This is a genomic window from Streptomyces sp. GL_140 (assembly GCF_057834465.1).
This window is the reverse complement of the sequence record NZ_CM174404.1, coordinates 6,808,541-6,864,805: the sequence shown is the minus strand read 5'-3', so window position 1 is coordinate 6,864,805 and position 56,265 is coordinate 6,808,541. Positions and strand designations below refer to the sequence as shown.

At 70.5% G+C, this 56,265-nt stretch carries 51 protein-coding genes, 1 tRNA gene and 1 pseudogene (2 of these 53 only partly in view); 19 read left to right on the top strand and 34 right to left on the bottom strand.

The genetic code is table 11. From position 1 onward, the window contains the following. Together murJ and AC3IYJ_RS32060 are read right to left on the bottom strand one after the other, a co-directional pair. A protein-coding gene (gene murJ / locus AC3IYJ_RS32065) for a murein biosynthesis integral membrane protein MurJ (RefSeq protein WP_489398001.1) crosses the window boundary here: on the bottom strand, nt 1-983 show its 5' portion. The gene continues 754 nt to the left of window position 1, outside the view; the window shows 983 of its 1,737 coding nt (coding positions 1-983); its start codon is at nt 981-983; its stop codon lies off the left edge, out of view. After that, a complete protein-coding gene (locus AC3IYJ_RS32060) occupies nt 929-2,038 on the bottom strand; it encodes a lipid II:glycine glycyltransferase FemX (RefSeq protein WP_489398000.1) in 1,110 nt (369 codons plus the stop codon). The genes murJ and AC3IYJ_RS32060 overlap by 55 nt, the downstream gene beginning before the upstream one ends. A gap of 392 nt (nt 2,039-2,430) precedes the next feature. Here AC3IYJ_RS32060 and AC3IYJ_RS32055 point away from each other — a divergent pair, with 392 nt between their 5' ends. Both AC3IYJ_RS32055 and AC3IYJ_RS32050 read left to right on the top strand, forming a co-directional pair. Continuing rightward, on the top strand, nt 2,431-3,600 hold the full coding sequence (locus AC3IYJ_RS32055; RefSeq protein ID WP_489402992.1) for a L,D-transpeptidase: 1,170 nt from the start codon (nt 2,431-2,433) through the stop codon (nt 3,598-3,600). A gap of 156 nt (nt 3,601-3,756) precedes the next feature. Next, nucleotides 3,757-5,364, top strand: a complete 1,608-nt coding sequence (locus AC3IYJ_RS32050) for a CocE/NonD family hydrolase (protein ID WP_489397999.1) — start codon at nt 3,757-3,759, stop codon at nt 5,362-5,364. A 39-nt stretch (nt 5,365-5,403) separates the two neighbouring features. Here AC3IYJ_RS32050 and AC3IYJ_RS32045 read toward each other — a convergent pair whose 3' ends face one another. The 13 genes from AC3IYJ_RS32045 to AC3IYJ_RS31985 all read right to left on the bottom strand — a co-directional run bounded on the left by AC3IYJ_RS32045 (nt 5,404) and on the right by AC3IYJ_RS31985 (nt 15,559). Continuing rightward, entirely contained in the window at nt 5,404-6,291 is an 888-nt protein-coding gene (locus AC3IYJ_RS32045; RefSeq protein WP_489397998.1) for an amino acid ABC transporter permease, read from the bottom strand. After that, nucleotides 6,288-6,932 (bottom strand): amino acid ABC transporter permease, encoded by a 645-nt coding sequence (locus AC3IYJ_RS32040; protein ID WP_489397997.1) that lies wholly within the window; start codon nt 6,930-6,932, stop codon nt 6,288-6,290. Before AC3IYJ_RS32040 ends, AC3IYJ_RS32045 begins: the two co-directional genes overlap by 4 nt. A gap of 17 nt (nt 6,933-6,949) precedes the next feature. Next, nucleotides 6,950-7,912, bottom strand: a complete 963-nt coding sequence (locus AC3IYJ_RS32035; RefSeq protein ID WP_489397996.1) for a glutamate ABC transporter substrate-binding protein — start codon at nt 7,910-7,912, stop codon at nt 6,950-6,952. Between the two features lie 10 nt (nt 7,913-7,922). Beyond that, nucleotides 7,923-8,666 carry an amino acid ABC transporter ATP-binding protein gene (locus tag AC3IYJ_RS32030; protein WP_489397995.1) on the bottom strand — a complete coding sequence of 248 codons (744 nt, stop codon included), beginning with the start codon at nt 8,664-8,666 and terminating at the stop codon, nt 7,923-7,925. 107 nt (nt 8,667-8,773) lie between these two features. Beyond that, the gene (locus AC3IYJ_RS32025; protein ID WP_489397994.1) at nt 8,774-9,214 is read right to left on the bottom strand and encodes a DUF6278 family protein; all 441 of its coding nucleotides are present in this window, start codon (nt 9,212-9,214) and stop codon (nt 8,774-8,776) included. 64 nt (nt 9,215-9,278) lie between these two features. Next, complete coding sequence (locus AC3IYJ_RS32020) at nt 9,279-10,058, bottom strand: exodeoxyribonuclease III (RefSeq protein ID WP_330299371.1); 780 nt, start codon at nt 10,056-10,058, stop codon at nt 9,279-9,281. A 30-nt stretch (nt 10,059-10,088) separates the two neighbouring features. After that, nucleotides 10,089-10,721: an MBL fold metallo-hydrolase gene (locus AC3IYJ_RS32015; protein ID WP_489397993.1), complete on the bottom strand. Its 633-nt coding sequence runs from the start codon at nt 10,719-10,721 to the stop codon at nt 10,089-10,091. A gap of 47 nt (nt 10,722-10,768) precedes the next feature. Continuing rightward, nucleotides 10,769-10,843, bottom strand: a tRNA-Trp gene (locus AC3IYJ_RS32010). 44 nt (nt 10,844-10,887) lie between these two features. Continuing rightward, complete coding sequence (locus AC3IYJ_RS32005) at nt 10,888-11,475, bottom strand: hypothetical protein (protein WP_489397992.1); 588 nt, start codon at nt 11,473-11,475, stop codon at nt 10,888-10,890. Beyond that, complete coding sequence (locus AC3IYJ_RS32000; protein WP_489397991.1) at nt 11,472-12,632, bottom strand: ROK family glucokinase; 1,161 nt, start codon at nt 12,630-12,632, stop codon at nt 11,472-11,474. The genes AC3IYJ_RS32005 and AC3IYJ_RS32000 overlap by 4 nt, the downstream gene beginning before the upstream one ends. 16 nt (nt 12,633-12,648) lie before the next feature. Beyond that, the gene (locus tag AC3IYJ_RS31995; RefSeq protein ID WP_489397990.1) at nt 12,649-13,521 is read right to left on the bottom strand and encodes an ATP-binding cassette domain-containing protein; all 873 of its coding nucleotides are present in this window, start codon (nt 13,519-13,521) and stop codon (nt 12,649-12,651) included. Continuing rightward, on the bottom strand, nt 13,518-14,552 hold the full coding sequence (locus tag AC3IYJ_RS31990) for an ABC transporter permease (protein ID WP_489397989.1): 1,035 nt from the start codon (nt 14,550-14,552) through the stop codon (nt 13,518-13,520). Before AC3IYJ_RS31990 ends, AC3IYJ_RS31995 begins: the two co-directional genes overlap by 4 nt. After that, the gene (locus AC3IYJ_RS31985; RefSeq protein ID WP_489397988.1) at nt 14,549-15,559 is read right to left on the bottom strand and encodes a sugar ABC transporter substrate-binding protein; all 1,011 of its coding nucleotides are present in this window, start codon (nt 15,557-15,559) and stop codon (nt 14,549-14,551) included. The genes AC3IYJ_RS31990 and AC3IYJ_RS31985 overlap by 4 nt, the downstream gene beginning before the upstream one ends. Nucleotides 15,560-15,779: 220 nt before the next feature. Here AC3IYJ_RS31985 and AC3IYJ_RS31980 point away from each other — a divergent pair, with 220 nt between their 5' ends. Beyond that, on the top strand, nt 15,780-16,784 hold the full coding sequence (locus AC3IYJ_RS31980; protein ID WP_489397987.1) for a Gfo/Idh/MocA family protein: 1,005 nt from the start codon (nt 15,780-15,782) through the stop codon (nt 16,782-16,784). A gap of 67 nt (nt 16,785-16,851) precedes the next feature. On the opposite strand, the gene AC3IYJ_RS31975 is transcribed toward AC3IYJ_RS31980, so the two are convergent. From AC3IYJ_RS31975 to allB, 5 genes are all read right to left on the bottom strand, one after another. Beyond that, nucleotides 16,852-17,772, bottom strand: a complete 921-nt coding sequence (locus tag AC3IYJ_RS31975; protein WP_489397986.1) for a DMT family transporter — start codon at nt 17,770-17,772, stop codon at nt 16,852-16,854. Between the two features lie 136 nt (nt 17,773-17,908). Further along, the gene (locus AC3IYJ_RS31970) at nt 17,909-18,526 is read right to left on the bottom strand and encodes a dihydrofolate reductase family protein (RefSeq protein WP_489397985.1); all 618 of its coding nucleotides are present in this window, start codon (nt 18,524-18,526) and stop codon (nt 17,909-17,911) included. A 161-nt stretch (nt 18,527-18,687) separates the two neighbouring features. Then, nucleotides 18,688-19,146 carry a pyridoxamine 5'-phosphate oxidase family protein gene (locus AC3IYJ_RS31965; protein ID WP_489397984.1) on the bottom strand — a complete coding sequence of 153 codons (459 nt, stop codon included), beginning with the start codon at nt 19,144-19,146 and terminating at the stop codon, nt 18,688-18,690. A 168-nt stretch (nt 19,147-19,314) separates the two neighbouring features. After that, nucleotides 19,315-20,427: an allantoicase gene (gene alc, locus AC3IYJ_RS31960; protein ID WP_489397983.1), complete on the bottom strand. Its 1,113-nt coding sequence runs from the start codon at nt 20,425-20,427 to the stop codon at nt 19,315-19,317. Between the two features lie 2 nt (nt 20,428-20,429). Then, nucleotides 20,430-21,764, bottom strand: coding sequence for an allantoinase AllB (allB, locus tag AC3IYJ_RS31955; RefSeq protein ID WP_489402991.1), 1,335 nt, complete (start codon nt 21,762-21,764; stop codon nt 20,430-20,432). A gap of 337 nt (nt 21,765-22,101) precedes the next feature. On the opposite strand from allB, the gene AC3IYJ_RS31950 reads away from it, so the two are divergent. Then, entirely contained in the window at nt 22,102-22,905 is an 804-nt protein-coding gene (locus AC3IYJ_RS31950; RefSeq protein WP_489397982.1) for an IclR family transcriptional regulator, read from the top strand. Between the two features lie 37 nt (nt 22,906-22,942). Here the strand turns inward: AC3IYJ_RS31950 and AC3IYJ_RS31945 are convergent. The 3 genes and pseudogenes from AC3IYJ_RS31945 to AC3IYJ_RS31935 form a co-directional block, all read right to left on the bottom strand. Further along, a pseudogene (locus AC3IYJ_RS31945) lies at nt 22,943-23,922 on the bottom strand (IS5 family transposase). A 212-nt stretch (nt 23,923-24,134) separates the two neighbouring features. Further along, nucleotides 24,135-24,818 (bottom strand): ABC transporter ATP-binding protein, encoded by a 684-nt coding sequence (locus tag AC3IYJ_RS31940; RefSeq protein WP_489397981.1) that lies wholly within the window; start codon nt 24,816-24,818, stop codon nt 24,135-24,137. Then, complete coding sequence (locus AC3IYJ_RS31935) at nt 24,815-25,906, bottom strand: ABC transporter permease (RefSeq protein ID WP_489397980.1); 1,092 nt, start codon at nt 25,904-25,906, stop codon at nt 24,815-24,817. The genes AC3IYJ_RS31940 and AC3IYJ_RS31935 overlap by 4 nt, the downstream gene beginning before the upstream one ends. A 134-nt stretch (nt 25,907-26,040) precedes the next feature. On the opposite strand from AC3IYJ_RS31935, the gene AC3IYJ_RS31930 reads away from it, so the two are divergent. Continuing rightward, nucleotides 26,041-27,273 (top strand): sensor histidine kinase, encoded by a 1,233-nt coding sequence (locus tag AC3IYJ_RS31930; RefSeq protein ID WP_489397979.1) that lies wholly within the window; start codon nt 26,041-26,043, stop codon nt 27,271-27,273. After that, nucleotides 27,273-27,908, top strand: coding sequence for a response regulator (locus AC3IYJ_RS31925; RefSeq protein ID WP_489397978.1), 636 nt, complete (start codon nt 27,273-27,275; stop codon nt 27,906-27,908). The genes AC3IYJ_RS31930 and AC3IYJ_RS31925 overlap by 1 nt, the downstream gene beginning before the upstream one ends. Before the next feature lie 227 nt (nt 27,909-28,135). Here the strand turns inward: AC3IYJ_RS31925 and yczR are convergent, their stop codons facing one another. Further along, nucleotides 28,136-29,623 carry a MocR-like transcription factor YczR gene (gene yczR / locus AC3IYJ_RS31920; RefSeq protein ID WP_489397977.1) on the bottom strand — a complete coding sequence of 496 codons (1,488 nt, stop codon included), beginning with the start codon at nt 29,621-29,623 and terminating at the stop codon, nt 28,136-28,138. An 88-nt stretch (nt 29,624-29,711) separates the two neighbouring features. Between yczR and AC3IYJ_RS31915 the strand changes: the two genes are divergently transcribed. From AC3IYJ_RS31915 to aceB, 3 genes are all read left to right on the top strand, one after another. Beyond that, complete coding sequence (locus AC3IYJ_RS31915; RefSeq protein ID WP_489397976.1) at nt 29,712-29,936, top strand: hypothetical protein; 225 nt, start codon at nt 29,712-29,714, stop codon at nt 29,934-29,936. Next, a complete protein-coding gene (locus AC3IYJ_RS31910) occupies nt 29,840-30,514 on the top strand; it encodes a nucleotidyltransferase family protein (RefSeq protein ID WP_489397975.1) in 675 nt (224 codons plus the stop codon). The genes AC3IYJ_RS31915 and AC3IYJ_RS31910 overlap by 97 nt, the downstream gene beginning before the upstream one ends. A 273-nt stretch (nt 30,515-30,787) precedes the next feature. Beyond that, nucleotides 30,788-32,407, top strand: coding sequence for a malate synthase A (gene aceB / locus AC3IYJ_RS31905; protein WP_489397974.1), 1,620 nt, complete (start codon nt 30,788-30,790; stop codon nt 32,405-32,407). An 86-nt stretch (nt 32,408-32,493) separates the two neighbouring features. Here aceB and AC3IYJ_RS31900 read toward each other — a convergent pair whose 3' ends face one another. Next, on the bottom strand, nt 32,494-34,467 hold the full coding sequence (locus AC3IYJ_RS31900; protein WP_489402990.1) for a GmrSD restriction endonuclease domain-containing protein: 1,974 nt from the start codon (nt 34,465-34,467) through the stop codon (nt 32,494-32,496). Between the two features lie 245 nt (nt 34,468-34,712). On the opposite strand from AC3IYJ_RS31900, the gene AC3IYJ_RS31895 reads away from it, so the two are divergent. Both AC3IYJ_RS31895 and AC3IYJ_RS31890 read left to right on the top strand, forming a co-directional pair. Continuing rightward, nucleotides 34,713-35,906: a GDSL-type esterase/lipase family protein gene (locus AC3IYJ_RS31895; protein ID WP_489397973.1), complete on the top strand. Its 1,194-nt coding sequence runs from the start codon at nt 34,713-34,715 to the stop codon at nt 35,904-35,906. Between the two features lie 44 nt (nt 35,907-35,950). Then, the gene (locus AC3IYJ_RS31890) at nt 35,951-36,574 is read left to right on the top strand and encodes a 3'-5' exonuclease (RefSeq protein WP_489397972.1); all 624 of its coding nucleotides are present in this window, start codon (nt 35,951-35,953) and stop codon (nt 36,572-36,574) included. Between the two features lie 15 nt (nt 36,575-36,589). Here AC3IYJ_RS31890 and AC3IYJ_RS31885 read toward each other — a convergent pair whose 3' ends face one another. Further along, nucleotides 36,590-38,707 (bottom strand): ATP-binding protein, encoded by a 2,118-nt coding sequence (locus AC3IYJ_RS31885; RefSeq protein ID WP_489397971.1) that lies wholly within the window; start codon nt 38,705-38,707, stop codon nt 36,590-36,592. A gap of 126 nt (nt 38,708-38,833) precedes the next feature. Here AC3IYJ_RS31885 and AC3IYJ_RS31880 point away from each other — a divergent pair, with 126 nt between their 5' ends. Then, entirely contained in the window at nt 38,834-39,907 is a 1,074-nt protein-coding gene (locus tag AC3IYJ_RS31880; RefSeq protein ID WP_489397970.1) for an Lrp/AsnC family transcriptional regulator, read from the top strand. 174 nt (nt 39,908-40,081) lie between these two features. On the opposite strand, the gene AC3IYJ_RS31875 is transcribed toward AC3IYJ_RS31880, so the two are convergent. The 7 genes from AC3IYJ_RS31875 to AC3IYJ_RS31845 form a co-directional block, all read right to left on the bottom strand. Continuing rightward, nucleotides 40,082-41,464, bottom strand: coding sequence for a nucleobase:cation symporter-2 family protein (locus AC3IYJ_RS31875; RefSeq protein WP_489402989.1), 1,383 nt, complete (start codon nt 41,462-41,464; stop codon nt 40,082-40,084). A gap of 414 nt (nt 41,465-41,878) precedes the next feature. Next, nucleotides 41,879-43,282: an 8-oxoguanine deaminase gene (locus AC3IYJ_RS31870; protein WP_489397969.1), complete on the bottom strand. Its 1,404-nt coding sequence runs from the start codon at nt 43,280-43,282 to the stop codon at nt 41,879-41,881. Between the two features lie 206 nt (nt 43,283-43,488). Then, the gene (pucL, locus tag AC3IYJ_RS31865; protein ID WP_489397968.1) at nt 43,489-44,412 is read right to left on the bottom strand and encodes a factor-independent urate hydroxylase; all 924 of its coding nucleotides are present in this window, start codon (nt 44,410-44,412) and stop codon (nt 43,489-43,491) included. A 1-nt stretch (nt 44,413) separates the two neighbouring features. Further along, nucleotides 44,414-44,806 (bottom strand): hydroxyisourate hydrolase, encoded by a 393-nt coding sequence (gene uraH / locus AC3IYJ_RS31860; RefSeq protein WP_250740538.1) that lies wholly within the window; start codon nt 44,804-44,806, stop codon nt 44,414-44,416. Between the two features lie 8 nt (nt 44,807-44,814). Next, nucleotides 44,815-45,330 (bottom strand): 2-oxo-4-hydroxy-4-carboxy-5-ureidoimidazoline decarboxylase, encoded by a 516-nt coding sequence (uraD, locus tag AC3IYJ_RS31855; protein WP_489397967.1) that lies wholly within the window; start codon nt 45,328-45,330, stop codon nt 44,815-44,817. A 152-nt stretch (nt 45,331-45,482) separates the two neighbouring features. Further along, complete coding sequence (locus tag AC3IYJ_RS31850; RefSeq protein ID WP_489397966.1) at nt 45,483-45,866, bottom strand: helix-turn-helix domain-containing protein; 384 nt, start codon at nt 45,864-45,866, stop codon at nt 45,483-45,485. After that, complete coding sequence (locus AC3IYJ_RS31845; RefSeq protein WP_489397965.1) at nt 45,863-46,114, bottom strand: thiamine-binding protein; 252 nt, start codon at nt 46,112-46,114, stop codon at nt 45,863-45,865. The genes AC3IYJ_RS31850 and AC3IYJ_RS31845 overlap by 4 nt, the downstream gene beginning before the upstream one ends. A 126-nt stretch (nt 46,115-46,240) precedes the next feature. Here AC3IYJ_RS31845 and AC3IYJ_RS31840 point away from each other — a divergent pair, with 126 nt between their 5' ends. From AC3IYJ_RS31840 to AC3IYJ_RS31820, 5 genes are all read left to right on the top strand, one after another. Beyond that, a complete protein-coding gene (locus AC3IYJ_RS31840; RefSeq protein ID WP_489397964.1) occupies nt 46,241-47,074 on the top strand; it encodes a TIM barrel protein in 834 nt (277 codons plus the stop codon). A gap of 74 nt (nt 47,075-47,148) precedes the next feature. Continuing rightward, nucleotides 47,149-48,039 (top strand): 2-hydroxy-3-oxopropionate reductase, encoded by an 891-nt coding sequence (locus AC3IYJ_RS31835; protein WP_489397963.1) that lies wholly within the window; start codon nt 47,149-47,151, stop codon nt 48,037-48,039. A gap of 234 nt (nt 48,040-48,273) precedes the next feature. After that, on the top strand, nt 48,274-49,731 hold the full coding sequence (locus AC3IYJ_RS31830) for a catalase (RefSeq protein WP_489402988.1): 1,458 nt from the start codon (nt 48,274-48,276) through the stop codon (nt 49,729-49,731). 480 nt (nt 49,732-50,211) lie between these two features. Next, nucleotides 50,212-50,682, top strand: coding sequence for a hypothetical protein (locus tag AC3IYJ_RS31825; protein WP_489397962.1), 471 nt, complete (start codon nt 50,212-50,214; stop codon nt 50,680-50,682). Nucleotides 50,683-50,756: 74 nt separating this feature from the next. Next, entirely contained in the window at nt 50,757-52,829 is a 2,073-nt protein-coding gene (locus AC3IYJ_RS31820; RefSeq protein ID WP_489397961.1) for a tetratricopeptide repeat protein, read from the top strand. Between the two features lie 189 nt (nt 52,830-53,018). Here AC3IYJ_RS31820 and gcl read toward each other — a convergent pair whose 3' ends face one another. Continuing rightward, on the bottom strand, nt 53,019-54,797 hold the full coding sequence (gene gcl, locus AC3IYJ_RS31815; protein WP_489402987.1) for a glyoxylate carboligase: 1,779 nt from the start codon (nt 54,795-54,797) through the stop codon (nt 53,019-53,021). A 265-nt stretch (nt 54,798-55,062) separates the two neighbouring features. Here gcl and AC3IYJ_RS31810 point away from each other — a divergent pair, with 265 nt between their 5' ends. Next, nucleotides 55,063-55,827 (top strand): hypothetical protein, encoded by a 765-nt coding sequence (locus AC3IYJ_RS31810; RefSeq protein WP_489397960.1) that lies wholly within the window; start codon nt 55,063-55,065, stop codon nt 55,825-55,827. Nucleotides 55,828-55,868: 41 nt separating this feature from the next. Next, nucleotides 55,869-56,265 carry the 5' portion of a glutathione peroxidase gene (locus AC3IYJ_RS31805; RefSeq protein ID WP_489397959.1) on the top strand. The gene runs 92 nt beyond the window's last position, so 397 of the gene's 489 nt are visible here — the first part of the coding sequence; its start codon is at nt 55,869-55,871; the stop codon falls past the right edge of the window.

Sequence of the window (56,265 nt, the reverse complement as noted above, 5' to 3'; positions counted from 1 at the left end):
AGCAGGTAGGCGTTGCTGTAGGCGGTGTACCCGGCGCCGCCCGCGAGCCCCGCCTCGACGGCGTGGCGGCCGGTGGCGGTGGAGAGTCGGGTCACGACCCAGTAGGCGAGCTGGTTGGTCAGGACGAGCATCACGAGCCAGCCCGCGTTGCGCAGCGGGCGGGTGAGGCCGCTTCCGCGCCAGTCGAAGCGGGGGCGCCAGCGGAAGCGGGCGGCGCGCAGCGAGGGGATCAGGCCGAGGGCCTGGACGACGATGCCGAGGGTGGTGCCGATGCCCAGCAGCCGGGTCTCGGAGGCGGTCAGGGTGCCGCCGGCGCCGTGGGAGACGGTGAGGAAGAGCCCGAAGACGGCGATGACGACGAGGTTGTTGAGGACCGGGGTCCACATCATCGCGCCGAACCGGCCGCGGGCGTTCAGCACCTGTCCGAGCAGGGTGAACAGCCCGTAGAAGAGGATCTGCGGGAGGCAGTAGCGGGCCAGGGCGACGGTGGTGGATTCCTGGCTCCCGCTGTAGCCGGTGTACGCCGAGACGATCAGCGGGGCGGCGAGCACGGCGGCGGCGGTGAGGACCAGCAGCGCGGTCGTGCAGACGGTGAGCAGCCGGTCGGTGTAGGCGGCGCCGCCGTCCTTGTGCTCCTTGGCGGCGCGGACCAGCTCGGGGACGAAGACCGCGTTGAGGGCGCCGCCGATGAGCAGGATGTACAGGATGTTCGGAATGGTGTTGGCGACCGCGTAGCCGTCGCCGAGCAGCTCGGTGCCGAGCGCGGCGACGATCACGGCGGAGCGGACGAAGCCGGTGGCCCGGGAGACGATCGAGCCGGCCGCCATGAGCGCGCCGCTGCGCAGCACCGATGTCTTCTCCGGTGCTGCGCGGTCGGTGTCGTTCTCTGTCGCGGCCGGGGTGTCGGCCGCTCTGGGGTCTGCGAGGGTCACCGGCGGGCCATGTACGCCTGGAACGCCTTGTAGAGGGCCGTGTTGGCGCATCCGTCCATCGAGGTCTCCCACTCGCCGAGGGTTTCGACGACCTGCCCGCCGGTGCCGAGCTTCCAGCGCAGCAACCCGAATGAGCGTTCGTCGGGGTCGAGGGTGGAGGGTACCCCGCGCATGTCGTATTCGTCCGCTCCGAGTGCGTGTGCGTCGCTCATCATGCGCCACTGCACGGCGTTGCTGGGGCGGACCTCGCGGCGGTGGTCGGCGGAGGCGCCGGTCTGGTACCAGACCCGGCGGCCGGCCACGATCATGGTGTGTGCGGCGAGGATCTCGCCCTGGTGGACGCCCAGGTAGAGCCGCATGCGGCCGGGCTCCTCGGCGTTCAGGGCCTCGTACTGCTGCTGGTAGTACGCGAGCGAGCGGCCGAGCCGGAAGCCGTCGCGTTCCTCGGTGATGCGCAGCAGCCGGTAGAACTCGGGCAGGTCGTCGGCGGTGCCGATGACCGTCTCGACGCCGGCCTTCGTGGCCTTGCGCACATTGCGCCGCCATTCCTGGTTGAGGCCCGACCACAGGTCGTCGAGGGAGCGTCCGGCGAGCGGGACGCGGAAGACGTGGCGCGGCTGGGCGTCGCCGTCGTCCTCGCCTCCGCAGCGCTTCCAGCCGCGGGTGCGCAGGCGGTCGGCGAGGGCGGCGCCGACGGGGTCGACCTCGGTGGCGAGCACGTCGGATATCTGACGTCCAGGACCGGTGCCGGCCTTGGCGGTGGCCGCGTCCCAGCGGCGGTAGGCGGGGGTGGGGCCGATGCGGACGGCGAACGCGCCGGCCGACCTGAGGTGACCCAGGAGGGGGGTCAGCCAGCGGTCGAGGTCCGGGTCGGCCCAGTCTGCCACGGGGCCTTCGGGGAGGTAGGCGAAGTATTTGCGGGTGCCGGGGAATTGCCGGTAGAGCACCAGCGCGGCACCTTCTATTTCACCGTCCGGACAGTGCCATCCGACCCTTTCCGAGCGCCAAAGGTCCTTTACCCGGGCCCATGACGGGTACTGGAGAAAACTGGCCGTGCCGTGGCGGGAAAGGAAGCCCTGGTATTCCGGAACGGACAGGGACCGCACCGTGAGCCCCTGACCCCGGCGCCGATCCTGGGGACGGGCCTGGTGACGGTCCTGGAGCTGAAGCTGCTGAGCGGGGGTCACGAGCAGTGCACACACGGCTGATCGGCCTTCCTGTACATCCGGTCGGGTCCGGGATGGAGGGGGATGCACAGGACTCTCACAGGTGTCCATGACCGAAGTGCGCGGCGATTGTGACCATATGATGACCGTTTCGCTGCGGTGCACGTCACAACTGAAATCTTCATCTTTTTCGAATATCGCGCAACCTACAGTTGGCTCGTCCGCATCTTCATTGACGGACGATCATTACTTCGGAGGGGTTTTCGTTGAGCCACATACGCCGTACCGCACAGCCGAGCCGTCGAGCCTTCTCGTTGCGCGGCCGCCACGCCATGGCGGCCGGCGCCGTATTGCTGGCTGCCGCGCTGACCGCCTGCGGCGGCGGTTCCGGAACCGCGGACGGCGGAGCCAAATCGGAGATGAAGAAGAAGGCCGATATGGCGGTATCGGTGAACCTCACCGGCGACGCGGTCAAGGCCGGCGAGCCGGTGACCGTGACGGTCGCCGAGGGGCAGCTCTCGACGGTGAAGGTGACGGACGCGGCCGGCGGTGAACTGGCGGGCCAGATCGCCGCCGACGGCAAGTCCTGGAAGTCGGAGCGCAACGCGTCGGCCGGCGCCGAGTACAAGGTCGAGGCGCAGAACACTGACAGCCAGAGCGCCACCACCACCTTCAAGACCACGGCCGCCGACAAGGTGAACAAGGTCTCGATCAACGTGCCCAAGGGCAGCACCGTGGGCGTGGCCATGCCGGTCTCGATCGTCTTCGACAACCCGGTGAAGAACAAGGCCGAGGTGGAGAAGCAGCTCAAGGTCACCACCTCGAACAACACCGAGGGTTCCTGGGGCTGGATCAAGGACTACTCGGGCAAGGACCGGGTGGACTGGCGGCCCAAGGAGTACTGGAAGTCCGGGACCGACGTGAAGGTCCAGATGAACCTGAACGGGGTGGACTCCGGCACCGGCGGCGGGTTGTTCGTCAAGGACTACAGCACCGAGTTCAAGATCGGCAAGGACCGCCGGATGAAGGTGGACCTCGACACGAAGAAGATGTCGGTCTCCGAGGACGGCCAGAACGTCGAGACCATCCCGATCTCGGCCGGCACCCCCGGCGGCAAGAAGGCCTCCTGGGACGGCAAGATGGTGCTGATGGCCAAGGAGGGCACCATCCGGATGGACTCCCAGACGGTGGGCCTGGGCGATGCCTACAACAAGCTGGTCGACTTCTCGATGCGGTTGACCTGGTCGGGCATGTACGTGCACGCCGCGCCGTGGAACAACGCCAACTTCGGCCGGGCCAACACCAGTTCCGGCTGCGTGGGCATGAGCGACGAGAACGCCGCGGCCTTCTACGCCAGGGTCCAGCCCGGCGACGCGTTCGAGGTCGTCGGCGACGGCTCGAAGGGCAACGCGGACCTCGGCAACGGCTACGGCGAGTGGAACCTGTCGTGGGACCAGTGGAAGACCAAGAGCGCCCTGGCCGGAGCCCCGCAGAACGGCTGACCGCCCGGACCGGGCGGCCCCACTACCGGGCCGCCCGGCGGAACCGACCGTCGTTCTATTGTTACCAGCACGTAACTTACCCATGGGTTACTTTCGGTAAGCCCCTCCCGTTACCGTCGGGTCACTTTGACACCCGGCGCACGCGAGGAGCGATCGATGGCCCGCAGGGTCCGCACCACCAGCACCACGGCTGCCCTGGCAGCCGTCCTGGCCGCAGCCGCCCTGGGCCTGGCCCCCCATCAGGCCCAGGCGGCTCCCGCCCTCACGACCACCGCCGCCTCCGACGCCGCCTCCACCGCCTCCTCGGACCTTCGCTTCTGCGACATCCCCGGCTCCGGCGGCATCACCCTCAAGGGCAACGTCTTCACCCCGGCCGGCGCCCCAACCGGCCGGAAATACCCCCTGATCGTGCTGCCCGCCAGCTGGGCCCTGCCGCAGATCGAATACATCGCCCAGGCCAAGAAGCTCGCCGACTCCGGCTACGTGGTGGTCAGTTACACCCCCCGCGGCTTCTGGCTCTCCGGCGGGCAGATCGAGACCGCGGGCCCGGCGGACATCGCCGACGTCTCCTCCGTCATCGACTGGGCACTGGCCACCACCCCCGCCGACGTCGCGCACATCGGCCTGGGCGGAGTCTCCTACGGCGCCGGGATCAGCCTGCTCGCCTCCGCGCACGATCCGCGCGTCAAGGCCGTGGTCGCGCTCAGCGGCTGGGCCGACCTCATCGAGTCCATCTACGGGAACCGCACCCAGCACCTCCAGGCCGCCGCCGTACTCGGCGGCGCCGGCTTCCTCACCGGCCGCCCCGGCCCCGAACTCCAGCAGATCCTCGGCGACTTCCTCGGCTCGAACCTCGACAGGGAGCCGCAGATGATCGAGTGGGGCAAGAAGCGCTCGGCCACCGAGCAGGTGGACCGGATCAACGCCAACGGCACCGCGGTCATGCTCGGCAACGCCTGGGGCGACACCGTCTTCACGCCCAACCAGTACGCGAAGTTCTTCGAGAAGCTGACCGGCCCCAAGCGCCTGGAGTTCCGGCCGGGCGACCACGCCACCGCCGAGGGCACCGGCCTGCTCGGCCTGCCCAACGACACCTGGACCAACGCCCGCCGCTGGTTCGACCGTTACCTCAAGGACGAGCGCAACGGAGTGGACACCGAGGCCCCGGTCCAGATCAAGTCCCGTAGCGACAACGCCTACGAGGGCTACGCCGACTGGAAGTCGGTCGGCTCCGGCGGCACGGAGAAGCTGATGCTCAACGACAGCGAGCACCTCTTCGCCAATGTCGACTCCGGCGCCGACGGCGGAACCGTCTTCCTCTCCAGCCTCCTGGACCAGCTCCTCCAGGCTCCCCCGACCGCCTCCATCCCGCTGCTCCCCCGCGCGTTCGCCGCCGTATGGCAGTCGCCGCGCTACGACGAGGAGCGCCGCGTGCGCGGCACGGTCGAGCTGCACACCACCGTCACGCCCACGAAGCCGGACGGCACCTTCGTCACGTACCTCTACGACGTCGGCCCGCTCGGCATCGGCAAGCTGATCAGCAACGCTCCGTACACCTTCCACGGCAAGCCGGCCTGGCCCTTCGGCGTGGACCTGGAACTCTTCTCCACCGCCTACGACGTGCCGGCCGGGCACCGGCTCGCGGTAGTCGTCGACACCGTCGACCCGCTGTACATCGAGCACAACCCGACCGGCGCGCAGCTGACCTTCTCCTCGCCGCGCACCGATCCCTCCTACGTCTCGGTGCCGCTGCGCGAGCAGTGATCCACGACTGCTGCCGGGCCGGGGTGCGGCTCTTGGGACCTACAGGAGCGGCGCTCCCGGCAGCACCGCGCCCGGCTCGGCCGGGGCGACCTCCACCGCCCGCGTCTTCGGGCTGCGCCGCTCGCGCCGGGCCACCCAGGTGGCGAACCAGGACAGCAGCATGCACATGCCGATGTAGATCGGCGAGATGATCATCACCACGGGGATGAACGGCAGGTCGTAGTCGAGGTTGGAGGCGATCAGCTTGCCCGCGTGCAGGAACTCCTCGTAGGTGATCAGGTAGCCGAGCGAGGTGTCCTTGAGGGCCACCACCAGCTGGCTGATGATCGTGGGCAGCATCGCCCGTACCCCCTGCGGGGCCAGCACGTAGGTCATCACCTGGGTCTTGCGCATGCCCAGGGCGTACGCGGCCTCGCGCTGGCCCTTCTCCACCGAGTTGATCCCGGTGCGGAAGACCTCGGCCAGCACCGAGCCGTTGTACAGGGTCAGTCCGGCGACCAGCGCGGGAAGCGGCTGGACCTTGAGCGCAACGAAGATGAAGAAGATCATCACCAGCACCGGCATGGCCCGGAAGAACTCCACGCACAGCGTGGAGAGCCAGCGCACCGGCCGGTGGACCGAGAGCCGGCCGGTGGCGAGCACCGCGCCGAGGACGAGCGAGAACACCGAGGCGTAGGCGAAGGCCTTGAGGGTGTTCCAGAGCCCCTTGAGCAGCAGTTCCTGGATGCCCTTGTACTCGAAGGGGGTCCACTTGGCGGCCGTGAACTGCTCGGTGTCGAAGAGCAGGTAGAGCAGCCAGCCGAGCAGTACCAGGATGATCACCGTCGAGGCGATCCCGTAGAAGAAGTGGCGGCGCCGGGCGCGCGGGCCGGGCAGGTCGTAGAGGGCGGTGGACTCCAGGTCCCCGTGGAGCGCGTGCGCGGTCATCGGGCGACTCCGTAGCGCTTCTCCAGCGCGTTGAAGAGCGCGCTGATCGACAGGGTGATGATCAGGTACCCCACGGCGATCCAGACGAAGGTCCAGATGATGCTGTAGCCCAGCTCGTTGAGGGTCTTGTACGTGCCCAGCAGCTCGGTGACGCTGAAGGCGCCGGCGATCGCCGAGTTCTTGGCGAGCGCGATCAGCGTGGAGCCGATGGGCGGGATGACGGAGCGGAAGGCCTGCGGCAGCACGACGGTGCCCAGGGTCTGCCCGAAGGACATGCCCAGGCTCCGGGCCGCCTCGCCCTGGCCCTTGGGCACGGTGTTGATGCCGGAGCGCAGGACCTCGCAGATGAAGGCGGAGGTGTAGCAGCCCAGCGCCAGGACGGCGAAGAGCTGGAAGGGCAGGACCAGGCCGAAGCGCGGCAGGCCCAGCAGTACGGCGAAGAAGAGCAGGGTGAGCGGGGTGTTGCGCAGGATGGTCACCCAGACGGTGCCGAAGACCCGGAAGGAGCCGACGGGGGCGACGCGGAAGGAGGCCATCAGGAAGCCGAGGACCAGGGCGACGAGCGAGGCGTAGACCGTGAGCTCGACGGTGCCGAGGAAACCCTTCCCGTAGAGCGCGAAGTTGTCGGTGAGTACGTTCATGGCGGTGTGCTCTCCCCTCAGCTCGCCGGGTAGCGGTCGATGGCGGGCGGCTTCGGAGCGGGCTCGCCGGACAGGCCGAGGGTGGCCTCGTAGGCCTTCTTCCAGTTCCCGTTCTTCTCGTTCTCGGCGAGGGCCTCGTCGAGGGCGAAGCGCAGGGCGTTGTCGGAGCGCGGGACGCCGATGCCGTAGGGCTCCTCGGAGAACGGCTTGCCGACCACCTTGAGCTCGTCGGGGACCTTGGCCGCGTAGCCCAGGAGGATGGAGTCGTCGGTGGAGACGGCGTCGACCTGGTAGGTCAGCAGGTTGTCCACGCAGACCGAGTAGGTGTCGTAGGCGACGAGGACGGCGCGCGGGAACTCCCGTTGGAGCCGCTGGTAGGGGGTGGAGCCGGCGGCGGAGCAGACCTTCTTGCCCGCCAGGTCCTCGGGGCCCTTGATCTCCTTCTCCCCCTTGCGCACGAGCAGCGACTGGCCGGCGAGGAAGTAGGGGCCGGCGAAGCCGACCTGCTTCTTGCGGTTGTCGTTGATCGTGTAGGTGCCGACGTAGTAGTCGATCTGGCCGTTCTGCAGGGCCGTCTCGCGGTTGGCGGAGGCAATGGTCTTGAACTCGACGGTCTTGGGATCGAAGCCGAGCGAGGCGGACATCATCTTGGCGATCTCGATGTCGAAACCTGAGTAGCGGCCGCTCGAAGGGTCCTTCTCCCCCATGTAGGGCTGGTCCTCCTTGGCTCCGACCACGAGGTGGCCGCGCCGCCTGGCCTTTTCCCAGGTCGGTGAGTCGGGCAGCTGGAATCCGGCCGCGACCCGGTAGACGGGCAGGTCCTCGGGCTGCGGTCCCTTGACCGGGGGGCTGCCGGACTTGCCGCAGCCGGCGACGGCTGCCAGGAGCGCGAGGGTCAGCACCAGGGCGCGGATTCGGGTACGGGTACGGGTACGGGTACGCGCGGGGGCGGAGGCGCGGGGCTCGTCCGTGTGGTTCACCGGGCCGCCCTCAGTGCTTGAGGATCTTGGAGAGGAAGTCCTTGGCCCGGTCGCTCTCGGGGGCGGTGAAGAAGGCCTCCGGGGTCCGGTCCTCGATGATCCTTCCGTCGGCCATGAACACGACGCGGTTGGCGGCGGAGCGGGCGAAGCCCATCTCGTGCGTGACCACGACCATGGTCATGCCCTCGGCGGCGAGCTGCTGCATGACCTCCAGCACCTCGTTGATCATCTCCGGGTCGAGCGCGGAGGTGGGCTCGTCGAAGAGCAGGGCCTTGGGGTTCATGGCGAGTGCGCGGGCGATGGCCACGCGCTGCTGCTGGCCGCCGGAGAGCTGGGCGGGGAACTTGTCGGCCTGGTCCGCGAGGCCCACCCGGTCCAGCAGCTCCCGGGAGCGCTTGTCGGCCTCTTCCCGCTTGCGCTTCCTGACCTTGATCTGGGCGAGGGAGACGTTGGCGAGGACGGTCTTGTGCGCGAAGAGGTTGAAGGACTGGAAGACCATGCCGACGTCCGCGCGCAGTGCGGCGAGCTCCTTGCCCTCGGCGGGCAGCGGCTTGCCGTCGAGAGCGATCGAGCCGGCCTCGATGGTCTCCAGCCGGTTGATGGTCCGGCACAGCGTCGACTTCCCGGAGCCGGAGGGGCCGATGACCACCACCACCTCCCCGCGGCCGACGGTGAGGTTGATGTCCTGGAGGACGTGCAACTTCCCGTAGTACTTGTTGACGTCCCGCAGCTCGATCAACGGATCGACGGCCATACGCTGCCCTGCCCACTTGTCGGTGTGTCGAGGTCAGCGCAAACTATCCAGCCGCGGAAGGGCACTTCGCCTCGACACGCCTAAAAGCCGCATAAAGGGACGCGAGCTCAGCCTTCCGAGGCCTCGGCGTACGCCTGGCTGAGCTCGGGGGAACCGGTCATCGCCCAGGAGACCCCCGACTCGACCACGTTCAGCTCGCGGCCCGAGGCCAGCCGGATCATCGGCTGGCCGTTGGGCCACACCTGCCAGGCGGCGCCCGGGACGGACCGGATGATCACGGTCCCGAGGTAGAAGCCCGCGTCGTTGCCGAGCCACGGGGTGATCTCCGGATCCCGGCGCCAGCGCGGCATCAGCTGGTCGAGCTCCTCCAACGAACGCGGGCTCTCGTCGAGTTCGAGCCAGGCCGACCGCGCGTGGGCGCGCAGCATCTCGCATTCCGCGAACAACTCGTTGATGCCCTCGGGGTCATCCGCGAGGGCGGCCGCAAGTCCCGCGCCCCGTTCCGTTTCATGCCGGTTCAGCCAGTTGTCCAGGAAAGGGATATTCATGACCCCAGCCTGACACCCGGACTCCCGGTGGGCGACAGGACGCGCCTGATCCGGGACGGAGCGGCTAAACCTCCAGATCCACGACGACCGGCGCGTGGTCGGAGGCGCCCTTGCCCTTGCGCTCCTCCCGGTCCACGTAGGAGTCGGTGACGGCCTTGGTGAACGCCGCGTTCCCGTAGACCAGGTCGATGCGCATGCCCTTGTTCTTCGGGAAGGCGAGCATCCGGTAGTCCCAGAAGGTGTACGGCCGGTCGTACTTGAGCGGTCGCGGGAAGACGTCGGAGAGCCCCAGGGCCCGCAGCTGCTCCAGCGCGGCCCGCTCGGCCGGGGTGACGTGGGTGGCGCCCTCGAAGACCGACGGGTCGTAGACGTCCTCGTCGGTCGGGGCCACGTTGAAGTCGCCGAGCACCGCGAACGGGCGCTCCCCCGCCGCGTCTTCCGTGACGGCGGCGGTCAGCGCCCGGAACCAGTCCAGCTTGTAGCCGTAGTGGTCGTGCTCGACCTCGCGCCCGTTGGGCACGTACACCGACCAGACCCGCACCCCGCCGCAGGTCGCGGAGATGGCACGGGGCTCCTGGGCGCCCTCGTACTCGGGCCCTCCGGGCAGGCCGACGACCACGTCCTCCAGGCCCACCTTGGAGAGCAGGGCCACTCCGTTCCACCTGCCGGTGGCGTTGACGGCCGACTCGTAGCCCAGCTCGCGCAGCTCCTCGTACGGGAACTGCTCCTCGGAGCACTTGGTCTCCTGGATGCACAGGACGTCGGTGCCGGAGCTCTCCAGCCAGGCCAGCAGGCGCGGCAGCCGGGCGGTGATCGAGTTGACGTTGAACGTGGCGATACGCATACCCGACAACTTACCGCCCGGCACCGACAGTCACAGTTCGGTGGCGTCCCCGGCGGTGAGTCGGCCGTACGAGGCGCCGCCGAGGTTCCCGATCTGGGTGGCGTAGATCGGCAGCACCAGATCGGTCAGGCCCGCGTCGTGGATGGCGAGGGTCTGGCGCGGCTTGACCTCGCGGACGTAGTCGATCACCTCGGCGATCTTGTTCCAGGGCGCGTGCACCGGGAGCATGAGCGTCTCGATGTCGGTCCCGGGCACGGTCAGCGCGTCCCCCGGGTGGAAGAGGGAGCCGTCCACCAGGTAGCCGACATTGGTGATGCGCGGGATGTCCGGGTGGATCACGGCGTGCAGTTCGCCGTGCACCTGCACGTCGAACCCGGCGACGGTGAAGGTGTCCCCGTGGCCCACGGTGTGCACGCGTCCCGGGTAGGCCGGGGCCAGCTTCTCGGCGACGCTGCGCAGGGTCCACAGCTGCGCCGCCGGATTCGCGTCGAGGGCGGCCCGCAGCCGGCCCTCCTCGAAGTGGTCGGGGTGCTCGTGGGTGACGAGCAGGGCGTCGGCCCCGAGGCCCGCGTCCGGTTCGCTGAAGGCGCCCGGGTCGATGACGAGCGTGCGCCCGTCCTTCTCCAGCTGGACGCAGGAGTGCAGCCGCTTGGTGAGCTTCATGATCCAAGGCTAGCGGCGTGTCCGCCGGGAGACGACGGGAAGGAAGGCGGAACCGGCCGGATTCGAACCGGCGTCCTCGCGATTTTGGAGACCGCGCGCGACGACCTCTGCGCTACGGCTCCGCCCCCGAGCGGCACTGTACCGCTGCCGGCCCCGCTTCGCGGACCTAGGGCACCGCCGTGGAGACCACGTACACCCTGGGGATGTTCGGCTCGGTGAGGTCCACGGTGATGTCCCGGGTCGGCCGGGGCTCCGCCGCGTCGAGGGTGACCCCGGACCAGGTCTTCGCCGGGCTCCACACCCAGCCCGCGATCTCGGCGTCCTCCGGGGAGATCGAGGGCCCGGGGGTCAGCGCCGCGCGGCTGGTGCCGCAGTCGGCCAGGAAGGCGTCGAGCTCGTCCGCGGTGACCGCGAACTGGACGTACAGGCGGCTGGTGTGCCAGTTGTTGGTCTCCAGGTATCCGACCCGCCAGGCCTTCGGCGGGATCGGGACCTCGTAGATGCTGCGCTGGACCTGGGAGGGCCAGGCCGTGCGCACCTTGACCGCGCCGACCTTGGCCGCCTTGTCGCGGCCGCTCTCGCGGCTCTGCTGCGCGGACACGGCGAGGTAGCCGGCCGGGACCCCGACCAGCAGCAGGATGATGATCGCGGTGATCCAGCGGCGGCGCACCACATGCTTGCGGTCCTCGGCGGGCAGCTGCGCCGGGCCCTCGTCCGGGGACTGGGCCTGATGGGGCAGGGTCGGCGGGGTCACGGCTTTTCCTGCTCCTCGGGGGCGGCGGTGTCGCGTCGGCCGAACTGCGCGTAGCGCTCGTAGCGCTCCACGCGTCGGCGCGTGGCGCGGCGGAAGCGCCGGGCGACCAGCCGGGCGAGGTCTGCCGCGCCGACCATGCCCGCCTCGGGTCCGAGCTGGGCCTTGGCGATGCGGGCCTCGGGACGGTAGCCGCGACCGGTGAGGTGGCGGCGGAAGGCGTCGCGGGCGGGGCCGATCAGCAGGTCGTCGGCGGCGCTGACGCCGCCGCCGATGACGAAGCAGGAGGGGTCGAGGGCGGCGGCGAGGTTGGCGATGCCCACGCCGAGCCACTGGCCGATGTCCTGGAGGAGTTCGATGCACATGGCATCGCCCTCGCGGGCCAGCTCGGTGATGAGCGGCCCGGTGATCTCGTGGACGTTGCCGCCGACCCTGGCGATGATGTTGTACGCGACCGGGGAGTCGGCCGCGGCCAGCTCGCGGGCCTCGCGGACCAGGGCGTTGCCGGAGCTGTACTGCTCCCAGCAGCCGCGGTTGCCGCAGGGGCAGCGGTGGCCGCCGGGGACGACCTGCATGTGCCCGAATTCGCCGGCCACGCCGTAGCGGCCGCGCTTGACCTGGCCGCCTTCGAGGATGGCCCCGCCGATGCCGGTGCCCAGCGTGATCATGACCAGGTGGTCCTCGCCGCGGCCCGCGCCGAAGCGCCATTCGGCCCAGGCGGCGGTGTTGGCATCGTTGTCCACCATGACCGGGACCGCGAGCCGGGACTGGAGGGCGTCGCGCAGCGGCTCGTCGCGCCAGGCCAGGTGCGGGGCGAAGAGCACGCGGGAGCGGTCGGCGTCGACCCAGCCGGCCGCGCCGATGCCCACCGCGTGCACGTCGTGCCGGTCGGAGAGGTCCAGGACCAGCTCGACGATGGTGTCCTCGACGACCTTGGCGCTCTTGGACTTGTCGGGGGTCTCGGCCCGGATCTTCTCCAGGATGATCCCGTCGGCATCGACCACGCCGGCCATCACCTTGGTGCCGCCGATGTCGATGCCGACGGTCGGAACGCGCGGTGCGGTCAGGTGCGACCTGCGCTCACGGGTCCCGATGGTCCGCAGGACGGTGCCCCGCGCCGCCCCCCGGTGGGCGAGCGTGAAGTCCCGGTACGTGCTCATCGACTCGTGTCGTCCCTCAGGGTGCGGTGGTGCCCGTGGTGGGGCCGGATGCGCTGTCAGGTCCTGATTCTGCCACTCGCTCCAGTTCGTGGCTCAGTTCGTCGAGCTCGGACCCGCCCGCCATCTGCCGGGTGAGCTCGTCCAGGCTGATCGAGTCGCGGGTGTGGCTGCCCGCCATGGTGCCGCGCTTGAGCAGCACGAACCGGTTCCCGACCAGGTAGGCGTGGTGCGGGTTGTGCGTGATCAGGACCACGCCGAGGCCCGCGTCGCGGGCGGCGGCGACGTACTTGAGGACCACGCCGGACTGTTTGACGCCGAGGGCCGCGGTGGGCTCGTCGAGTACGAGGACCTTCGCGCCGAAGTGGACGGCGCGGGCGATGGCCACGCACTGGCGTTCGCCGCCGGACAGGGTACCGATGGGCTGGTCCACGTCCCGCAGGTCGATGCCCATGCGCAGCAGCTCGGCGCGGGTGGTCTCGCGCATGTGCTCCACGTCGAGGCGGCGGAAGGGACCGCGCCCCTTGGTGGGCTCGGAGCCGAGGAAGAAGTTCCGCCAGACGGGCATCAGCGAGACGACGGCGAGGTCCTGGTAGACGGTGGCGATGCCGTGGTCGAGGGCCGCGCGCGGGTTGGCGAGCACGGTCTCCTCCCCCTCGATCTCGAAGGTGCCGGCGTCGTGCCGGTGCAGCCCCGCGATGATCTTGATGAGGGTGGACTTGCCGGCGCCGTTGTCCCCGAGGACACAGGTGATCTCGCCCGCCGAGACCTCCAGGGAGACGCCCTGGAGGGCTCGGATGTTGCCGTAGTACTTGCTGACGTCGGTCAGCTTCACCAGCGCGGGCGCACCGGCCGGGGCCGGTTCGGTCGGCGTCGGTTCGGTCGTCGTCATTTCGCCTCCGCCCGCTTGCGGACCCATGCGTTGAGCAGCGTGGCCAGCAGCAGCATCGCGCCGAGGAAGAACTTGAACCAGTCCGGGTTCCACTGCGCGTACACGATGCCGTTGCTGGTCATGCCGAAGATGAAGGCACCCACGGCGGAGCCGATGGCCGAGCCGTAGCCGCCGGTCATCAGGCATCCGCCGATGACGGCCGCGATGATGTACAGGAACTCGTTGCCGACGCCTTCGCCCGACTGGACCACGTCGAACGAGAAGAGGATGTGCTGCCCGGAGATCCAGGCGCAGAGGGCGACGCCCATGTACAGCCCGATGCGGGTCTTCACGACCGGGACGCCGGTGGCGCGGGCGGCGTCCGCCCCGCCGCCGACGGCGAAGATCCAGTTCCCGGCGCGGGTGCGCAGCAGGATCCAGGTGGCCACGGCGACCAGGACCAGCCACCACAGGATGGTGACCTTCAGGGTGACCGAGCCGAAGTTCCACTGCGAGGCGAAGAGGGCGCGGGCCGAGTCGAAGCCCTCCATGTCGGCGATGGTCTTGGTGGAGACCGAGCCGCTGATCAGCTTGGTGAAGCCGAGGTTCAAGCCGGTCAGCATCAGGAAGGTGCCGAGCGTGATGATGAAGCTCGGAAGTTTCGTCCGGGTGAGCATGAACCCGTTGAAGAATCCGATGGCCAGGGTGACCAGCAGCGACACGAGGACGCCGACCCAGACGTTCGCGGTCATCTGGTAGCTGAACATCGAGCTGAACAGCGCCGAGGTGGTGACCATGACGCCGGCGGACAGGTCGAACTCGCCGCCGATCATGAGCAGGGCCACCGGGACGGCCATGATGCCGATGGTGGAGGCCGAGTACAGGATCGTGCTCAGGCTGGAGGCCCGCAGGAAGCTGTCGGCGGCGAAGGAGAAGAAGACGAAGACGGCGGCCGCGCCGACGACGGCGCCGAGCTCGGGCCGGCCGAGCAGCTTGCGGACCAGGGAGGTCGGGGCGAGGCGCTCGTCCGCGGAGGTGGTGGCCGCGCTCATCGGCTGCCCCGCTTGATGAACTCCTCCAGCTTGGCGGCCTCGGCCGCGGTGACGATCTGCGGCCCGGTCAGGACCGGGCGGCCGCCGCCGAGCACGTCCGCGTTGTAGCGGTTGAGCCAGAGCAGGTCGACGGCCTCGTAGCCCTGGAGGTAGGGCTGCTGGTCGACGGCGAAGCCGAGGGCGCCGGACTTCAGGTCGCGGGCCACGGAGGCGTTCAGGTCGAAGGTGTCCACCTCGGCCTTGCTGCCTGCCGCCTCCTTCGCCTTGACGGCGGTGGGGGCGAAGGGCGCGCCGAGGGTGACGATCGCGTCGATGTCCGGGTCGGCCTGGAGCTTGGCCTGGAGGGAGGACTGGACGGAGGGCATGTTGGTGCCCTCCACGTACAGGTTCTCCATCGTCCCGCCGAAGGTCTTCTTGGCTCCGGCGCAGCGCTGCTCGTGGCCCACGTTGCCCTGCTCGTGCAGGACGCAGACGGCCTTCTTCTTCCCGCGCTTGGTGAGCTCGGTGCCGACCGCCTCTCCGGCGATCTCCTCGTCCTGGCCGATGTGGGTGAGGGCCCCGTACTCGGCCGACTGGGCGGATCCGGAGTTGACCGTGATCACCGGAATGCCGGCCTTTACGGCCTTGGCGAGGACGTCCTTGAGGGCCTCGGGCTTGGCCAGGGAGACGATCAGCCCGTCGACCTTCTGGTCGATGGCGTTCTGGACGAACTGCGCCTGCTGCTGCGCCTGGTCGTCGTGGGCGTAGACGAAGTTGATGTTGTCCTTCGCCGCGGCCTCCTTGGCGCCCTTCTGCACGATGTCCCAGAAGGTGTCGCCATCGCCCGCGTGGGTCACCATCGCGAAGGTCCAGCGCGGGGTGGACACGGCGGGCCTGCCCGCCGCCTCGGCCTTCGCCCGATCCTCAGCGCGCTTGCCGCCCGTACTGCTGCAGCCCACGAGGGAGGCGCCCAGTACCGCCGCGAGCACCACGCCCACGACGCGCACCCCTGTCCGAACCCTAGCCACGTCTGCCGTGCCTTTCCCTCGTCCTGCCGCCGCTGCCGCGCCGCGCTTGCCGAAGCGGTCGTCCATGAAGCGGTCACGTCTGGAGCGGTCATGTCTTTCGAGCCGCAGCCGCCCAGTATCCGTCACAGTGCACCATGCAAGGTCATCGGGGGCATCGCGGACCCTTCGGGACGCAGCCGGGCAGATTGACAGGTCCCCCGGACGGGGCCACGTTGAGTGCATGCGCATCGGGCTCATAGGGACGGGCCGGATCGGCTCCTTCCACGCGGCGGCACTTGCCCGCCAGGCGGACGCGAGCTCGCTCCTGCTCGCCGACGCCGACCCCGCGCGGGCGGCCCGGCTGGCCGACCGGCTCGGCGCCACGGCCGCGCCCTCCGTCGAGCAGGTCTTCACCTGGGGGGTGGACGCCCTGGTGGTGGCCTGCGCCACCGAGGGGCACGCGGAGCTGGTCCTGCGGGCGGTACGCGCGGGGCTGCCGGTGTTCTGCGAGAAGCCGGTCGCCCCGGACCTGGAGCGCACCCTGGCGGTGCTGCGCGAGGTGGCGGCGGTCCGCGGGATGCTCCAGCTGGGCTTCATGCGCCGCTTCGACGCGGGCTACGGCACGGCGCGCGAGCTGGTCCGCTCGGGCGCGCTGGGCCGGCTGCACACCGTACGGACCACGACGGCCGATCCGGCGCCACCGACCGCCGCCTACCTGGCGACCTCGGGCGGGCTGTACCGGGACTGCCTCGTGCACGACTTTGACATGGTCCGCTGGGTGACCGGACGCGAGGTGACCGAGGTGTACGCGACCGGCTCGGACGCGGGGCCGCCCCTCTTCCGGGAGACGGGCGACATCGACACCGCCGCGGCCGTCCTCACCCTGGACGACGGGACGCTGGTCACGAGCACCGGCACCCGGTGCAACGGCGCCGGGTACGACGTGCGGATGGAACTGGCCGGGGAGCTGGACCAGATCTCCACCGGGCTCGACGACCGTACGCCCATCGCCTCGGCCGAGCCGCACGGCCCGCCCCCGGCGACCAAACCGTGGTCCGGGTTCCTGGAACGGTTCGCCCCCGCCTACGAGGCCGAGCTGGCGGCCTTCGTCCGGCTGGTGCGCGGCGAGGGCCCCAATCCCTGCGACGGCCCCGAGGCGCTCGCGGCCTTCCGGGTCGCGGAGGCCTGCGAGCGCTCGCGCCGGGAGCGGCGCCGGGTCTCCCTGGAGGAACTCCCCGGTCTGTGACGTCGGAGGCATGAGGCAACCCTAGGGGCGCGACGGGTCCGCGGAGGGTCCCGTTCCGGCCAATCGGTCAGGCCGCGGTGCGACGGCCCCAGGCGGTGCCGCCGAGCACCAGGACCACGCCCGCGAGGCCGGCCGGTCCCAGGTGCTCGCCGCCGATGACGATGCCCGCGGCGGCCGCCCAGAGGGGTTCGGTGCCGAGGAGCAGGCTGACGCGGGAGGGCGAGGTCCGCCGGACGGCCCACATCTGCACGAAGAAGGCGAAGAGGGTGCAGAAGACGGACAGGAAGGCGAGCCCGGCCCATTCGGCGGCGCCGAACCCGGCGGCCGCCGCCCAGGGGCTCGCCCCGGTTCCGGGCACCGCGGCCAGTACGGCGAACACGGCGACCGCGCTGCCGAGCTGAACGGTGGTCAGGGAGAGTGAGTCGGCCTCCTGCACGGCCTTGATCCGGGCCATCAGCAGGACGTGCAGGGTCCGGGCGAGGGCGGCGCCGAGGATGAGGAGGTCTCCGAGGCCGGGGGCGGTGATCCCGGCGCCCTGGGTGAGCAGCACGACTCCTGCCACGGAGACCGCGGCGGCCCCCAGGAACCCGGCGGAGGGCCGGGACCTGCGGACGGCGGCCTCCGCGAGCGGGGTGAAGATCATGGTGAGGCTGATGATCAGCCCGGCGTTGGTGGCGGAGGTGTGGACCACCCCGTAGGTCTCCAGCAGGAAGATCCCGCCGAGCACGAGTCCCAGTACCCCGGCGCCGCGCGCCTGGGCGGGGGTGAGCGCGCGCAGCCGGCGCCGGCCCGCGACCGCCAGGACGGGCAGCACCAGCGCGAAGCGCAGGACGAGCACCGCGATCACGGTGTGGGTGGCGGTGATCCCCTTGGCGGCGAGGTAGCTGCCGCCCCAGACCACGGCGACGAGCAGGACCGGAAGATCGGCGAGCCAGGCCCGGCGGGGGGCTGGGACGGGCACGGGGACGGCTGCGGCAACGGTGGACACCGGGTCTCCAACGGCAGGAGGGAGGTGGAGGCTTCGGCGGCTCGCACGGGGGTGTCGACGGTATCGGACATGATCGCCCCGGTCGAGTACTTATCCCGGCTCCGCACCCCGCTGACCTCCCTCTTTCTCTCCCTGGTCAGAAGGTGCCGAAGGCGGCACGGCCCGTCGGGCGGTAGGTGTGGATGGCGGTGCCGCGTCCGGTGGTGCGGGAGGCGAGCAGCTCGTACGCCGTGGGCAGCGCCCCGGCCGGGAACAGCCGACGGCCCGCTCCCAGGAACACCGGGAAGACCAGCAGGTTCAGCTCGTCGACCAGGTCCCGGGCCAGCAGCCACTGGGCGAGCGCCCCGCTGCCGTGCACCTGGAGCTCCGCGTCCCCCTCCAGGGCGTCCTTGACCCGGACGATCTCGGACTGCAGGTGCTCACCGTCGATGACCGTGGTCCCGGCCCACTCGGGGTCCTTGAGGGTGGTCGAGGCCACGTACTTGGGCAGGCCGTTGAGCCGGCTCGCGATCGGGTCCGCCGGGTCGGTGTGGCTCGGCCAGTAGCCCGCGAAGATCTCGTAGGTGCGGCGGCCCAGGAGGAAGGCCCCGGCCCGGTCGAAGACCTCCGTCATGAACTGCCCCATGCCCTCGTCGTCGAAGGGCACCAGCCAGCCGCCGTACACGAACCCGCCGCTGGCGTCCTCCTCCGGCCCGCCGGGGGCCTGCATCACGCCGTCGAGGGTCAGGAAGGTGGTGAGGGTCAGCTTTCCCATGGCTCCGCGCTCCTTGGTTCCGTCCGCATGTCCGCATGTGCGCATGTCCGCATGCGCCTGTACCCGTTCAGACTCCCGGGCTTCGCGGAACTCATCGCAGCGGCGCGCGGAAGATCGGGGCGCGCGGGCCGGGCCCGCACGGACGCCATGGGAACCGCCGGTCAGACCAGCCAGCGGCCGTCCTTCATCAGGTCGCGGCCGGCGATCTCATTCGCCTCGCGCCAGGCCTGGATCCACACCGGCTCGATCCGGAAGTACGGGTAGGGCGTCTTGAGGCTGCTCGGATCGAACCCGGAATGGGCCGCGAAGGCCTCGATCTCACCGGGCGCGAGCTCCGCCGCCTCCAGCACGGTCGCGGCGCCCTCCACGAGGACCACGTCGCGGGTCGAACCGAATGCCAGCCGGACGCGGCCGCCGTTCTCGGCGAGGTTGCGCCCGGTGGGCAGGGTGCGCCCGGTGGACACCAGGAACGTTTCGCCGTTCCACCGGAACGACAGGGGCACCATGCACGGGACGCCCCGGGCGTCCGCGGTGGCCACCCAGACGTCGATGTCGTTCTCGAATCGGGCGATCGTGTCCGCACGGCGCTGCTGCGGGGTGCGCGGCTCTTCGGCTGTCAAAGTCCGTCTCCTCGGGGCGTCTTGGCTTCCTGGACGCACCCTAACGGGGGCATGCGCACCGGGAACGCCGCAGGGGCGCACCGCCGAGCGGTGCGCCCCTGCGGGCTGTTGAACGCGCCCGGGGGTGTCGGCCCCCGGGGCGGTCAGCGTGGTGCGGGAGGGATGGCGTCAGCCGCCCAGCTCCTGGTGACGGGCGGCGTGCGCCGCGGCGCCGGCCTCCGTCAGGGCGCCGTACAGGCGCAGGCGGGAGAAACCGCCGTCCGGGAAGATGTCGATCCGGACGTGCGTGCCGACCGCCGGGGCGTCGAGCACGAAGCGGTGGTTGGTGTCGGGCTGCAGGCGGGTGCGCGGCAGGAACTCCGCCCACTCGCCCTCCTCGCCGGTCTTGACGGACAGCGAGGCCCAGCCGGCCGAGTTGCCCTTGAGGTACGCGGTGTCGATCTCGACGGCGCGGATCTCGGACTCGGCGACCAGCTCGTAGCGGATCCAGTCGTTGCCGTTGTCGCGGCGACGGGCGGTCTCCCAGCCGTCGTCCATCTTGCGGGAGCGGCCCGGGTTGATGGTGTTGGTCGGCGGGGAGTAGAAGCGGTTGGACGCGTCCTGGACCGAGCCGCCGTTCTCCAGCGCGACCACGTCGAACGTGCCCAGCGCGGCGAGCCACTTCGGGTCGGTGCGGACCTCGCCGTAGACGCGCAGGCGGGCGACGCCGCCGTCCGGGTGCTGGTTCAGGCGCAGGTGCGTGAAGCGCTGCTCGACGTTGACCTCGAAGCCGTTGGCCGCGTGGCCGCCGACCGGGGTGCGCTCGACGAGGGTCGTCCACTTGACGTCGTCGGAGAGCAGCTCCGCCTCGGTCGGGGAGCCCTGGACCGAGGCGCCCTGCACCGATACGGCCTGCGGCATGTTGCCGCGGAAGTGGGCGGTGTCGACGACGATGCCGCGGATGACGCCGGGGGCGCCGAGGCGGATCAGCGCCCAGTCGTGGTCCTCGGGGGTCGGCCAGGGCTGGGTGGCGGAGATGCCGCGGCGGCGGCGGGTCTCCCAGCCGTCCATGACCTTGCCCTTGTGGCCGAAGTCCTCGGGGTCGAAGTGCGCGGCCTCTTCGATGAGCAGGTTCTCGCGCTGGGCGAAGAACTCGTCGTTGGCGGCGATGACACCGGCGCCGAGCGCACGCGCGGCGAGGTTCGCGTACTGGGTGAACGGGAAGTCCGCGGTGCGGTAGTCCGCGTACGGGTCGCCGCCCCCGTACGGGTTCGCGTTACCGGTGAAGGATTCAATCGCCACAGTCAGTTCTGCCTTTCAAGGAGTCGGCCGGTGGGCTCGGACGGGGTGCCGTGGTCGGCGATCTGCGTACCGCGCAGCCAGGTGGACTTCACGACGCCGTGCAGGGTCTTGCCCGCGTACGCCGTGACCTGGTTGCGGTGGTGCAGGTGTGCCGGGTCCACGGTGAAGGTCTCTTCGGGGGCCAGGACGGCGAAGTCGGCGTCGCGGCCGGCCTCGATCGCGCCCTTGCCCGCCAGGCCGGCGAGGGCGGCCGGGGCGGTGGACATCCAGCGGACGACGTCCTCCAGGCTGCGGCCGCGCTTCTTCGCCTCGGTCCAGATCGCCGGGAGGCCCAGCTGGAGGGAGGAGATGCCGCCCCACGCGGTGGCGAAGTCGCCGGTCTTCAGGTCCGCGGTGGAGGGCGAGTGGTCGGAGACGATGCAGTCGATCGTGCCGTCGGCGAGCGCGTCCCACAGGACGTCCTGGTTGGCGGACTCGCGGATGGGCGGGCAGCACTTGAACTCGGTGGCGCCGTCCGGGACTTCCTCGGCCGTGAGGGTGAGGAAGTGCGGGCAGGACTCGACGGTGATCTGCACGCCCTCGGCCTTGGCCGCGGCGATCAGCGGCAGCGCGGAGGCGGAGGACAGGTGCAGGACGTGGACGCGCGCGTTCAGGCGCTTCGCCTGGTCGATCAGGTTCTGGATCGCGGTGTTCTCGGCGTCCTGGGGGCGGGAGGCCAGGAAGTCGGCGTACTTGGGGCCCGGGTTCTGCGGCGCGGACTCCAGGTGGTGCGGGTCCTCGGCGTGCACGATCAGCAGGCCGCCGAAGCCGGTGATCTCGGCGAGCGAGGAGGCCAGCTGCTCCTGGTCGAGGAGGGGGAACTCGTCGACGCCGGAGGGCGACAGGAAGCACTTGAAGCCGAAGACTCCGGCTTCGTGCAGCGGGCGCAGGTCCTTGACGTTGTCCGGCAGCGCACCGCCCCAGAAGCCGACGTCCACGTGCGCCTTGGTCCGTGCCACGTCCTGCTTGACCACCAGGTTGGCGGTGGTCGTGGTCGGCGGCAGGGAGTTGAGCGGCATGTCGAGGATGGTGGTGATGCCACCGGCGGCGGCGGCGCGGGTGGCCGTCCAGAAGCCTTCCCACTCCGTACGACCGGGGTCGTTCACGTGGACGTGGGTGTCGACGAGGCCGGGCAGGAGCACGTCGTCGCCGAAGTCCTCCAGCCGGGCCCCGGCCGGTACCTCGGCCTCGTACGGCAGCACGGCCGCGATCTTCCCGCCGGCGACGGCCACCGAAGCGGCGCGCGTCCCCTCGGGGGTGATGACGCGCGTCGAGCGCAGTACCAGTTCCACAGCCAGGTCGGACACCGGAACCTCCCCATCTACTTCCACAGAGCGAAATTCAACGTTCTGTTGACGGAGTCTTCACCCCGATCCGGACCCAGTCAAGAGCGCCCGGACGGACCACTGACCAGCCCGCATCGCAATTGGATGTTTCCACAGGATGGAATTAAGATTTCGCTATGCAGAATGTAGCTATCACCACCGGGTGCTGGACGGGTAACTTCCCGAGGATGTCCCCCACCAGGACAAACCGCCTCTGACCGGCGACGACGGGCTTTGACCCGGCTCTAGGGCCGATGCCGACCGACCGGTAGGCTGCTTGCTTGCCTGCCAGCACCGAAAGGACCGCGCCGTGCCGACGTCCAGCGCCAGCACCACCGACGCCTCCAGCAAGCCCACCGCCGCCAGCGGTGGCGTCCAGTCCCTTGAGCGCGCCTTCGATCTGCTCGAACGCATGGCCGACGCAGGAGGCGAAGTCGGCCTCAGCGAGCTCTCCGCCGCCAGCGGTCTGCCGCTGCCCACCATCCATCGCCTCATGCGCACCCTCGTGGCGTGCGGCTACGTCCGGCAGCAGCCCAACCGACGGTACTCCCTCGGCCCCCGGCTGATCCGCCTCGGCGAGTCCGCGTCGCGGCTGCTGGGTACCTGGGCCCGCCCCTACCTGGCCCGCCTCGTGGAGGAGACCGGCGAGACGGCGAACATGGCCCTGCTCGACGGGGACGAGATCGTCTACGTCGCCCAGGTGCCGTCCAAGCACTCCATGCGGATGTTCACCGAGGTCGGCCGCCGCGTACTGCCGCACTCCACCGGCGTGGGCAAGGCGCTGCTCGCCTACACCCCCGCCGACGAGGTCCGGGCCCTGCTCGCGCGCACCGGGATGCCGGCCGCGACCGAGAAGACCATCACCACGCCCGAGGGCTTCCTGGAGGCCCTGGAGCAGGTCCGCCAGGTGGGCTACGCCGTCGACGACAACGAGCAGGAAATAGGAGTCCGCTGCCTCGCGGTCTCCGTTCCGAACTCGCCGACCGCCGCCGCGATCTCCATCTCGGGCCCGGCCGGCCGGGTGACCGAGGCCCTGACGGACTCGATCGTCCCGATCCTGCAGGGCATCGCCGCCGAGCTGTCGGTGGCCCTGCAGAGCCAGAACCCGGCGTAGGACCCGTAGGACTCCTAGGGCCTGTGTGATGTCGTGATCAGTTGGCGGCTTTGAGGAGGTCGTCGATCCAGATCATGGCGGCGCGGAGGTGGAGGCCGGCGAGGTAGCTGTCTGGGGTTTTGTCGTAGCGGGTGGCGATCCCTCGCCAGGCTTTCAGCTTGTTGATCAGGCGTTCGACGGTGTTCCGTTCCTTGTAGAGGTCGGCGTCGTGGACGATGGGCCGGCCGCCCCGGCAGCCCTTCTTCTTGCGGTTGGCGGCCTGGTCTCGTTTCTCCGGGATGACGGCCTTGATTCCGCGTTTGCGCAGGTAGGCGCGATTGCCACGGGACGAGTACGCCTTATCCGCGGCGACCGCACCAGGTGTCGTGCGGGGGCGGCCGACCGGCAGGCGGACTCTGACCTTCGCGAGTACGGGGACGAACTGCGGACTGTCCCCGGCCTGCCCGGCGGTCAGGACCAGCGCGAGCGGACGGCACCTGCGGTCCGCGGCGAGATGAATCTTGCTGGTGAGGCCGCCGCGGGACCTGCCGAGCAGGGCTTCCTTCAGTCGGAGCCTGTGTCTGCGCCGGATCCGCCGGCGTCCGTCCTGTCCGTTCTGTTCCTCCGTGCCGCCCCCTTTTGCCGGGCCGTCTCCTGCTCCTGCACGGCGTCTTCCAGGGCCGACATGAGGTGCTTGCTGACGCGGAGCCCTGCGGCGTCGTGGTGGGCGCGGACCGTAGTGGAGTCCACGCTGACCAGCGACAAGTCCGTCCTGCCCACCCGGGCACCCTCGGCGATCAGGCCTTCCAGCAGGGCCGTGAACACCCCGGCGTCCCGCCACACGCGAAAGCGCCCGTAGACAGTGGCCCAGGGGCCGAACTCGGCAGGCATCTCCCGCCACTGCCCACTGGAACGGAACCGCCAGATCACACCCTCGAACTGCTCCCGCAACCGCTCCGGATACGGCCCGTACCTACCGATCGGCAGATACGGCTCGATGAACTTCCACTGGGCATGGGTGAGTTGCCTACGCGTCACAACCCCAGTCCTACCTGATTCCACCCCTCAAACAGGCCAGAACCCAGCAGTTGATCACGACATCACACAGGCCCTAGGGCCCGTAGGACCGCGCAGGACCCGTAGGACCGCGTAGGACCCCGCGCAGGCACCCGACGCACACGAAGGCCCCGGCCGCCCCTCCAAGGGGCCGCCGGGGCCTTCGTGCGATGCGTACGGGCCCTTACGCGGTCCTACGCGGCCGGGACGGACTGCGTCAGGCGGCCGTCCGTCATCGTCGCCGTGCGGTCCATGCGCTCCAGGTGCGCGTGGTCGTGCGTGACGAGCACGGTCGCCGTGGAGCGGTCCCGGGTGAGGGTGATCAGCAGGTCGAGGACCGCGGCGCCGCGCTCGTGGTCCAGGGCGCTGGTCGGCTCGTCCACCAGGAGGACGGAGGGCTCGTTCATCAGCGCGCGGGCGATGTTTATGCGCTGGCGCTGCCCGCCGGAGAGCTGGTGGGGCCGCTTGTCGGCCTTGTCCGCCAGCCCCACCGAGTCCAGCAGCTCAAGCGCCCGCTGCCGCAGGGTGCGCGGGGGTCGTCCGGAGAGGTGGGCCATGACCTGGAGCTGCTCGACGGCGGTGAGCGAGGCCAGCAGGTTCGGCTGCTGGAAGACGATGCCGATCTTCTCCCGGCGCAGCACCGACTTCTCGGCCGCGGTGAGCTCCGCGGTGTCCTGCCCCGCGACGACGATCCGCCCCGAATCGGGGGTGACCAGGGTGGCGGCGACCGCGAGCAGGCTGGACTTGCCGGACCCGGAGGGGCCTATCACGGCCGTCAGGGTGCCCGCGGGCACCTCCAGGCGGACCGCGTCGAGGGCGGTGAGCCGGGTGTCGCCGTCCGCGTAGGTGAGGGTGACGTCGTGGACGAGCAGGGTCATCGGGCGCTCCCGAGAGCGGTCAGGGGGTCTACGGCGGTGATCCGCCGGATGGACAGTGCGGCGCCCAGCGCGCCGAGCGCGATCATGACGGCGGCCGGGACCAGCACGGTGGCGGCGTCGAGCACGAAGGGCACGGCGCCTCCGCTGATCAGGGCGCCGAACCCGGCGGCGAGGGCGGTTCCCGCCCCCGTACCGATCGCCAGCATCACCACGGCCTGCCCGAGCGCGTCCTTGAGGAGGTACGGGGTGGAGGCACCCAGTGCCTTCAGCACGGCGATGTCCCCGCTGCGCTGGATCGTCCACACCGTGAAGAAGGCCCCGATGACCAGGGCGGAGATGGCGAAGAGGAAACCGCGCATCAGCTGGAGCGAGCCGTTCTCGGAGGTGTAGGAGCCGATCGCGCTCAGCGCCTCGTCGACGGTCTGGGCATCCGTGCCGGTGGCCTTGTTCCCGGCCGCCCAGTCGACGGCGCCCGTCCCGTCCAGGGCGACGACGGTGGCCATGGTGTCGATGGAGGTGCCGGGGTTGCCGACGCGCTGCCAGTCGTTGAGGTCCATCCAGACGACCGGGGTGTGGCTGTAGGCGGCGGTGCCGGAGACCGAGGCCACGGTCAGCTCGACCGGGCCGATCTTGAGCTTGCCGCCTGCGGTCAGTCCGCCGAGCTCCTTCGCGGCCTTCTCCGTGAGGACCACCTGCCCCTGGGTGAGACCGCTCCCGCGGGGCGGCAGGGGACCGGCCGGGTCCACGCCGAAGGCGGACACGGCGGCCGTGCGCTCACCGGAGACCGCGTTGGTGGTGCGGATGCCCAGCGGCTGGGCGGAGGTGACCCCCGGCTGCTCGCGCCAGGTCAGCCAGGCCTTCTCGGGCACCTGGGAATTGGTGAAGGAGACCTTCTGGTCCCCGGCGGGCGCCGCGAAGGCGAGGCGGGTGGTGGACGGCAGGCCGGTGAGGGCCGAGATGTTCTCCCGGGCCAGGCCTGCGGTGAGCCCGGACAGCAGGCCGACCAGCAACGTGATCAGCAGTACGACCGAGCCCATCAGGGCGAAGCGGCCCTTGGCGAACCGTAGATCTCTCCATGCGACGAACATGCATCCCACCTTGGTCTTCGGCGTGGACACAAGGCATCGCGCCACAGTAGGGATCCTCGTATCGAAGGGCGCACCGAGACATCAATCCTTTGGTTGACCGGGGCCACCGGACGCGGACTTACGCTGGTCGGGCCATGACTGCTGCTCCCCCCTCCCCGGCACCCGCCCGCACGGCTGCGGACCCCTCCGCCGCCGCGGCCGGCCGCACCCTCACCCCCGTCTCCCGCGTCCTGCGGCTGTGCCTGCACGCGCTGCTCTTCGGCCTGCTCGCGCTGGCCGCGGCGCGGGCCGTCACCGACTCCGCGCCGCTCGCGGGCTGGGTGGTCGCGCTCTGCGCCGTACTGGCCGCCGTGTACGTGGCGGGCGTACGGGCCCCCTCGGTGCACCGCTCGCCGCGCGCCGGAGCCGTGTGGCTGGCCGGACTGGGCGCGGCCTGGGCCGCGCTGCTGGTGGTCTCCCCCGACGGGCTGTGGATCGCCTTCCCGCTGTACTTCCTGGAGCTGCACCTGCTGCGGCTGCGCTGGGGGGTGACCGCCGTCGTGCTGACGGCGTTCGCGGCGATCGGCGGGTTCCTCGCGCACAGCGGCGCGGTGACGCCCGGGGCGTTCCTCGGGCCGCTGCTGGGCGGGGCCGTGGCGGTGGCGACCGTACTGGGCTACGAGGCCCTCTACCGGGAGAGCGAGCGGCGCCGCGAGCTGATCGAGGAGCTCATCACCACCCGGGCCGAGCTGGCGGCCGCCGAGCGGGACGCCGGGATCCTGGCGGAGCGCGAGCGCCTCGCCCGGGAGATCCACGACACCCTGGCGCAGGGGCTCTCCTCCATCCAGCTGCTGCTGCGAGCGGCGGAGCGGACCCTGCCAGAGGGCGACGCGGCCCTGCCGCACATCGCGCGGGCCCGCGAGGCCGCGCAGGAGAACCTCGCCGAGGCGCGGCGCTTCGTACGGGCCCTGACGCCCCCGGACCTGGAGCACGGCTCGCTCCCGGCCGCGCTGGAACGGCTGTGCACGGGCGCTCCGGGACCCCAGGTGCGCTTCTCCCTCAGCGGCACGGCCCGCCCGCTGCCCACGCCCTACGAGGTGGCGCTGCTTCGGATCGCGCAGTCGGCACTGGCCAATGTGGTGCGGCACGCGGGGGCCGGGCGCGCCGAGATCACCCTGAGCTTCATGGACACCTCCGTCGCCCTGGACATCGTCGACGACGGCAAGGGCTTCGACCCCGGATCCGCCCCTTCCGGCGACGGCGGCTTCGGCCTGCCCGCCATGCGGTCGCGGACCGAGACCCTGGGCGGCCTGTTCACGGTCGAGTCCTCCCCCGGCCAGGGCACCGCCGTGGCCGTCACCCTGCCGCTGCCCCTGGAGGCCTCCTGATGACCATCCGGCTGCTCCTCGCCGACGACCACCCGGTGGTCCGCGCCGGGCTGCGCGCGGTGCTGGACACCGAGCCGGACTTCGCGGTGGTGGCGGAGGCCGCGACGGCGGAGCGCGCGGTGGAGCTGGCGGCTTCCGCGGGCGTGGACGTGGTCCTGATGGACCTCCAGTTCGGCCCCGGGCCCGGTATGCACGGCTCGGAGGCCACGGCCCTGATCACCGCCCGGCCCACGGCCCCCCGGGTGCTGGTCCTGACCACTTACGACACGGACGCGGACATCCTGGCGGCGGTGGAGGCGGGCGCCTCGGGCTACCTGCTCAAGGACGCCCCGCCGGAGGAGCTCGCGGCGGCGGTGCGCACCGCGGCGGCGGGCCAGTCGGCGCTGGCCCCGGCGGTGGCCCTGCGCCTGATGGACCGGATGCGGACGCCCGCCGAAGCGCTGACCAAGCGCGAGCTGGAGGTCCTCCAGCTGGTCGCGGACGGGCTGTCGAACCAGCAGATCTCCAAACAGCTCTTCCTGAGCCAGGCCACGGTCAAGTCCCACCTGGTCCACATCTACGCCAAGCTCGGCGTCGACTCCCGCACCTCGGCGGTGGCGGCGGCCGCCACCAGACGGCTGATCCGCACGCCGTAGGCGAATCCAGCCTCGCCCGGGGGCACCTCCCAGCGGTAGCTGGGGGAGTTTGGGGCGCGGGGTCCGGGCAGCGCCCGGAGCCCACTCCAGCCCGTCCGGCGTTTGAGGACCGGGGTCCGGGGCGGAGCCCCGGGGAACGATGGAAGGGTGGGTAGGGGACATGCCCCGCAGGGCCGCCCCACCCGGGCCGGGGCCGACCGACGCGGGCGGGCGAGCCGCAGCCGGCGCTACGCCACCCAGTACGGCCGCTCCACCCCGGAGGGCAACGGCACGCCGTCGTGGAAGGCCTCCGCCAGCCGCCGCACCCCCTCGTCCAGCCGGTCCGCGTCCAGCGTGTACGGAATCCGCAGCCGGTGCTCGAAGGTCCCGGGGTCCACGCCGAAGCGCGCGCCCCGGCCGATGTGCACCCCGGCCGCCGCCGCCCGCTCCGACAGCGCGGAGCTCACCGGTTCCCCCAGGTCCACCCAGAGCGAGAGCCCGCCCGGCGGCAGCTGCCAGGACCACTCCGGGGTGTGCCGCTCCAGCGAGGCGACCAGGGCCGCGCGCTGGCCCCGTATCTGCTCCAGCCGCGCCGGGAGCGAGCGCTCCAGCCCTTCCAGCAGCGGCAGGGCCACCAGCTGGTCGAGCACCGATCCGCACATGTCGGCCGCCACCCGCACCGCCGTGAGCTCGGTGATCATCTTGGCGGTGGCCCGGATCCATCCGACCCGCAGCCCGCCCCAGTGCGTCTTGCTCAGCGATCCGATGGTCACCACGTGGTCGGCGCCGCCCCGGGGCGCCAGCGAGGCCAGCGGAGCGGGCGCCGGCACGTCGAGGGCGATGTCGGCGATGGTCTCGTCGACCACCAGCCAGGTCCCGGTCCGCCGCGTCGCCGCGAGCAGCCGCAGCCGCTGCTCCTCCGGCATCAGCGCGCCCGTCGGGTTGTGGAAGTCGGGGATGACGTAGGCGAGCCTCGGCACGGTCTGGCGCAGCGCGGACTCGGCGATCTCCAGGTCCCAGCCCGCGTCGGAGACTGCGATGGACCCGGTGCGCAGCCGCGCGTGCCGGATGGCGTCGAGGGCGTTTGCGTAGGTCGGGTTCTCCGTCATCACCCGGTCCCCGGGCCGGCACAGCAGGCTCACGACCAGCGCGAACGCCTGCTGCGCCCCCGCCGTGACGAGGATCTGCTCCGGCCGGGTCGCCAGCCCGCGCCGGGTGAAGCGCTCGGCGACGGCGGTGCGCAGGTCGGGCAGGCCGAAGGGGTGGTAGCCGGGGTGGCGGGCCAGCCCCGGGAGCCTGGGCGCCGCCCAGGCCACCGCCTCCGAGAGGCTGCCGTCGGGGGCTCCCATGGCGGCGATGGCCAGGTCGATGCCCGGGTCGCCGTCGGCGCGGCCGCCGGTTCCCCCGATGAGGGCGTGCGCGCCGACCGGGTCGTGGCCCTCGGGGAGCTCGGTCCAGGTGCCGGAGCCGCGGCGGCTGCGGACGTACCCGCTCTCGCGCAGCAGGTCGTAGGCGCCGGTGACGGTGGCCCGGCTGGCGCCGACGGCTTCCGCGAGCTCGCGTTCGGCGGGCAGTCGTACGTGCAGGGCGACCCGGCCGTCGAGGATCAGGGTGCGGACGGCGTCGGCGAGGGCCCGGTAACCGGGGCGGGCCAGCACCTCGGGCGGCAGCAGCGCCGCCAGCTGGCGGCTGCCCATCGTCCTGTCCGCCGTCTGGACCACTCGCCCGTTTGCCATGCCAACCTCCCCTGATTGGCTCTGCCGTCCAGGCCAATCCAGGTCCAGACTCGCCGCATTGGCCCACGATTGGCAAGGAGTCGCCGCGATGTTGACCGACCGTGACGAACGGGCGCTGCTCGCAGTCGCCGAGAACCGCATCTCCGAGCCGGTGCGCATCGGGGCCGCGCTGGCCGCCGTACGGCGCCTCGTGCGGCGCGAGCGAGAATCGCTGACATGTCACGCCACACCCGCACCCACCACGCCGAAGAGCCCGCAGAGCCCGCAGAGCCCGCAGAAGGCCGCGGGGGCGGCGAGCCCGCTCCCCCGCTGATCGCGGGCCTGCTCCTCGCGGCCGGCGGCGGCCGGCGCCTCGGCGGCCGCCCGAAGGCTCTGCTGCCCTACCGGGGCCGGCCGCTGGTGGAGAACGCCGTACGGGTCCTGCGCGAGGCCGGCTGCGACCCGCTCCACGTGGTTCTCGGCGCCTCGGCGGCCGAGGTGCGCGAGCGCGCGGACCTGAGCGGCTGCGTGGTGACCGACAACCCGGACTGGGCCGAGGGCATGGGCTCCTCCCTGCGGGTCGGCCTCGCCTCGCTGGCCGGTACGGGCGCCCGCGCGGCCCTGGTGTCCCTGGTGGACCAGCCGGGCATCGGCCCGGAGGCGGTGGCCCGGGTCCGGGCGGCGTACCGCTCCCCGGCGAGCCTGGTGGCGGCCGCGTACGGCGGCGAACGCGGCCACCCGGTGCTCTTCGGGTCGGACCGCTGGCCGGACATCGTGGCGACGGCCACGGGCGACAAGGGCGCACGGGTGCACTTGTCGGCGCACGTGGCGGAGCTCACTCTGGTCGAGTGCGGGGACGTCGCGGAGGCCTTCGACATCGACACGCCACCGGACCTGGCACGGCTCATCTGAGCAGGGCCGGAGGCAACCTTGAGCGGGCTGTGACGACCATGGCACCGAGGGCCACCAGGTAGCGGAATCTGTCGACCCAGAGAATCTCGACATCAACAAACCATTGAACTTCCACCATGAGGAAATTACTATCCACTGGTCAGAAGCGCCCTGAACCCCCAGACGGCGCCCGCGACCGTATCCGGAACTCTCCACACCCGACGGCACTGCGTGCCGTCCAGCGCGAGCATTCCCCCGCGGCCGCCAGGCACCGCCGCTGAAGGAGTGACAGATATGTCCGCACCAGCGCCGTCATCGCTGGCCATTGTCGACGCCGAGCCCCTGCCCCGGCAGGACGAGGTCCTCACCGAAGCGGCTCTCGCCTTCGTGGCCGAGCTCCACCGGCAGTTCGCCCCCCGTCGCGCCGAGCTCCTCGCCCGCCGCGCCGAGCGCCGCGCGGAGATCGCCCGCACTTCCACCCTCGACTTCCTCCCGGACACCGCACAGGTCCGCGAGGGCGACTGGAAGGTGGCGCCGGCCCCGGCCGCGCTGAACGACCGCCGTGTGGAGATCACCGGTCCGACGGACCGCAAGATGACCATCAACGCCCTGAACTCGGGCGCCAAGGTCTGGCTCGCCGACTTCGAGGACGCCTCGGCTCCCACCTGGGAGAACGTGGTCCTCGGCCAGCTCAACCTGATCGACGCCTACGAGCGCCGCATCGACTTCACCGACGCCCGCACGGGCAAGGCGTACGCCCTCAAGCCCGCCGAGGAGCTCGCCACCGTCGTGATGCGCCCGCGCGGCTGGCACCTCCAGGAACGCCACCTGCAGTTCGAGGGCGCCCCGGCCTCCGGCTCGCTCGTCGACTTCGGCCTGTACTTCTTCCACAACGCCAAGCGCCTCATCGCGCTCGGCAAGGGCCCGTACTTCTACCTGCCGAAGACCGAGTCCCACCTCGAGGCGCGCCTCTGGAACGAGATCTTCGTCTTCGCCCAGGACTACGTCGGCATCCCGCAGGGCACGGTCCGCGCGACCGTCCTGATCGAGACCATCACGGCCGCGTACGAGATGGACGAGATCCTCTTCGAGCTGCGCGACCACGCGGCGGGCCTGAACGCCGGCCGCTGGGACTACCTCTTCTCCATCGTCAAGAACTTCCGTGACGGCGGCGAGAAGTTCGTCCTGCCGGACCGCAACGCGGTGACGATGACGGCGCCCTTCATGCGGGCGTACACCGAGCTGCTGGTCAAGACCTGCCACAAGCGCGGCGCGCACGCCATCGGCGGCATGGCGGCCTTCATCCCGTCCCGCAAGGACGCCGAGATCAACAAGGTCGCCTTCGAGAAGGTCAAGGCCGACAAGGACCGCGAGGCCGGCGACGGCTTCGACGGCTCCTGGGTCGCCCACCCCGACCTGGTCCCGATCGCGATGGCCTCCTTCGATGCGGTCCTCGGCGACAACCCGAACCAGAAGAGCCGCCTGCGCGAGGACGTCTCCGTCGCCGCCGGCGAGCTCATCGCGATCGACTCCCTGGACGCGAAGCCCACCTACGACGGCCTGCGCAACGCCGTCCAGGTCGGCATCCGCTACATCGAGGCCTGGCTGCGCGGCCTCGGCGCCGTCGGCATCTTCGGTCTGATGGAGGACGCGGCCACCGCCGAGATCTCGCGCTCGCAGATCTGGCAGTGGATCAACGCCGGCGTGATCTTCGAGAACGGCAAGCTCGCGACGGCCGAACTCACCCGCGAGGTGGCCGCCGCCGAACTCGCCGCGATCCGCGCCGAGGTCGGCGAGGAGGCCTTCACCAACGGCAAGTGGCAGCAGGCCCACGACCTCCTCCTCCAGGTCTCCCTGGACGCGGACTACGCCGACTTCCTCACCCTCCCGGCGTACGACCAGCTCATCGGCTAGTCCAGAACCTCGGCTGAAATTCGCACAGCAGCCGAACCCGCCCGCGCCCCCGAAGCCCCACGGCTCCGGGGGCGCGGTCACGTGCGCTACGCGGTACGCCCGGCGCGGGCGTTGCCGATGTACGCGCGCAGGGCGTCGGCGGTGTGGAACACCCGGTACCCACACGCCTCCAGGGCCTCCCGCACACCGGACTCCGGCTCGAAGACCAGCACCACCGGGCTGCCCGCCTCCTCCTGGAGCCCGCGCGGCCACACCGCCGCCGCGATGGTGATCACTTCACCGGTGGCCGGGTCGGCAACCTCGGCCTCCGTGTCCGGAGCAGCCAGCCCCGCGTCGGCGACGGCCTTGAGCAGCTCAGCCATGCCGGGAGTTTCCTCCTCGCGCTCCTGCTCCTGCTCCTGCTCCTGCTCCTGCTCCTGCGCGGCCACCCCGACGACGAACCCCGCCGCGGGCACGCCGGACGGAGCCTGCGCGAGGGCTGTGGGAGTGGAACCGTCGTGCAGTGCGTTCAGGAACCCGTTCGCGGCGGCGGCGAGGAGTTCCCGGCGGGCTTCCAGGAAGGCCGGATAGTTCTCGACCTTCCACAGCTCCCGGTCCAGGGGGATCCACTGGCTCGCGAGCACCCCCGGATTCTTGGCCTCGGCCTCTTCCAGGTACTCGGCCGGGTCCTTCGCGCTGATCTTCAGGTTGCTGTCCTGGGTGAGGAAGCAGAAGTTCGCGACGGCGTTGATCTGGACCTGGCCGTAACCGTGTTCGCGCAGGCGGGCCTTGGGGAAGATGTGGTGCACCTGGAGCGAGGCCATCTTGCCGAGCATGTTGTGCTTCAGGGGGACCGCGGTGATGAGGTCTCGGGCGCCGTGGACGCGGGAGAGCATGTAGAGCAGCGGATAGAACCGCGCACCGATGGTGTACCCGTCGAAGTCGTCCGGACGGATATCGAGGTGGCCTCGGCTGCGGCGCAGGGCAGCGATCAGCTGGTCGACACCGCCGCCCTCGCCCTCCAGTGCGTGGAGGTCCTGGTTCAGGGTGGTCTCGACGGAGGCTGCGTGCCGGCCCCACAGGAAGCTGTGGATGTACCAGAAGAGCAGCCGGTCGGACGTCTTCGCGTCCGGGAACGCCCCGTTGTTGAGGTGCAGCAGCCTGGTCATCACGGGAAACGCCGCACGGCCGCCGAGCACCCGGTCGTGATCCAGACCCAGTCGACCACCCAGCACGTCCAGGAGGTGGGACACCGCGTGCCTCGTGGATTCGAGCCCCGCTTTGAACTCCTCGACGCCGACCTCGTCCAGTTTGGTGAACTGCGCCTCGCCCGTCAGCACGGCGTTGGCATTGCGCAGGAGCCAGTCGAGTTTGAAGTCGAATCCCGCCACCGCCCAGTATTTCAGGGCTTTGTTCATGGTCGGCCGCGCCTCCGGCCAGAAGGCACAGATCCTGGCGAGCGCGAGGTCACCCTTGGAAAGCTTGGTGCCGCCGGAATTCACCTTGTTGAAGATGTCGACGACGACCTCGATGCTCTTGTCCTCGCCGGTCACGTCCTCGATGTGGACCTGCCGTTCCTTCATCTGGAGGATCTTGCTGAGGCGTCCGTGATACGTGCCGAACAGGTCCTGTCCCACACCCGTGGCCGCCACGATCGCGAACAGCCCGTCGATTCCGACCGCGAACAGCCCCGTCACGTCGACCCAGCAGGGATCGCCCTTCATCTTGGCCGGCGCGTAGAACTCGAACGTCTCGGTCTCGACGTTGAAATACAGTCCGGTGAAGGCCTCGGGCTTCCCCTCGAAGAATTTCGGGGGCCGACCGCGCGTCACCCCGTAGAGGGTGGTGACGCGCTGCTGCCCATCGAGGAGCAGCTGGACCGCACCGCCCTTGCCCGGCTCCCCGCCCCGGGTGTCCGCCGTCGCAGCCTCCGTGCTCCACGTCAGGAAACTGCCGACGGGGTATTGCCGGTACATCGAGTGGAAGAACGCGCGCACTTGATCGCGGGTCCAGACGTAGCCGCGCTGGAATTCGGGAAGCGCGATGTCCCCCGAGTCCACCTTGTCCAGGATCTGATACATCTGCACCGGCTGCCCCCACCCTGTTCAACTTTCCGTTGATCGAATCTAACAGCCGCCCGCGGCGGCGGGTTCAGGCCGAACGACCGACCGGTTGTTACTTGTTCGTAACTTGCCTGTACCTAGCGGTAACAAGCGGCGGCGTGGGAGTTTTCCGGTTGCCACCGGCCGGAGGTAACCCCCCACTTACCCAGCCATGCACCGAAGTTGTTCCCGACTTCCGCATGGCCGACCGCAGGAGTTCCGCAGTGATCGGATTCCGCAACGACAGCACGAACCGGACCGCCCGCAGTCGAGTGCGACGACTGGTCGGCATCGGGATGGCACTGCCGCTCGCCGCCGGGGCGCTGGTGGCCGGCGGGGCCGGGACGGCCGTGGCCGGACCGGGGAACGGGCCCACCGCCGTGGTGTCCATGGGCGACAGCTACATCTCCGGCGAGGCCGGGCGCTGGAAGGGCAACAGCCTGACCAACAGCGGGAACCGGACCGGCACCGACCGGGCATGGGTCAGCGGGAGCACCTACGACCCGTCCAAGGTGTACGGGGCCACGGCCGGCGGGTGCGACCGGTCCGACTCCGCCGAGGTGAAGAGCGCCGGGGCGATCGCCGACGTGGCCGTCAACCTCGCCTGCTCCGGGGCGACCTCGCAGAACGTCTTCCGCGCCTCGAACGGCGGCGTCGCCTTCAAGGGCGAGGCCCCGCAGGCCGATCAGCTCGCCGCCGTGGCCGCGAGCAACAACGTCAAGGTCATCGCGCTGTCCATCGGCGGGAACGACCTCGGCTTCGCCGACATCATCAAGGAGTGCGCGTACGACTTCGTGCTGTGGAACTCCTACTGCTACGACGACCAGCAGTCGGTCGTGGACCAGAAGATGGACGCCGTCATGGCCGACGTGGGCAAGTCCGTCGACGAGGTCCGCACCGTCATGCGCGGCGCCGGCTACGCCGACTCCTCGTACCGGATCGTGCTCCAGTCCTACCCGTCGCCGATCCCGCGCGGCACGGAGAACCGGTACACCCAGAGCGACTGGAGCCGGCTCAACAGCGGCGGCTGTCCGTTCTGGAACAAGGACTCGGACTGGGCGCGCGACTCGCTCGTGCCGCAGATCGCCAACCGCATAAAGGCGGTCGCCGCCGCCAAGGGCGCGCAGTTCCTGGACCTGCGGGACATGATGCAGGGGCGCGAGGTCTGCGCGAAGGCGAGCAAGCAGGTGACGACCGCGGCGCCGGCCTCGGCGAAGACGAGCGAGTGGGCGCGCTGGATCGACAGCAGCGAGACCCAGGGGCCGGTCCAGGAGTCCATGCACCCGAACTACTTCGGCCAGCTGGCGGCCGGGCGCTGCCTGGCGCTGGTGGTGGCCCAGCCGGCCAGCAGCGGATTCGGCTGCAAGAACACGGCCGGGGCCGACCAGAACGGCATGTACCTGACCCCTTCCTCCTGATATTGAGGTGAACGGGTCCGGCGCGGGCTGGCATGCTTCCGGGCATGTCAGCCCGCGCCGCACGTCCCAACGTCTACGTCTCCGTCGACATCGAGGCCGACGGACCCGTACCCGGGCCCTACTCGATGATCAGCTTCGGGGCCGCCGTGGCAGGCCGCCAGAACGGGCGGTCGTATACGGCCGCCGACCCGGAACGGGACACCTTCTACCGCGAGTTGCGCCCGATCAGCGAGGCCTTCGTGCCGGAGGCGCTCGCCGTCAGCGGGCTCGACCGGGACCGGCTGCTCCGCGAGGGCGCCGAACCGGCTGTCGCCATGGCCGAATTCCGCGTCTGGGTCCGGGAAGTCTCCGCCGGGGCCCAGCCGGTGATGTGCGGATACCCGGCCTCCTACGACTGGACCTTCCTGTACTGGTACTTGATGAGCTTCGGCGGCGAGAGCCCCTTCGGGCACTCGGGCTGCCTGGACATGAAGACCCTCTACGCCACCAAGGCCCGGGTCCCGCTGCGCTCCGCCGTCAAGCGCACCATGCCGCCGCACCTGCTCTCCCGCCGCCCGCACACCCATCACGCCCTGGACGACGCGATCGAGCAGGCCGAGCTGATGAGCAACCTGATGCTGTGGGAACCCTCCGCCCGCTCCCCGCTGGTCACCGAGACGCCGGAGTGAGCTCATCCCCCGCAATCAGTCCGACAGTTCCGGCAGCAGATCGCGCAGTGGCGTACGGGCGCCCGTGCCGTAGGCCATGCGGAAGGCTTCCGGGGTGAGGCGGGTGCGGACGGTGTGCAGGGCCTGGGGGGCCGAGGCCGCGCGGGGGCGGCTGCGGGAGACTGCCCCCAGGAGGCGGGCGGCCTGCGCGTAGTGGGCCTGGTCGGCTTCCAGTTCGGCGAGGAGTTCCACCGTGAAGGCCTGACCGAGCTGGTCGTCCAGCGCGAGCTGGGTCCGCAGGGCGCGCAGCAGTTCGGTGCGGGCCAGCGCCGGACGGCCTTCGCGGCGCTGGACGATGGCATGGGCGTAGCAGGACCAGGAACGGGCCCACGGGTCGGTGGGGCCGCCCGGCGGGCCGTCCTCCAGCGGGACCGACAGCGGGTCGGTGTGGGCCACCGCCATGGTGTGCGCGGCTTCGAGGGCCTCGCGGCCGGGGCCGAAGTCGGGATCGACCGGCAGCAGTTCCAGTCCGTCCCGGAATTCGGCGGCGGCCTCCTCGTAGCGGTGCTCCCAGAGCGCGACCGTGCCCCGTACGTGCGCGAGGTAGGCCAGGCTGGTGTCCTCCCCCTCGTGCACCGCCGCGGCCCACGCCTCCACCAGCAGGGGGTCGGCGCCGTCCGACTCGCCGAAGCTCGCCACGAGCCATGCCGCGAGCCACAGGGCCCGTGCGGGCCGGGGCGCGGGGTGCAGGGCCAGAGCCCGTTCCAGGTGCCGCCGCCCCTCCGCGGCCATCCCGCACGCGGACCACAGGAACCACAGCGACACCGCGATCTCCAGGGCCGTGCCCGGACCGCTGGCGGAGAGCGGGTTCATCGCCGCGCGCAGCTCGGGGAGTTCCCGTACGGCGAGGGCGCGCGCCTCGCGCTGCGCGCCCGCGCGCCACAGCTGCGCCGCGCGTTCGGCCACGACCCGGCACCGCTCGTGGTGGCGCCGGGCGGTGGCCGCGCCGTCTCCGGCGGGTCCGTGCGCGAGCAGCCTGCCCGCGTAGGCCCGTACGGAGAGCGGCAGCCGGTAGCGGCCCGGCCCGGCGTCCGACAGTAGGCCCGGGGCCAGCAGCTGCAAGGCCTCGGCGGCGGTGTCCGGGGTGAGCTCCCCGAAGCCGCACACCTCGGCGACGGCCGCCCGGTCGAAGGGGCCGGCGAAGACGGAGAGCCGCTTCCAGAGCAGCCGTTCGGCGGGCGAGGCCAGCCGGTGGGACCGTTCGGCGTCGACCCGGGTGCCGCGCCCCGCGCCGCCCGCGAGGAAGGCCAGCGGGTCGGCGCCGAGCCTGCGGAGCGCCTGCGCGGGCGCGTACTGGTGCGCACGCCCTGCCGCGAGCTCCAGCGCGCCGGGGATCCCGTCGAGCGCCCGGCACAGGGCGGCCACGGCGGCCGCGTTGTGGTCGGTCAGCTCGAAGAAGGGGTCGGAGCCGCGCGCCCGCTCCTCGAACAGCCGCACGGCCTCGTACCCGGCGACGGCCGCCACCGGAAGCCGCCCGGAGACGGGATCGGGCACCGGGTCACCCATCGACGTCGGCATGGGCATCGCGACGGGCATCGACAACGGCATCGACACGGGCACGGGCGTCGAAGGGGGCTGGAGCCGGGACGCCGGCAGCGGCACGGCAGCCGCAGGCACGGAGAACGGCAGACCCGGCAGCGGCGGTACGGCCAGTGGCGGTACGGCGAGCACCGCCTCCCCCGCCAGCCGCAGCCGCCGCTGCGAAGTGGCCAGGATCCGTAGGCCCGGAAGGCGCGCCAGCAGCCCCGCAGCGAGCCCCGCTCCCACCTCCCCGAGCTGTTCGCAGCCGTCGAGGACGAGCAGGGCCTTTCGCCCCGCGAGCCGGTCGGCGAGCTCTCCCCCCAACTCCGCCCAGCGGTGCTCGGGCAGGGCCGCGAGGTCCGTCCAGACGGCGTCGAGACCGTCCCGGCCGGTCAGCGTCCGCACGGAGCGCACCGCGAGCCGGGTCTTCCCGATGCCCGCGGGACCGGTGAGTGTGATCAGGCGCTCGGTGGCCAGCATTGAGGCGAGGGCGGTCAGCTCCCGCTCGCGGCCGATGAAACTGGACAGTTCGGCGGGCACCGCAAGGCGCATGCCCGCGCCGGCCTCCCCCACGCATCCTCCTGCGATGTCCGACAAGTGCACACAACCAGTCGTTCAACAGCGGAATGCACAAAGATAGATGATCGGTTCATAATTTCGTTGTCTCGTCACCGACCGGGAGAACCGCCAGGGGAGGGTATGAACTCGGCCAATTCCGCCATCGACGACATGGACCGGGCGCTCGTCCACGCACTCCAGCTCGCTCCCCGGGCAAGCTGGGAACTGCTGGGACCGGTGCTCGGAGCGCGCCCGGACACCCTGGCACGCCGCTGGGAACGGCTCACCGGGGCGGGCGAGGCGTGGCTGTCGGGAATCGGACTGCGGACCGGCGTCCGACTGCCCTCCATGGCCTGGGTGGAGGTGACCTGCGCCGCGGGGACCTCCCCCTCGGTGGGCGCCGCACTCGTGGCGGATCCGCACACGCTCGGCGTGGAGCACGTCACCGGAGGCCGTGACCTGCTGGTCTTCGTGGCCCTCCCGGACCTGCCCGCGCTGTACCGGTACCTGTCCTCGCGGATGCAGCTGATCCCGGGCGTCATCGGGACCCGCACCTCGATGGTGACCGCGGTCCACTACGCCCCCGACCGCTGGCGCCTGGACCAACTGACCCCGGGGCAGATCGACATGCTGACCGGCCGGACCCGGCGCTCGGCGCACGCCACCGCCCCGGCCGCGGGCCCCGTCGCGCCGCTCCAGTACGAGGACCGGCCGCTGGTGCGGGCCCTGGCATCGGACGCCCGGCGCAGCGTGGCCTCGCTGGCCCGGGAGTTCGAGATGAGCGAGTCGACCGTACGGCGCCGGCTGACGAGGCTGGAGGTCGGTCAGAGCCTGCGCTACAGCTGCGCCCTGGCGTCGGGGCTGTCGGGCTGGCCGGTGTCGGCGACGCTGTGGGCCGAGGCCGCCGAGTACGAACCCGCCGACTGCGCGGCGGCGGCCGCGGGACTGCGCGAGACCCGGACCTGCATGTCCGTCAGCGGGCCCTGGAACTTCATGATCAGCGTGCGGCTGCGCACGGTGGAGGACCTCTCCCGCTACACCGCCGACCTCACCCGCCGGCTGCCGGGCCTGCGCGTACGGGACTCCGCGGTGGCCCTGCACGTACGCAAGTCGGAGGCCCAGGAACTGGGCCCGCACGGCCACCGGTTGCGCACGGTCGTCCCGGACATCTGGTCGGACCCGGTCCCGGCACGTTCCGGCCCCGCCACCATGTGAGGCACGGGGTGCTGGGCGGAGGGGCGGAGCGGCGGAGCCCCCGGAACCTCTGCCGGAGCCGGGATCGGGAGGTCGGGCGCGCACCCGAAAACGCGCACGGCGGTACGGACGCCACACCCGCAGTGGGTGGCGTACGCACCGCCGTTCGGCACTCGACGGCCGGGCAGGGCCCGGTCAGTGCACCGGCACCGGGTCCGGGGTAGCGGTGTCGGCCGCGCCCTTCTTGATGCCGAGGTGGTTGAAGGCAAGGTTCAGCGCGATGGCCACGACGCAGCCGGTGCTGATGCCCGAGTCGAGGACCACGAGGAGGTCCTTCGGGAAGGCGTGGTAGAAGCCGGGGGCCGCGATCGGGATCAGGCCGATGCCGAGAGCGGCCGCGACGATCAGGGCGTTCTCGCCCTTCTCCATGGCCGCGCCGGCCAGGGTCTGGACGCCGCTGGCGGCCACCGAGCCGAAGAGCACGATGCCCGCGCCGCCGAGGACCGGGAGCGGGACCACGCCGATGACGGAGGCCGCCATCGGACACAGGCCGAGCAGGATCAGGATGCCGCCGCCCGCGGCGACCACGAACCGGCTGCGCACCTTGGTCATGGCGACCAGGCCGATGTTCTGCGCGAAGGCACTGCACATGAACCCGTTGAACAGCGGGCTGATCGCGCTGCCGAGGGCGTCGGCGCGCAGGCCGCCCTCGATGGTCTTCTCGTCCGCCGGGCGGCCCACGATCTTGCCCAGCGCCAGGATGTCGGCGGTGGACTCCGTCATGCACACGAGCATCACGATGCACATCGAGATGATCGCGGCGACCTGGAACTGCGGGGCGCCGAAGTGGAACGGCGTCGGGAAGCCCACGAAGTCGGCGTTCCTGACGGCGTCGAAGCTGGTCATGCCCAGGGGCAGCGCGATGAGCGTGCCGGCGACCAGGCCGAGCAGGATGGATATCTGCTGGAGGAAGCCGCGCAGGAATTTGCGCATCAGCAGGACGATCGCGAGGGTGACCGCGGCCATTCCGATGTTCTGCATGGAGCCGTAGTCGGTGGCGGTGCGGTTGCCGCCCTGGGACCAGTTGAAGGCCACGGGGAGCAGCGAGACGCCGATCAGGGTGATGACCGTACCGGTGACCACCGGCGGGAAGAACCTGACGAGCTTGCCGAAGTACGGGGCGGCGAAGAAGCCGAGGACTCCGGCGACGATGATCGCGCCGAAGATGACGGGGACGGCGTTGTCGCCGGCTCCCTTGCCGATGGCGATCATCGGGGTCACGCCGGCGAACGAAACGCCGTTGACGAAGGGGAGTTTGGCGCCGATCTTCCAGAACCCGAGGGTCTGGAGGAGGGTCGCGAGTCCTGCGGTGAAGAGCGAGGCGCCCATCAGGAAGGCGGTCTCGGTGGCCGAGAGGCCGACCGCCGGGCCGACGATCATGGGAGGGGCGACGACACCGGCGTACATGGCGGCCACGTGCTGGAGCCCGCTGGTGAACATTTTCAACGGGGGCAAGGTCTCGTCGACCGGATGCTTCCCCTCCGGTACTACGACTGCATCTTTGCGAAACCTAGGCATGGCGGCCACGGCTTCCTCCGCTCGGTTGTGCACGTCGGCAGGGACGTGAGTGTCTTGGAGGTGGTGCGAAAGCGGTGCTAGTCGAGCCTGTATTGAGTTGTGGGTGGCTCGTGGTGCGTGATGCATGGCGCTTGGCGCCGAATGCTTTTCCCAAGGGGTGCGGAAACGATTCGCCCGAGTCGATTCCACGCAGAGGCGTGCACGAGTGAACTGGCGCACGCGGTAATGAAACTGAGCTGGAGGTGCCGTGGCAGTGGCGCGGTACACGAGCTGCGGAGCAAGTGGCACGAGTCACCGCCCCCGGGGGCGCCTTCGGAAAATCCTCAGGCGCTACCCGGGAACGGCTGCCGCGGACCCCGCTCGGGTCCACGGCCGCCGGACGAGGGCCGTCCCCCCCGTCCGGACTCCGTGGGATCAGGCCTGCGCGGAGATCCGCGCGAGGCGCTGGGCCTCTTCCCGGGTGGACACGGCGATCGCGTCCTCGTCGGCGAAGAGAAGACGGTTGTTCTCGACGATCTGCTTGCCGTTGACCAGCGAGAGGGTCACAGGAGCGGCAGCACCGAAGACCAGGGCGGTGACCGGGTCGGCGATTGAGGAGTGGGCCAGGGTGCTCAGGTTCCACATCACCAGGTCGGCGCACTTGCCGACCTCGAGCGAGCCGATGTTGTCGGCGCGGCCGAGGACCTGGGCGCCACCGTACGTACCGAGGCGCAGGGCCTGGCGCGCGTTGAGGGCGCGCTCGCGGTGGACCGGGTTCAGGCGGTTGATCAGCAGCGCGTTGCGCAGCTCGGTGTGCAGCTCACCGGACTCGTTGGAGGCGGTGCCGTCCACGCCGAGGCCGACCGGTACACCGGCGGCGAGCATGTCCGGGACGCGGGCGATGCCGGCGGCCAGACGGGCGTTGGAGGACGGGCAGTGCGCGACACCGGTCTTCGTACGGGCGAACGCGGCGATGTCGGAGTCGTTCATGTGGACGCTGTGCGCCATCCACACGTCCTCGCCGAGCCAGCCGGTCGACTCGAAGTAGTCGGTCGGGCCCATGCCGAACAGTTCCTTGCAGAACTGCTCCTCTTCGACGGTCTCGCTGCCGTGCGTGTGCATGCGCACACCGAGGCGGCGGGCCAGCTCGGCGCCCTGCTTCAGCAGCTCGGTGGAGACCGAGAAGGGGGAGCACGGGGCGACGGCGACCTGGGTCATCGCGTCGAAGGAGTAGTCGTGGTGCTTCTTGACGGTCGCCTCGGTGTCGGCGAGCGCGCCTTCGAGGGTCTCGACCGCGTGGTCCGGGGGCAGGCCGCCGTCCTTCTCGCTGCGGTCCATGGAACCGCGGGCGAGGGTGAAGCGGACGCCCATCTCGGACGCGGCGCGGATGATCGACCCGGAGAGGTCGCCCGAGCCCTTGGGGAAGACGTAGTGGTGGTCCATGGCGGTGGTGACGCCGCCCTTGGCCATCATCGCCAGCGAGCCCTGGGCCGCCGTGTACGTCATCTGCTCGTCGATGCGCGCCCACGTCGGGTACAGCGCGACGAGCCAGTTGAAGAGGTTGTGGTCGGTGGCCAGACCACGCGTGATCCACTGGTAGAAGTGGTGGTGCGTGTTGACCAGACCAGGGGTCACGAGGTGTCCGGTGCCATCGATGCGACGGACTACGTTGACGAGGTTCTCGGGGGCCCTGCCCGCACCGATGGCCTCGATCCTGTTACCGGCGACCACGACATGGCCCGAGGCGTACTCGGTGTCGTTGGCGTCGACGGTTGCAATCGCACAGTTTTCGATGACGATGCGCTCTACGATGCTGTCACGGGCTGCCGATGCTGTCATGGGACTTCCTCGTGCTTTCAGTGGCGGTACGGGCACGGCAAAACCCTGGGGATTTGAGTGCCGGAGCCGGGGGCCTTGGCAGCTGACAGTACTGCCGCCCCATATGTTGCTACCGGGTGCCGAGATTCACGAAGTGTGGATGTCTGACGGGCCGGGTGATGCACCGTCCCGGGGCCACTGCGGGGCCCCGGGACGCGCGTGCCACATCAGAGGTTGGTCATGTCCACGGGGATACGGGCGTCGACGCCGTCGCGGAGGACCGTCGCCTCGATCAGACCGTACGGGCGGTCCGCGGCGAAGTAGACCTCATTGTCGTTCTTGAGACCGAAGGGCTCGAGGTCGACGAGGAAGTGGTGCTTGTTCGGGAGCGAGAAGCGAACCTCGTCGATCTCCGAACGGTGGTTGATGATCCGCGAACCCATCTGGTACAGGGTCTGCTGGAGCGACAGGGAGTAGGTCTCCGCGAAGGCCTGCAGCATGTGCTTGCGGGTCTCGGCGTAGGACTTCTCCCAGTTCGGCATCCGCTGGTCGTCGTCGGACCAGCTGAAGCGCCAACGGGCCGAAACCTGGGTCGCCAGGATGCGGTCGTAGGCCTCCTTCAGGGTCGTGTACTTGTCCTTCACGTAACCCCAGAACTCGGAGTTCGTGGAGTTCATGACGACGAGGTCCTTGAGGCCGGAGATGACCTCCCAGTTCTTGCCGTCGTACGTGATCTGGGTGACCCGGACCTCGCCGCCGTTGCGGACGAAGGAGTGGTTCACCTCGTCGGCGCCGATGAACTTGGAGTTGGCGTCCGAGGTGGCGATCCGGGACCAGGAGTACTCCTCGATCCGGATGCGCGCCTTCTGGATCGGCTCCTGGCTGTTGACGAACCAACGCGCCAGGTGGATGCCGAACTGCTCGGCGGACTCGATGCCGTACTCCTTGGCGAAGGCGTACACCGTGTTTTTGGTGGTGTCCGTCGGCAGGCAGTTGGCGTTCGAGCCGGAGTAGTGGACGTCGTCCATGTCACCCGAGAGGGCGACCGAGACGTTCAGGTCCTTGATGTGATGGGTGTCGCCGTCCCGCGTGATCTTGACAACGCGGTTCTCTGCTTTGCCGTACTGGTTCTGGCCCAGAATGGTGGCCATGCTAGCTCCCTCGGTAAACGGAGTAGCCGAACGGGTTGAGCAGCAGCGGTACGTGATAGTGCTCGCCCGGGTTCACCGCGAAGGTGATGGTGACCTCGGGGAAGAACGCACCGCTGTCCCTTACGCGGGGGGCGTCCTGCTGTGCCTCGGCGGCTTGCTTCTTGGAGAAGTACGTCTCGGTCTCGAAGTCGAGACGCACGTGGGTGGTGCCCTCCGGCAGGGCCGGCAGGTCCTTGCAGCGCCCGTCCGCATCGGTGGCGGAGCCGCCCAGGGCCGCCCACTCGCCGTCGAGACCCGTACGGGCCGACAGGGAGATCGCGACGCCTTCGGCGGGCTTTCCGATGCTGGTGTCCAGGATGTGCGTGGACACCGACGCGGTGGTCTCAGTGCTCATGCTCGGTCTTACTCTCCTTCTGCGGATTCCACGAGACGGGTCAGGCGGATCCGGTTGATCTTGACGAGCTCGCCACGAGCGATTTCCCGCTCCTGTTCCGGCGAGTTCTCGATCCGGACCTTGACCGCGTCCCGCATGAACTCACCGGTCGCACCGGTGGCGCAGATGAGGAAGACGTGGCCGAACTTGTCCTGGTAGGCCAGGTTCAGTTCGAGGAGCTCGTTCTTGAGCTCCTCCGAGGCACCGGCCATGCCACGCTGCTCGCGGGCGGAGGTCGGGTCTCCCGGCTTCGGGCGGCCGATCGGCGCGTGGCCTCCCATTGCCTCGGCCAGGTCCTCGGCGGTGAGCTCGGCCATGGCCGCCTCGTTCGCCGAGAACAGGGTTTCGACGCCGGCGAAGGGGCGCTGGGCGAGCAGCTTGCTCCCCCATGCCGAACTGGCGCACACCTCGTGGAGCTCGGCCGTGGCCGCGCTGTCGTCCAAGGTGTTGAACCGGGTGAGACCCGGGGTCGGACTCGAAGTCACGGTAGGCCTCCGTGGCCTTGTTGCTTTGACGGGCTGGGCATAGCTAACGCGCTCGACAACACGGCGTCAACACTTTGTTGAAACTTCCCGTACACAAAAGCCGCCGCCCGGATGAATAGGGCGGCGGCTCGTCACTTTGAGTCAGGTCAGCTTCACTCTTGGTTGGCTTTATTCGGATTTTCCCGGTTCAAATAGTTGTAAACCGTGAACCGACTGACTCCCAGGGCTCCCGCGACCGTCTCCACGCCGTGCCGGACGGAGAAGGCGCCTCGCGCCTCGAGTATCCGTACGGCGTCCTGCTTGGCCTTCCGGTCCAGCTGGGACAACGGTACGCCGTGCCGGCGCTCCAGCGCCGCCAGGATGTGATCCAGCGAGTCGGAGAGCTGCGGAAGCCGTACGGCCAGCAGGTCCTCGCCCTCCCAGGCGAGCACGACGTCGTCGGGCGTGGCCTGGGACGGATCCATCAGCTCGCCGCCCATCGCGTCCACCAGCGGCTTGACGGCCGTGACGAACGGGTGATCCAGGGGCTCGGTCATGGGGTGTCCTCCCCGATCACATTGACCTGGAGCGAGACGCGCGTCGCTCCGGAGGCCAGCGCGTCGCGCAGCAGCGCACTGACCGCAGTCAGCACCTCCTCGGTCTCCCCTTCGGCCGTGTTGCCGAACGGGCCGACATCCACCGCGTCCAGTTGGGCCTTCTGGATGACCTCGCGAGCGGCCACGGCATGGGCGGGGGCCTCTTCAAGATCGAAGGGCTCGGTCGTGAACTCCACTCTCAATCGCACGTCGCTCAAGCTACCCGGCAGTCTGGACTTTTCGGCAGTCGGTACTTGACAAGTGAGACACCGGGCTTGCAATCTTCCATCAGGCAGAAACTAACTTCCGCAATACGGAAGGAGCGCACACCCCTCATGGGATACACGGACCAGCGCTTCGATGTAAATCTTTCGATCCTCTTCACGGAACTCCCGCTCCTGGAGCGTCCCGCGGCTGCCGCCGCAGCGGGCTTCACGGCGGTCGAGCTGTGGTGGCCCTGGATTGAGACCCCCACCCCCGCTCAGGCGGAGCTCGACGCCCTCAAGAAGGCTCTTGAGGACGCCGGGACCCAGCTGGTGGGCCTGAACTTCTACGCCGGCCAGCTGCCGGGCCCGGACCGCGGTGCGGTTTCGGTTCCCGGTGAGGAGTCGGAGCGCTTCAACGCCAACATCAACGTGGCGGCGGACTTCGCCGCCTCGGTCGGCTGCAAGGCGCTGAACGCCCTCTACGGCAACCGCGTCGAGGGTGTGGACCCGGCCGTCCAGGACGAGCTCGCGCTGAAGAACCTGGTCGTGGCGGCTCAGGTCGCGGACCGCGTCGGCGCGATCCTCCTGATCGAGACCCTGAACAAGCCCGAGTCGCCGCTCTACCCGCTGGTGAGCGCCCCGGCCGGCATCGAGGTAGTGGACAAGGTGAACGAGGCCACCGGCCTCGGCAACGCCAAGTTCCTGCTCGACCTGTACCACCTGGCGATGAACGATGAGGACCTCTCCGAGGTCATCGAAAAGTACGCCGCCAAGACCGGGCACGTCCAGATTGCGGACAAGCCGGGACGAGGTGCCCCCGGCACCGGCGACCTGCCTCTCGAAGAGCTGCTCGACCAGCTCCAGAAGGCCGGTTACAACGGTTATGTCGGTCTTGAGTACAAGGCCGCAGACGCCGCCGCCTCCTTCGCGTTCCTGCCGGCCGAGGCCCGCGCCGCGAAGTAAGCGGAAAAGTCCGGGCGATCAGCCAGGCACCACACGAACTTTTCGTACAAAGCATTAAGAGAAGGACCCTCATCATGAGCAACCTCCCCAAGATCGCGTGGATCGGTCTCGGCATCATGGGCTCCCCCATGGCCGAGAACCTCCTGAAGGCCGGCTACTCGGTCACCGGCTTCACGCTGGAGCAGGACAAGCTGGACCGCCTGGCCGCCGCCGGTGGCTCCGCCGCCGGTTCGATCGCCGCGGCCGTGGCCGACGCCGACGTCATCATCACGATGGTGCCCGCGTCCCCGCACGTCGAGGCCATCTCCTACGGCGAGAACGGCATCCTCGAGAACGCCAAGTCCGGCGCGCTGATCATCGACATGTCGTCGATCACCCCGCAGACCTCGATCGACCTGGCGAAGAACGCCGCCGCCAAGGGCATCCGCGTCATCGACGCCCCGGTGTCCGGTGGCGAGGCCGGTGCCATCGAGGCCGTCCTGTCGATCATGGTGGGTGGCGAGCAGGCCGACTTCGACGAGGCCCTCCCGATCCTCGAGGCGCTCGGCAAGGTCATCGTCCTGTGCGGTCCGCACGGCTCCGGCCAGACGGTGAAGGCCGCCAACCAGCTCATCGTCGCGGTCAACATCCAGGCGTGCGCCGAGGCCGTCGTCTTCCTCGAGAAGTCGGGCGTGAACCTCGAAGCCGCTCTGGACGTGCTCAACGGCGGTCTGGCCGGCTCCACGGTCCTGACCCGCAAGAAGGCCAACTTCCTGAACCGCGACTTCAAGCCCGGTTTCCGGATCGACCTGCACCACAAGGACATGGGCATCGTCACCGACGCCGCCCGCAACGTGGGTGCGGCCCTCCCGGTCGGCGCCGTCGTCGCCCAGCTGGTCGCCTCGCTGCGCGCCCAGGGTGACGGTGGCCTGGACCACTCCGCGCTGCTCCGCGCGGTCGAGCGCCTCTCGGGCGCCCAGATCTGAGCCCGCGGCCCGCTCGCGGGCCGCAGCTCCACTCCCCTCCGGGGGATCTGAGTTTCCGGATGGTGCCGGTGCTGACACCTGTCCTGTCGCGCCCAAGCGCCGGCACCGTCCGGATTTACCTCACCGCCATCTTTCTTTTCAACAAACTGTTGACGTCGAGTTCATGCCGAAATTAGGCTGTTCCGCATGACGGAAGACGGATTCCGTCAGCAGTTCCCCGTACGGAAGGTCACCATGTCGAAGCGCACGCTGACGACCGAGTCTGGCGCCCCGGTCGCCGACAACCAGAACTCCGCTACCGCCGGCGTCGGTGGCCCCATCCTGGTCCAGGACCAGCAGCTCCTCGAGAAGCTTGCCCGCTTCAACCGTGAGCGCATCCCGGAGCGTGTGGTGCACGCCCGCGGCTCCGCCGCGTACGGCCACTTCGAGGTGACCGACGACGTCACCGCGTACACCAGCGCCGCGTTCCTGAACACGGTCGGCAAGAAGACCGAGACCTTCCTGCGGTTCTCCACCGTGGCCGACTCGCTGGGTGGCTCGGACGCGGTCCGCGACCCGCGCGGCTTCGCGCTGAAGTTCTACACCGAAGAGGGCAACTACGACCTCGTCGGCAACAACACCCCGGTGTTCTTCATCAAGGACCCGATCAAGTTCCCCGACTTCATCCACTCCCAGAAGCGCGACCCCTTCACGGGCAAGCAGGAGCCGGACAACGTCTGGGACTTCTGGGCGCACGCCCCCGAGGCGACGCACCAGATCACCTGGCTGATGGGTGACCGCGGTATCCCGGCGTCGTACCGTCACATGAACGGCTACGGCTCCCACACGTACCAGTGGACCAACGCCCAGGGCGAGGCCTTCTTCGTCAAGTACCACTTCAAGACGAACCAGGGCATCCGCAGCCTCTCCGGTGAGCAGGCCGCCGAGCTCGTCGGCAAGGACGGCAACTCGCACCAGACCGACCTGCTCCAGGCGATCGAGCGCGGTGTGAACCCGAGCTGGACCCTCTACGTCCAGATCATGCCCGCCGCCGAGGCCGCGGACTACCGCTTCAACCCGTTCGACATCACCAAGGTGTGGCCGCACTCGGACTACCCGCTGCAGCGCGTCGGCCGTCTGGTCCTGGACCGGAACCCCGACAACGTCTTCGCCGAGGTCGAGCAGTCCGCGTTCTCCCCGAACAACTTCGTCCCGGGCATCACCGCCTCGCCGGACAAGATGCTCCAGGGCCGTCTGTTCGCGTACGCCGACGCCCAGCGCTACCGCCTCGGTGTGAACCACACCCTGCTGCCGGTCAACGCCCCGAAGGCGACCAAGGCCGACAACTACGGCCGCGACGGCGTCATGGCGCTGCGCAACGGCTCGCGCCACGACAAGAACTACGAGCCCAACTCGTACCAGGGCCCGGCCGAGACCGGCCTGGCGCTGGGCGCCCCGAAGGCCGTCTCCGGCTACACGGGCACCCACGAGGCTCCGGCGCACACCAAGGACGACGACTTCTTCCAGGCCGGTGAGCTCTACCGCCTGATGTCCGAGGCCGAGAAGCAGCGTCTGGTGGCGAACATCGCAGGCGGCCTGTCGCAGGTCACCATCGAGGACGTCATCGAGAAGAACCTGGCTCACTTCCACGCCGCGGACGCCGACTACGGCAAGCGCGTCGAGGAGGCCGTTCGCGCCCTGCGCGACGCCTGAGCCGAAAAAGCTTCACCGGGGGCCTGACGGGAGGTCAGGCTCCGGGTGACGAGCCCACACTGCGGACCCGGATGAGGGGTGGTACGCGGTGAGGGCAGGACGAGGACCGTGGCGAGCGTGCGAGCCAGTGCGGTGGTAATGGGTTCCGAGGCCCGTCTCTTGACCTGAGGGAGACGAAGCCGGAGTTCTCGTCGCCCGCCCGCCACGGTCCCAGCCAAATCCTCCTCGTATACACAGGGGCCACGCACAGAGCCCCCTGTGTATATAGGGGACAACCTCCCCCACCCTCTCCGCCCGGTGGTGCGAACGTCCTGTCGCGCCAGCCTCGTACCGTCGGGCGGTACCAAACCAGAGAGCCGAGTCACGGACGGTCCCGTGACTCGGCTCTTTGTCATGTCCAGATGCGATTCCGGGTGTGTGCCCAAGGGCCGCGGGGATAGGCTCCGGGAGATCGCCGATGATCTACGGAGGGGGCAACGCATGCTGCCGGAAGCCTTGTTGGCACTGGCCACGGCCGGGGGGACGGCCGTGGTCCAGGCCGCCGGAACGGAGGCCTGGGAGGGCCTGCGCACCCAGGTGGCCCACTGGTTCGGGCGCGGGGACACCGGCCGGGTGAGCGGTGAGCTGGTACGGCTGGACCGGAGCGCCGCCGAGCTCGCCGCGGACGACACCGGCGGGGAACGGGCCCGCATCCGCCAGGAGGCCATGTGGCAGGCCCGCTTCGAGGGGCTGCTGGAGATGCTCCCCGACGACCAGCGCGACCGTGCCGCCGAAGAACTGCGCGCCCTGCTCGGCGCTGCCGCCGCGCCCGGGGTGTCGGCCGGCGACTCAGGGCTGGCCGTCGGAGGGGACCTGCACATCAGGGCCGACCACGGATCGATCGCCGCCGCGGTGATCCACGGAGGTGCGCACCTGAGCCCCCCTCCCCCGCCGGCTCCGTCCCAGGGCTGAACGGACCGGCTGATCCAAGCCCCCTCCCCGCCGGGCCCGCAGAGCCGTACGCCGTCCGGGCCGGGCACTACGGCATGGCCGTCGGCCGCGCCGACCACGTCTCCTACTACGCCGCCTCGCGCGCTCCGGCGTCCTGGCCGCTGCGGGTCGGCACGGTGCCCGCCGCCGCACGCCGCTTGCGGCCCCGGGACGGGCTCGAAGGCCGCTCCGGGCTGCTGGTCGGCACCGCGGGCACCGGCAAGACGCAGCAGGCCGCGCACCTCGCCCGTACGGCCTGGGACGAAGGCCGCCTCGACCTCCTCGTATGGGTCACGGCCACCGACCGGGAAGCCGTCGTCCAGGGCTACGCGCGGGCCATCGCCGAGATCACCGGATCGGACACCGCCTCGCCGGAACAGGCCGCGCAGTCCTTCCTCGCCTGGCTGGGCCCCGGTTCCGGGACCCCCCGGCGGCGCTGGCTGGTCGTCCTGGACGGCGTGGCCGACCCCGACGACGTACGCGGCCTGTGGCCCCCGGTCCACCCGGACGGGCGGACCCTCGTCACCACCAGGCGGCGGGACCTCGCGCAGCCGGGCCCGGACCGGGCCGTGGTCCCCGTGGAGGGTTTCACCCCGGCCGAGGCGACGGCGTACCTCCACGAGGTCCTGGCCGGGAGCGGACGCCACGGCGACGGGCCCGAGGAGCTGGAGGGGCTGGCGCGGGAGCTGGGCCTGCTGCCGCTGGCCCTGTCCCAGGCCGCGGCCCACCTCGTCGGCGCGGGGATCGGCTGCGCCGAGTACCTCCGGCTGCTGCGGGAGGAGGGCGGCAGGACGCTCGGCGAGCTCGTGCCCGGTCCCGGCGCGCTGCCCGACGGCCAGCCCTTCGGCGTGCACGAGGTGTGGCGGTCCTCCCTGGAGCGGGCCGACCGGACGGCGCCGGCCGGACTGGCGCGTCCCCTGCTGGAACTGGCCTCCCTGCTCCCTCCCGAGGGCGGCCCCGAAGCCGCCCTCACCGGGGCCGCCGCCAGGCGCCACCTGGAGCAGTACCGCACGGCACCGGCCCCGGGCGGGGCCGGACTCCGCACGGACGACGTGACGGAAGCCCTCCGGGTCCTGGACCGGCTGGGCCTGATCGGATACGCCCCGGCGGACCCCCACCGCTCCGTACGGGTGCATCCGGTCCTCCAGCGGGTCACCCGCGAGGCGGTGCCCGCGCACCGGGCCGGGAAGCTCGCCTGGACCGCGGCCTCCGCACTGGTGGACGCGGCCGACCGCAACCGCGACGATCCCGGCTTCGGCCCGGCCCTGGTGGCCTGCACCGATGCGCTGAGGCGCCGCGTCGAGCCGGCTTTGTGGACCGACTCGCGCAGGGACGCCCGGTCCGCCGAGCTCGCCGTCCTCTTCGCCGCGGATTCGCCCCTCGGCGTGCACCCGCTGCTCTTCCGGGTCGGCGAGTTCCTGGGGGCGACGGGCTGGGCGGAAGCGGCCCGGCAGCACTTCGAGCGGCTGGCGGACGAGGCCGAGCGCCGCCAGGGACCGGGGTCCTCCGTCCTCCACGGCGCCCGCGAGCGCGGCGCGCACTGGCAGGGGGAGTCCGGAGATCCGGCCGGGGCCGCGGCGGCGTACGCGGCGATCCTCGCCGGGCAGATCCGCGCCTTCGGCCCCGGGCACACGGCCACCCTGGGCGCGCGGGAAGCCCTGGGCCGCTGGCGCGGCCGGGCGGGGGACGCGGCGGGCGCGGCCGCGGCCTACGCCGAACTGGTCCCGCTCCAGGAGCGGACGTACGGGCCGGCGTATCCGGGGGTCTTCGAGAGCCGCGCGCAGCTCGCGCGACTGCGCGGCGAGTCCGGTGACGCGTACGGGGCCGCCGTGGCCTACGAGGCGCTGCTGAACGACCTGCTGCGCCACCTTGCCGCGCAGGGCGGACCCACGCTCCCGCGCGAGAGCCCCGCCGGGCCGGTGCGGACGCGGCCGGACTGGTCCGACGTCTTCGGCGCGCACCACGGTCACGCACACTGGCGCGGCCGGGCCGGGGACGCGGCCGGAGCCGCGACCTCCCTCACCCATCTGCTGAACGAGCGGGCGAGGGTGCTCGGCCCCGACCATCCCGACACCGCGGCGACCCGCCGGGAGCTGGCCCACTGGGCACAGTACGCGCGGGGGAGGTAGCCGGGGCGGGACCGGTGGACCGGGACCGGTGGCGGGATCGGGTGCCGTGGCCGGGCGGGGAGCGCCCACGGCGTTCCGCCCGGTGGGACGCTCCCGGGACCTGGGAACCGTAGGGCACGCAGAACGGCCCCCGTTCCTCCTGGAGGAGGGACGGGGGCCGTTCGGCGGTGCTAGACCAGCCTGATGGAACTAGGCGGAGATCGGGCGGATCGCGGTAGGGGCGTGGCCCGGCTCGGTCGCGAGCTCTTCGAACTCGGTGACGTCGCTCATGTCGACGGTCTTGCTCATCGAGATGTTGGTGACGCGCTCCAGGATGGCCTCGACGACGACCGGGACGCTGAACTCGGCGGCCAGCTTCTTGGCCTCCTCGAGGGCGGCACCCAGCTCGTTCGGGTCCGTCACGCGGATGGCCTTGCAGCCGAGACCCTCGACGACCTTGACGTGGTCGACGCCGTAGACACCCAGCTCGGGGGCGTTGATGTTCTCGAACTCGAGGTTGACCTCGAAGTTGATGCCGAGACCACCCTGCGCCTGACGGATCAGACCCAGGTAGGCGTTGTTCACGAGGACGTGGACGTACGGGATCTTGTGCTGCGCACCGACGGCCAGCTCCTCCAGCATGAACTGGAAGTCGTAGTCACCGGAGAGCGCGACGACCGGGGTCGTCGGGTCGGCCTTGGCGACACCCAGCGCGGCCGGGATGGTCCAGCCGAGCGGGCCGGCCTGGCCGCAGTTGATCCAGTGGCGCGGCTTGAAGACGTGCAGCATCTGCGCACCGGCGATCTGGGACAGACCGATGGTGGTGACGTAGCGGGTCTCCGGGCCGAAGGCCTTGTTCATCTCCTCGTAGACGCGCTGCGGCTTCATGGGGATGTTGTCGAAGTGCGTACGGCGCTGCAGCGAGCCCTTGCGCTCCAGGTGCGAGGCGACCCAGGCGCTGTAGTCGGGCAGCTTGCCCGCGGCCTTGAGCTCCTTGGCGACCTCGATGAAGGTGACCAGCGCGGCCTTGGCGTCGGAGACGATGCCCAGGTCCGGGGCGAAGATCTTGCCGATCTGGGTGGGCTCGATGTCCACGTGGACGAACTTGCGGTCGCCCAGGTACGCGTCCAGGTTGTAACCGGTGTGACGGTTGGCCCAGCGGTTGCCGATGCCCAGGACGTAGTCCGACTCCAGGAACGTCGCGTTGCCGTAGCGGTGCGAGGTCTGGACACCGACCATGCCGGCGGCGAGCTCGTGGTCGTCCGGGATGACGCCCCAGCCCATGAGGGTGGAGATGACCGGGACGCCGAGCAGCTCGGCGAACTCGACCAGCAGGTCGGAGGCGTCGGCGTTGATGATGCCGCCACCGGCGACGATCAGCGGGCGCTCGGACTCCAGCAGGAGCGAGATGGCCTTCTCGGCCTGCTTGCGGGTCACGGCCGGCTTGTGGACGGCCAGCGGCTCGTACAGGTCGGGGTCGAACTCGATCTCGGTCAGCTGGACGTCGATCGGCAGGTCGATGAGGACCGGGCCGGGACGGCCGGAGCGCATCAGGTAGAAGGCCTCCTGGAACACGCCCGGGACCTGCGCGGCCTCCAGGACGGTGGTCGCCTTCTTGGTGACCGGCTTGGCGATCGACGCGATGTCGACGGCCTGGAAGTCTTCCTTGTGGAGCTTGGCGACCGGGGCCTGACCGGTGATGCACAGGATCGGGATCGAGTCCGCGATGGCCGAGTACAGGCCCGTGATCATGTCGGTGCCGGCGGGGCCGGAGGTACCGATGCAGACGCCGATGTTGCCCGGGGCCGTGCGGGTGTAGCCCTCGGCCATGTGCGAGGCGCCCTCGACGTGGCGAGCGAGGGTGTGGCCGATGCCACCCACGTTCTTGAGCTCGCGGTAGAACGGGTTGATCGCAGCGCCGGGCACGCCGAACGCTTGCGAAACGCCCTCACGCTTGAGGATCTCCACTGCAGCGGCGGCGGCTGTCATACGAGGCATCGAGTTCTCCTGCGGGTCTGGCGGTCAGGCTTTTCCGTAATCCGGAAGTTTTGTTCTGCTATACGGAACAAGCTAAGCGTCGGCCTCGCGCACGTCAAGACGGGATGGCAGCCCGGAACCCACCAAAAGCCGCGTCTCGGTCGGTGAGTTGTACGAAAAACCAGGCCTCGGCCGAAAATCGGGGGTCCGCCCACCCCGGTGGTGGCAGGTGGTGGAGCATGGGGCTACGCACAGCGACGGAGGGGAACCAGGTCTCATGGCGGATGCGGTACCAGTGCGCTGCCCGGCGTGCCTGCGCGAGAACGACTACACGGTCCCGGTCTTCCCCTGCGCCTGCGGAAGCCCGGTCACCCCGCCGCTGGACCTGTCGGCGCCGCCCCGGGAGCTGACCCATCGCACCTGGTCGGACGGCTGGGTGGCGGTGCGGTGCGCGGCCTGCGGGCGGGAGAGCGAGTGGCCGCATCCGGAGGTGGGGTGCGGATCCTGCGGGACGGTGGTGGCGGTTCCGGTGCACCTGCCGGGCACGGAGCCCGCCCAGGCGGCTCAGGCCGCCCCTTCGGCCGCTGGAGTCCCTGGAGCCCCGAGGCCTCAGGCCCCCGGCCCCACTCCGCCGTCGGGTGGGCCCGTGGCGCCCCGCCCCGCGTTCCGCCCGGTGACCATCCGGACGGCCCGGGACGCGGTGGCCACGGCCGCGCTCTACCTGCGCTGGCTCGGCTTCCAGGACGTGCGCCAGCCCGACGGCCGGCCCATCCCGTCGGCGGCGGTGGACCTGCGGGCCCCGGGCCTGGTCGCCCAGGTCGACCCGACCACCGCTCCGGCCGGGCTGCGGGCCGTGGAATGCGTCTGGCTGAACGGGCTCACGGCTTCCGCGACCAGCGTGTACTTCGCGCTCGCCGGATATACGGAGGACGCGCGCGCCCGCGCGGACGACCTGGGGATACCCCTCTTCGTCATGGACCTCACGGGCATGCCGCAGCCGGTCAACGACCCGGCGGACGAGCTCGTCGGTGCGGGGGCCTAGGCTCGGGGGGTATTACGCGTATTCCTGCCGAGGAGAGCTTGATGAGCCTGTACGACATCCCGCTGACCACCCTGTCCGACGAGCCCACCAGCCTCGCCGCGTACAAGGGCAAGGCGATCCTGCTCGTGAACACCGCCTCGCAGTGCGGCCTCACCCCCCAGTACTCGGGTCTGGCCCGGCTGCAGTTCAAGTACGAGGAGAAGGGCTTCACCGTCATCGGCGTGCCCTGCAACCAGTTCGGCGAGCAGGAGCCGGGCAACGCCGAGGACATCCAGACCTTCTGCGCGGCCGGTTTCGGCGTCACCTTCCCGATGCTGGAGAAGTCCGAGGTCAACGGCGAGAACCGGCACCCGCTCTACCAGGAGCTGGTGAAGACCCCGGACGCCGAGGGCGAGGCCGGGGACATCACGTGGAACTTCGAGAAGTTCCTGATCTCCC

Coding starts and splice junctions, on each gene's coding strand:
- AC3IYJ_RS31870 (WP_489397969.1), bottom strand. CDS start 43,282: ATGACAGCATCGGCAGCCCGTGACAGCATCGTAGAGCGCATCGTCATC.
- aceB (WP_489397974.1), top strand. CDS start 30,788: ATGTCCGCACCAGCGCCGTCATCGCTGGCCATTGTCGACGCCGAGCCC.
- AC3IYJ_RS31990 (WP_489397989.1), bottom strand. CDS start 14,552: ATGAGCGCGGCCACCACCTCCGCGGACGAGCGCCTCGCCCCGACCTCC.
- AC3IYJ_RS31890 (WP_489397972.1), top strand. CDS start 35,951: ATGTCAGCCCGCGCCGCACGTCCCAACGTCTACGTCTCCGTCGACATC.
- yczR (WP_489397977.1), bottom strand. CDS start 29,623: ATGGCAAACGGGCGAGTGGTCCAGACGGCGGACAGGACGATGGGCAGC.
- AC3IYJ_RS32015 (WP_489397993.1), bottom strand. CDS start 10,721: ATGAAGCTCACCAAGCGGCTGCACTCCTGCGTCCAGCTGGAGAAGGAC.
- AC3IYJ_RS31995 (WP_489397990.1), bottom strand. CDS start 13,521: ATGACGACGACCGAACCGACGCCGACCGAACCGGCCCCGGCCGGTGCG.
- AC3IYJ_RS32000 (WP_489397991.1), bottom strand. CDS start 12,632: ATGAGCACGTACCGGGACTTCACGCTCGCCCACCGGGGGGCGGCGCGG.
- AC3IYJ_RS31915 (WP_489397976.1), top strand. CDS start 29,712: ATGTTGACCGACCGTGACGAACGGGCGCTGCTCGCAGTCGCCGAGAAC.
- AC3IYJ_RS32055 (WP_489402992.1), top strand. CDS start 2,431: ATGGCGGCCGGCGCCGTATTGCTGGCTGCCGCGCTGACCGCCTGCGGC.
- AC3IYJ_RS32045 (WP_489397998.1), bottom strand. CDS start 6,291: ATGACCGCGCACGCGCTCCACGGGGACCTGGAGTCCACCGCCCTCTAC.
- AC3IYJ_RS32040 (WP_489397997.1), bottom strand. CDS start 6,932: ATGAACGTACTCACCGACAACTTCGCGCTCTACGGGAAGGGTTTCCTC.
- AC3IYJ_RS32050 (WP_489397999.1), top strand. CDS start 3,757: ATGGCCCGCAGGGTCCGCACCACCAGCACCACGGCTGCCCTGGCAGCC.
- AC3IYJ_RS31850 (WP_489397966.1), bottom strand. CDS start 45,866: ATGACCGAGCCCCTGGATCACCCGTTCGTCACGGCCGTCAAGCCGCTG.
- AC3IYJ_RS31900 (WP_489402990.1), bottom strand. CDS start 34,467: ATGTATCAGATCCTGGACAAGGTGGACTCGGGGGACATCGCGCTTCCC.
- AC3IYJ_RS32025 (WP_489397994.1), bottom strand. CDS start 9,214: ATGAATATCCCTTTCCTGGACAACTGGCTGAACCGGCATGAAACGGAA.
- AC3IYJ_RS31830 (WP_489402988.1), top strand. CDS start 48,274: ATGTCGAAGCGCACGCTGACGACCGAGTCTGGCGCCCCGGTCGCCGAC.
- AC3IYJ_RS31835 (WP_489397963.1), top strand. CDS start 47,149: ATGAGCAACCTCCCCAAGATCGCGTGGATCGGTCTCGGCATCATGGGC.
- AC3IYJ_RS31810 (WP_489397960.1), top strand. CDS start 55,063: ATGGCGGATGCGGTACCAGTGCGCTGCCCGGCGTGCCTGCGCGAGAAC.
- AC3IYJ_RS31910 (WP_489397975.1), top strand. CDS start 29,840: ATGTCACGCCACACCCGCACCCACCACGCCGAAGAGCCCGCAGAGCCC.
- pucL (WP_489397968.1), bottom strand. CDS start 44,412: ATGGCCACCATTCTGGGCCAGAACCAGTACGGCAAAGCAGAGAACCGC.
- AC3IYJ_RS31880 (WP_489397970.1), top strand. CDS start 38,834: ATGAACTCGGCCAATTCCGCCATCGACGACATGGACCGGGCGCTCGTC.
- AC3IYJ_RS31820 (WP_489397961.1), top strand. CDS start 50,757: ATGGCCGTCGGCCGCGCCGACCACGTCTCCTACTACGCCGCCTCGCGC.
- uraH (WP_250740538.1), bottom strand. CDS start 44,806: ATGAGCACTGAGACCACCGCGTCGGTGTCCACGCACATCCTGGACACC.
- AC3IYJ_RS31840 (WP_489397964.1), top strand. CDS start 46,241: ATGGGATACACGGACCAGCGCTTCGATGTAAATCTTTCGATCCTCTTC.
- AC3IYJ_RS31935 (WP_489397980.1), bottom strand. CDS start 25,906: ATGTTCGTCGCATGGAGAGATCTACGGTTCGCCAAGGGCCGCTTCGCC.
- AC3IYJ_RS31940 (WP_489397981.1), bottom strand. CDS start 24,818: ATGACCCTGCTCGTCCACGACGTCACCCTCACCTACGCGGACGGCGAC.
- AC3IYJ_RS31980 (WP_489397987.1), top strand. CDS start 15,780: ATGCGCATCGGGCTCATAGGGACGGGCCGGATCGGCTCCTTCCACGCG.
- AC3IYJ_RS31925 (WP_489397978.1), top strand. CDS start 27,273: ATGACCATCCGGCTGCTCCTCGCCGACGACCACCCGGTGGTCCGCGCC.
- AC3IYJ_RS32020 (WP_330299371.1), bottom strand. CDS start 10,058: ATGCGTATCGCCACGTTCAACGTCAACTCGATCACCGCCCGGCTGCCG.
- AC3IYJ_RS32030 (WP_489397995.1), bottom strand. CDS start 8,666: ATGGCCGTCGATCCGTTGATCGAGCTGCGGGACGTCAACAAGTACTAC.
- AC3IYJ_RS31875 (WP_489402989.1), bottom strand. CDS start 41,464: ATGCCTAGGTTTCGCAAAGATGCAGTCGTAGTACCGGAGGGGAAGCAT.
- AC3IYJ_RS31930 (WP_489397979.1), top strand. CDS start 26,041: ATGACTGCTGCTCCCCCCTCCCCGGCACCCGCCCGCACGGCTGCGGAC.
- AC3IYJ_RS31970 (WP_489397985.1), bottom strand. CDS start 18,526: ATGGGAAAGCTGACCCTCACCACCTTCCTGACCCTCGACGGCGTGATG.
- gcl (WP_489402987.1), bottom strand. CDS start 54,797: ATGACAGCCGCCGCCGCTGCAGTGGAGATCCTCAAGCGTGAGGGCGTT.
- AC3IYJ_RS31825 (WP_489397962.1), top strand. CDS start 50,212: ATGCTGCCGGAAGCCTTGTTGGCACTGGCCACGGCCGGGGGGACGGCC.